This is a genomic window from Pseudooceanicola sp. NS-SX8 (assembly GCF_057380755.1).
Map to the genome: position 1 here is coordinate 3,248,599 of NZ_CM170819.1, position 56,576 is coordinate 3,305,174.

At 66.2% G+C, this 56,576-nt stretch carries 50 protein-coding genes and 1 tRNA gene (1 of these 51 running past the window's edge); 26 read left to right on the forward strand and 25 right to left on the reverse strand.

Features of this window, described 5'->3' with window-relative positions:
• The 4 genes in view from AC2IR1_RS14935 to AC2IR1_RS14950 are tightly spaced (at most 4 nt apart) and all read right to left on the reverse strand, a layout consistent with a single transcriptional unit that may run on beyond the window.
• Positions 1–267 carry the 5' portion of an ABC transporter permease gene (locus AC2IR1_RS14935; protein WP_486472764.1) on the reverse strand. It extends 603 nt beyond the left edge of the window, so the window shows 267 of its 870 coding nt (coding positions 1–267); its start codon is at positions 265–267; its stop codon lies off the left edge, out of view.
• Positions 260–1,231, reverse strand: a complete 972-nt coding sequence (locus AC2IR1_RS14940) for an ABC transporter permease (RefSeq protein WP_486472765.1) — start codon at positions 1,229–1,231, stop codon at positions 260–262. The genes AC2IR1_RS14935 and AC2IR1_RS14940 overlap by 8 nt, the downstream gene beginning before the upstream one ends.
• Positions 1,232–1,234: 3 nt before the next feature.
• On the reverse strand, positions 1,235–2,098 hold the full coding sequence (locus AC2IR1_RS14945) for a polysaccharide deacetylase family protein (protein WP_486472766.1): 864 nt from the start codon (positions 2,096–2,098) through the stop codon (positions 1,235–1,237).
• Positions 2,099–2,102: 4 nt separating this feature from the next.
• Positions 2,103–3,722, reverse strand: a complete 1,620-nt coding sequence (locus tag AC2IR1_RS14950; protein WP_486472767.1) for an ABC transporter substrate-binding protein — start codon at positions 3,720–3,722, stop codon at positions 2,103–2,105.
• Positions 3,723–3,970: 248 nt separating this feature from the next.
• Here AC2IR1_RS14950 and AC2IR1_RS14955 point away from each other — a divergent pair, with 248 nt between their 5' ends.
• Both AC2IR1_RS14955 and AC2IR1_RS14960 read left to right on the forward strand, forming a co-directional pair.
• The gene (locus AC2IR1_RS14955; RefSeq protein WP_486472768.1) at positions 3,971–4,915 is read left to right on the forward strand and encodes a LysR family transcriptional regulator; all 945 of its coding nucleotides are present in this window, start codon (positions 3,971–3,973) and stop codon (positions 4,913–4,915) included.
• A 127-nt stretch (positions 4,916–5,042) separates the two neighbouring features.
• Positions 5,043–6,368 carry an acyclic terpene utilization AtuA family protein gene (locus tag AC2IR1_RS14960; RefSeq protein ID WP_486472769.1) on the forward strand — a complete coding sequence of 442 codons (1,326 nt, stop codon included), beginning with the start codon at positions 5,043–5,045 and terminating at the stop codon, positions 6,366–6,368.
• Positions 6,369–6,931: 563 nt separating this feature from the next.
• Here the strand turns inward: AC2IR1_RS14960 and AC2IR1_RS14965 are convergent.
• The 6 genes from AC2IR1_RS14965 to AC2IR1_RS14990 all read right to left on the reverse strand — a co-directional run bounded on the left by AC2IR1_RS14965 (position 6,932) and on the right by AC2IR1_RS14990 (position 15,111).
• Positions 6,932–8,254 (reverse strand): HlyD family type I secretion periplasmic adaptor subunit, encoded by a 1,323-nt coding sequence (locus tag AC2IR1_RS14965; RefSeq protein ID WP_486472770.1) that lies wholly within the window; start codon positions 8,252–8,254, stop codon positions 6,932–6,934.
• Positions 8,247–10,076 carry a type I secretion system permease/ATPase gene (locus AC2IR1_RS14970; RefSeq protein ID WP_486472771.1) on the reverse strand — a complete coding sequence of 610 codons (1,830 nt, stop codon included), beginning with the start codon at positions 10,074–10,076 and terminating at the stop codon, positions 8,247–8,249. Before AC2IR1_RS14970 ends, AC2IR1_RS14965 begins: the two co-directional genes overlap by 8 nt.
• Before the next feature lie 10 nt (positions 10,077–10,086).
• The gene (locus AC2IR1_RS14975; protein ID WP_486472772.1) at positions 10,087–10,821 is read right to left on the reverse strand and encodes a hypothetical protein; all 735 of its coding nucleotides are present in this window, start codon (positions 10,819–10,821) and stop codon (positions 10,087–10,089) included.
• Between the two features lie 114 nt (positions 10,822–10,935).
• Positions 10,936–13,350 carry a TonB-dependent receptor gene (locus AC2IR1_RS14980; RefSeq protein ID WP_486472773.1) on the reverse strand — a complete coding sequence of 805 codons (2,415 nt, stop codon included), beginning with the start codon at positions 13,348–13,350 and terminating at the stop codon, positions 10,936–10,938.
• Positions 13,351–13,579: 229 nt separating this feature from the next.
• Positions 13,580–14,554 (reverse strand): FecR family protein, encoded by a 975-nt coding sequence (locus tag AC2IR1_RS14985; protein WP_486472774.1) that lies wholly within the window; start codon positions 14,552–14,554, stop codon positions 13,580–13,582.
• On the reverse strand, positions 14,551–15,111 hold the full coding sequence (locus tag AC2IR1_RS14990) for an RNA polymerase sigma factor (protein ID WP_486472775.1): 561 nt from the start codon (positions 15,109–15,111) through the stop codon (positions 14,551–14,553). Before AC2IR1_RS14990 ends, AC2IR1_RS14985 begins: the two co-directional genes overlap by 4 nt.
• A gap of 440 nt (positions 15,112–15,551) precedes the next feature.
• Between AC2IR1_RS14990 and AC2IR1_RS14995 the strand changes: the two genes are divergently transcribed.
• From AC2IR1_RS14995 to AC2IR1_RS15020, 6 genes are all read left to right on the forward strand, one after another.
• Entirely contained in the window at positions 15,552–16,211 is a 660-nt protein-coding gene (locus AC2IR1_RS14995; RefSeq protein ID WP_486472776.1) for a TetR/AcrR family transcriptional regulator C-terminal domain-containing protein, read from the forward strand.
• Between the two features lie 193 nt (positions 16,212–16,404).
• Positions 16,405–17,808, forward strand: coding sequence for an aminotransferase family protein (locus AC2IR1_RS15000; RefSeq protein ID WP_486472777.1), 1,404 nt, complete (start codon positions 16,405–16,407; stop codon positions 17,806–17,808).
• Between the two features lie 49 nt (positions 17,809–17,857).
• The gene (locus tag AC2IR1_RS15005; protein ID WP_486472778.1) at positions 17,858–18,877 is read left to right on the forward strand and encodes a TRAP transporter substrate-binding protein; all 1,020 of its coding nucleotides are present in this window, start codon (positions 17,858–17,860) and stop codon (positions 18,875–18,877) included.
• Positions 18,874–19,368 (forward strand): TRAP transporter small permease, encoded by a 495-nt coding sequence (locus AC2IR1_RS15010; protein ID WP_486472779.1) that lies wholly within the window; start codon positions 18,874–18,876, stop codon positions 19,366–19,368. Before AC2IR1_RS15005 ends, AC2IR1_RS15010 begins: the two co-directional genes overlap by 4 nt.
• 66 nt (positions 19,369–19,434) lie before the next feature.
• On the forward strand, positions 19,435–20,727 hold the full coding sequence (locus tag AC2IR1_RS15015; protein WP_486472780.1) for a TRAP transporter large permease: 1,293 nt from the start codon (positions 19,435–19,437) through the stop codon (positions 20,725–20,727).
• A gap of 11 nt (positions 20,728–20,738) precedes the next feature.
• Entirely contained in the window at positions 20,739–22,034 is a 1,296-nt protein-coding gene (locus AC2IR1_RS15020; protein ID WP_486472781.1) for a M20 metallopeptidase family protein, read from the forward strand.
• A 386-nt stretch (positions 22,035–22,420) separates the two neighbouring features.
• Here AC2IR1_RS15020 and AC2IR1_RS15025 read toward each other — a convergent pair whose 3' ends face one another.
• The 4 genes from AC2IR1_RS15025 to AC2IR1_RS15040 all read right to left on the reverse strand — a co-directional run bounded on the left by AC2IR1_RS15025 (position 22,421) and on the right by AC2IR1_RS15040 (position 25,705).
• Complete coding sequence (locus AC2IR1_RS15025; protein ID WP_486472782.1) at positions 22,421–23,032, reverse strand: LysE family translocator; 612 nt, start codon at positions 23,030–23,032, stop codon at positions 22,421–22,423.
• Positions 23,033–23,035: 3 nt separating this feature from the next.
• A complete protein-coding gene (locus AC2IR1_RS15030; protein WP_486472783.1) occupies positions 23,036–23,695 on the reverse strand; it encodes a B3/B4 domain-containing protein in 660 nt (219 codons plus the stop codon).
• A 126-nt stretch (positions 23,696–23,821) separates the two neighbouring features.
• Positions 23,822–24,646 (reverse strand): AraC family transcriptional regulator, encoded by an 825-nt coding sequence (locus tag AC2IR1_RS15035; protein ID WP_486472784.1) that lies wholly within the window; start codon positions 24,644–24,646, stop codon positions 23,822–23,824.
• Between the two features lie 264 nt (positions 24,647–24,910).
• The gene (locus tag AC2IR1_RS15040; RefSeq protein ID WP_486472785.1) at positions 24,911–25,705 is read right to left on the reverse strand and encodes a formylglycine-generating enzyme family protein; all 795 of its coding nucleotides are present in this window, start codon (positions 25,703–25,705) and stop codon (positions 24,911–24,913) included.
• A 216-nt stretch (positions 25,706–25,921) separates the two neighbouring features.
• Here AC2IR1_RS15040 and AC2IR1_RS15045 point away from each other — a divergent pair, with 216 nt between their 5' ends.
• The 5 genes from AC2IR1_RS15045 to AC2IR1_RS15065 are packed head-to-tail and all read left to right on the forward strand — an operon-like array spanning position 25,922 to position 31,484.
• Complete coding sequence (locus AC2IR1_RS15045; RefSeq protein WP_486472786.1) at positions 25,922–26,644, forward strand: GntR family transcriptional regulator; 723 nt, start codon at positions 25,922–25,924, stop codon at positions 26,642–26,644.
• Between the two features lie 35 nt (positions 26,645–26,679).
• Positions 26,680–27,651 carry an ABC transporter substrate-binding protein gene (locus tag AC2IR1_RS15050; protein ID WP_486472787.1) on the forward strand — a complete coding sequence of 324 codons (972 nt, stop codon included), beginning with the start codon at positions 26,680–26,682 and terminating at the stop codon, positions 27,649–27,651.
• A 2-nt stretch (positions 27,652–27,653) separates the two neighbouring features.
• A complete protein-coding gene (locus AC2IR1_RS15055) occupies positions 27,654–28,481 on the forward strand; it encodes an ABC transporter ATP-binding protein (protein WP_486472788.1) in 828 nt (275 codons plus the stop codon).
• The gene (locus tag AC2IR1_RS15060) at positions 28,478–29,239 is read left to right on the forward strand and encodes an ABC transporter permease (RefSeq protein ID WP_486472789.1); all 762 of its coding nucleotides are present in this window, start codon (positions 28,478–28,480) and stop codon (positions 29,237–29,239) included. The genes AC2IR1_RS15055 and AC2IR1_RS15060 overlap by 4 nt, the downstream gene beginning before the upstream one ends.
• 16 nt (positions 29,240–29,255) lie before the next feature.
• Positions 29,256–31,484, forward strand: coding sequence for an arylsulfatase (locus AC2IR1_RS15065; protein ID WP_486472790.1), 2,229 nt, complete (start codon positions 29,256–29,258; stop codon positions 31,482–31,484).
• A 285-nt stretch (positions 31,485–31,769) separates the two neighbouring features.
• On the opposite strand, the gene AC2IR1_RS15070 is transcribed toward AC2IR1_RS15065, so the two are convergent.
• The 3 genes from AC2IR1_RS15070 to lon all read right to left on the reverse strand — a co-directional run bounded on the left by AC2IR1_RS15070 (position 31,770) and on the right by lon (position 34,913).
• A tRNA-Val gene (locus AC2IR1_RS15070) sits at positions 31,770–31,844 on the reverse strand.
• 21 nt (positions 31,845–31,865) lie between these two features.
• Positions 31,866–32,297 (reverse strand): HU family DNA-binding protein, encoded by a 432-nt coding sequence (locus AC2IR1_RS15075; RefSeq protein ID WP_486472791.1) that lies wholly within the window; start codon positions 32,295–32,297, stop codon positions 31,866–31,868.
• Between the two features lie 204 nt (positions 32,298–32,501).
• The gene (gene lon / locus AC2IR1_RS15080; RefSeq protein WP_486472792.1) at positions 32,502–34,913 is read right to left on the reverse strand and encodes an endopeptidase La; all 2,412 of its coding nucleotides are present in this window, start codon (positions 34,911–34,913) and stop codon (positions 32,502–32,504) included.
• A gap of 451 nt (positions 34,914–35,364) precedes the next feature.
• Here lon and tgt point away from each other — a divergent pair, with 451 nt between their 5' ends.
• The 3 genes from tgt (at position 35,365) to AC2IR1_RS15095 (ending at position 37,979) form a co-directional block, all read left to right on the forward strand.
• Positions 35,365–36,495: a tRNA guanosine(34) transglycosylase Tgt gene (gene tgt / locus AC2IR1_RS15085; RefSeq protein ID WP_486472793.1), complete on the forward strand. Its 1,131-nt coding sequence runs from the start codon at positions 35,365–35,367 to the stop codon at positions 36,493–36,495.
• A 97-nt stretch (positions 36,496–36,592) separates the two neighbouring features.
• A complete protein-coding gene (locus tag AC2IR1_RS15090) occupies positions 36,593–36,955 on the forward strand; it encodes an SUF system Fe-S cluster assembly protein (protein ID WP_486472794.1) in 363 nt (120 codons plus the stop codon).
• Positions 36,956–37,340: 385 nt separating this feature from the next.
• On the forward strand, positions 37,341–37,979 hold the full coding sequence (locus AC2IR1_RS15095; RefSeq protein WP_486472795.1) for a hypothetical protein: 639 nt from the start codon (positions 37,341–37,343) through the stop codon (positions 37,977–37,979).
• A gap of 111 nt (positions 37,980–38,090) precedes the next feature.
• Here the strand turns inward: AC2IR1_RS15095 and AC2IR1_RS15100 are convergent, their stop codons facing one another.
• Complete coding sequence (locus AC2IR1_RS15100) at positions 38,091–38,942, reverse strand: bestrophin family protein (RefSeq protein WP_486472796.1); 852 nt, start codon at positions 38,940–38,942, stop codon at positions 38,091–38,093.
• Between the two features lie 290 nt (positions 38,943–39,232).
• On the opposite strand from AC2IR1_RS15100, the gene AC2IR1_RS15105 reads away from it, so the two are divergent.
• The 3 genes from AC2IR1_RS15105 to tpiA all read left to right on the forward strand — a co-directional run bounded on the left by AC2IR1_RS15105 (position 39,233) and on the right by tpiA (position 40,950).
• Positions 39,233–39,583, forward strand: a complete 351-nt coding sequence (locus AC2IR1_RS15105) for a HesB/IscA family protein (RefSeq protein WP_486472797.1) — start codon at positions 39,233–39,235, stop codon at positions 39,581–39,583.
• A 50-nt stretch (positions 39,584–39,633) separates the two neighbouring features.
• Positions 39,634–40,026 carry a TfoX/Sxy family protein gene (locus tag AC2IR1_RS15110; protein WP_486472798.1) on the forward strand — a complete coding sequence of 131 codons (393 nt, stop codon included), beginning with the start codon at positions 39,634–39,636 and terminating at the stop codon, positions 40,024–40,026.
• A gap of 174 nt (positions 40,027–40,200) precedes the next feature.
• Positions 40,201–40,950 carry a triose-phosphate isomerase gene (gene tpiA / locus AC2IR1_RS15115; RefSeq protein WP_486472799.1) on the forward strand — a complete coding sequence of 250 codons (750 nt, stop codon included), beginning with the start codon at positions 40,201–40,203 and terminating at the stop codon, positions 40,948–40,950.
• 258 nt (positions 40,951–41,208) lie between these two features.
• Here the strand turns inward: tpiA and AC2IR1_RS15120 are convergent, their stop codons facing one another.
• From AC2IR1_RS15120 to AC2IR1_RS15145, 6 genes are all read right to left on the reverse strand, one after another.
• On the reverse strand, positions 41,209–42,603 hold the full coding sequence (locus tag AC2IR1_RS15120) for a TRAP transporter large permease (protein ID WP_486472800.1): 1,395 nt from the start codon (positions 42,601–42,603) through the stop codon (positions 41,209–41,211).
• Positions 42,604–42,606: 3 nt separating this feature from the next.
• Entirely contained in the window at positions 42,607–43,275 is a 669-nt protein-coding gene (locus AC2IR1_RS15125; RefSeq protein ID WP_486472801.1) for a TRAP transporter small permease, read from the reverse strand.
• Between the two features lie 159 nt (positions 43,276–43,434).
• Positions 43,435–44,445: a DctP family TRAP transporter solute-binding subunit gene (locus AC2IR1_RS15130; RefSeq protein WP_486472802.1), complete on the reverse strand. Its 1,011-nt coding sequence runs from the start codon at positions 44,443–44,445 to the stop codon at positions 43,435–43,437.
• A 346-nt stretch (positions 44,446–44,791) separates the two neighbouring features.
• Positions 44,792–45,949 (reverse strand): MFS transporter, encoded by a 1,158-nt coding sequence (locus AC2IR1_RS15135; RefSeq protein WP_486472803.1) that lies wholly within the window; start codon positions 45,947–45,949, stop codon positions 44,792–44,794.
• Positions 45,950–46,172: 223 nt separating this feature from the next.
• Entirely contained in the window at positions 46,173–47,402 is a 1,230-nt protein-coding gene (locus AC2IR1_RS15140) for a sigma-54-dependent transcriptional regulator (protein ID WP_486476421.1), read from the reverse strand.
• Between the two features lie 301 nt (positions 47,403–47,703).
• The gene (locus tag AC2IR1_RS15145) at positions 47,704–49,404 is read right to left on the reverse strand and encodes a sensor histidine kinase (RefSeq protein ID WP_486472804.1); all 1,701 of its coding nucleotides are present in this window, start codon (positions 49,402–49,404) and stop codon (positions 47,704–47,706) included.
• Between the two features lie 70 nt (positions 49,405–49,474).
• Between AC2IR1_RS15145 and AC2IR1_RS15150 the strand changes: the two genes are divergently transcribed.
• Positions 49,475–50,659, forward strand: coding sequence for a cytochrome P450 (locus tag AC2IR1_RS15150; RefSeq protein ID WP_486472805.1), 1,185 nt, complete (start codon positions 49,475–49,477; stop codon positions 50,657–50,659).
• A gap of 226 nt (positions 50,660–50,885) precedes the next feature.
• On the opposite strand, the gene AC2IR1_RS15155 is transcribed toward AC2IR1_RS15150, so the two are convergent.
• The gene (locus tag AC2IR1_RS15155; protein ID WP_486472806.1) at positions 50,886–51,347 is read right to left on the reverse strand and encodes an Lrp/AsnC family transcriptional regulator; all 462 of its coding nucleotides are present in this window, start codon (positions 51,345–51,347) and stop codon (positions 50,886–50,888) included.
• Positions 51,348–51,493: 146 nt separating this feature from the next.
• Here AC2IR1_RS15155 and AC2IR1_RS15160 point away from each other — a divergent pair, with 146 nt between their 5' ends.
• From AC2IR1_RS15160 to AC2IR1_RS15185, 6 genes are all read left to right on the forward strand, one after another.
• The gene (locus tag AC2IR1_RS15160; RefSeq protein WP_486472807.1) at positions 51,494–52,480 is read left to right on the forward strand and encodes a siroheme synthase; all 987 of its coding nucleotides are present in this window, start codon (positions 51,494–51,496) and stop codon (positions 52,478–52,480) included.
• The gene (locus tag AC2IR1_RS15165; RefSeq protein WP_486472808.1) at positions 52,480–52,779 is read left to right on the forward strand and encodes a DUF2849 domain-containing protein; all 300 of its coding nucleotides are present in this window, start codon (positions 52,480–52,482) and stop codon (positions 52,777–52,779) included. The genes AC2IR1_RS15160 and AC2IR1_RS15165 overlap by 1 nt, the downstream gene beginning before the upstream one ends.
• Before the next feature lie 3 nt (positions 52,780–52,782).
• Positions 52,783–54,450, forward strand: a complete 1,668-nt coding sequence (locus tag AC2IR1_RS15170) for a nitrite/sulfite reductase (RefSeq protein WP_486472809.1) — start codon at positions 52,783–52,785, stop codon at positions 54,448–54,450.
• Positions 54,440–55,204 (forward strand): phosphoadenylyl-sulfate reductase, encoded by a 765-nt coding sequence (locus tag AC2IR1_RS15175; RefSeq protein ID WP_486472810.1) that lies wholly within the window; start codon positions 54,440–54,442, stop codon positions 55,202–55,204. Before AC2IR1_RS15170 ends, AC2IR1_RS15175 begins: the two co-directional genes overlap by 11 nt.
• Positions 55,201–55,578: a DUF934 domain-containing protein gene (locus AC2IR1_RS15180; protein WP_486472811.1), complete on the forward strand. Its 378-nt coding sequence runs from the start codon at positions 55,201–55,203 to the stop codon at positions 55,576–55,578. Before AC2IR1_RS15175 ends, AC2IR1_RS15180 begins: the two co-directional genes overlap by 4 nt.
• 70 nt (positions 55,579–55,648) lie before the next feature.
• Entirely contained in the window at positions 55,649–56,485 is an 837-nt protein-coding gene (locus AC2IR1_RS15185) for a ferredoxin--NADP reductase (RefSeq protein ID WP_486476422.1), read from the forward strand.
• Positions 56,486–56,576: the final 91 nt, after the last annotated feature.

Genomic DNA, 56,576 nt, shown 5'->3' on the forward strand with positions numbered 1-56,576 from the left:
CACCCGACCGCCGACAAGGACACCCGCCATGACGTCGCGGCCCAGGAAATCGGTGCCCAGCCAGAAGTCCTTGTCCGGCGGCATGAACGGTGGCCCCGCCATGTCGAAGCCGCCCACCCCGTAAAGAGCCGGCCCGATGGCCGAAACTACGATGATCAGAAGCAGCAGCAGGGTGCCGGTCAGCCCGGACGGGTTGGTCAGGAACAGGCGCAGGGTTTCGAAGCGCGGCGGCGGGGCCGCACCCAGGGACGTGGGAGCATCAGCCATTGGTGCGGATCCTCGGATCGATAAGGCGGTAGCAGAGGTCCGTCAGCGCATTGGCGACAACCACGATGACCGCAGAGAAAAACAGGGCGCCGAGCAGCATCGGATAGTCGCGGCGCAGGATGGATTCAAAGACAAGCCGGCCCAGCCCGGGCCAGTTGAAGACCGTCTCGACCACCACGGCCCCGGCCATCACCTGGCTGAACTGCAGGCCCACGATGGTGACGATGGGGATCAGCGCATTGCGGAAGGCATGGCCAAAGACGACCCGCCCACGGGATGCGCCCTTGGCCCGCGCGGTCCGCACGTAGTCGGCATTCAGCGCCTCCATCATCGAGGTCCGGCTGAGGCGGCTGTAGAGCGCCAGGTAGGTCGAGGCGAGCGTCAGGGCGGGCAGCACCAGATGCATGGCCACGTCCTTCACGTGGGCCAGGCCTTCCCGCGCGCTGCCGATGGTCTCCATCCCGCTGGCCGGGAACAGCGGGACCGACAGCGACAGCCAGATCACCAGCAGGATCCCCGTCCAGAAGACCGGCGCCGAATAGCCCGCCAAGGAGATCGCGGTGACGAAGTGGCTCAGCCAGGATTTCGGCTTCAACGCCGAGAAGACCCCCAGCAACGTGCCGACCACCGTCGCCAGGATGACCGAAGTCGCGACCAGCAGCACTGTCGCCGGGATCCGCTGCAACAGTACCTCGGTCACCGGTTGCTTGTAGTAGTAGGAGGTCCCGAAATCCCCCTGCAGCGCATGGCCGAGATAGCTGAGCAGCTGGATATGCAGCGGCCGGTCCAGCCCGTAGGCGGCGCGCAGCTTCTCCAGGACCTCAGGATCCGCGCCCCCCATCTCTCCGGCCATCACATCGACCGGATCGCCGGGTGAGGCATGGATAAGCAGGAAATTCAGGATCAGAACGGCAATCAGCAGGAAGGCGATGTTCGCGATCCGCTTCATCAAGGGTTTCGACATGACTTATTCACCAAGAAACGGGCTGAGCCATTGGTCTTCGATCCCCTGCGCACCCGAACGATCCCAGGCCGTCGCGACCCGTTGGCCGGTGCCGAACCAGACCCCTTCGAAGCTCTTCATGTAACGGATCATCTCGCGCAGCATCTGGATCCGCGATGGCCGCCCGATGGCCTGGGGATGGTTGATCAGGGTGAACAGCCCGCCCTCTTCGTAGATCGCACGGAACTCGGCCTTCCAGATCGCAAGGATGTTCTCGGCCGACATGATCGGCCGGTGAAAGGCGATCGAAGTGGAAAGATAGGGCACGTCGTCAAGGCCCCAGGCCCAGGGCAATTCGATCAGCGTACGGTCGTCATCCTTCAGCCGGTGGCGATAGGGCATGACCCCGTCCAGCATCGAGGTATCGTAGAGGAACCCGTTGTCGATCAGCATCCGGACAAGGTTCGGACTGGTCTCCCCCGAAGGCGCGCGGTAGCCGACGGGGGACTTGCCCGTGACCTCGATCAGCGCCCGCAGGCCTCCGTAGAATTCCTCTTCCTCCTCCTCGGGCCGGTTCGGATCGACCCACTTGTGCAGATAGCCATGATGGCCGATCTCGTGGCCCGCCTCGACGATCTTCTCGACAATGGGTCGACGGTTCTCGGCCACCCAGCCTGGGACGAAGAAGGTGCAGGTCAGGCTTTCTTCCTGCAGCAGCTTCAGGATACGGGGCACGCCTTCGCGCGCCCCATAGGTGCCCTGGGACAGGGTCCCGGGGCGTTTCATGTTGTCCGGGTGGCGGGCCATCCAGTTCGTCTCGGCATCGAAATCGAAGCTGAGGAAAACCGCGCAGCGCGCCCCGTTCGGCCAGATCTTCGTCTCCGTCATGGGATCAGGCCTTGGTCCAGTGCATGTCCAGCATCGGCGACAGGATACCCCAGCCGGTGGTCGGCAGATCCGCGAGAGCCTTGTTGTAGACAGTGTAAAGCGGCTCCTCGTTGGTGTGGATCAGGGGCAGCTCGTCGCTGATGGTCTTCTGGAACTCGGCGTACATCGCATAGCGGGTGTCGAAATCCGGCTCCTTAGCGGCACGGTCGAGCAGATCGTCGATGGCGGGGTTGTTGTAGCCCTCGGTGTTGACGAAGACCGCGCCCTTCTTGATGAAGCTGCTCAGGTAGGACTTGCTGACACCCAGCGTCGGATCCGCCTGGTTCCAGCTGGCGTTCATGGTCAGGTCGTAATCCCAGTTGCCGATGGCATTGGACCAGGAGGCAAAGTCAGGCGAGGGAACGAGGTTGATCTTGATCCCCACCTTGGCGAACTGCGCCTTCAGGTACTGGGCAACCGGCCCCTGGCTGTTGATGTTGCCCGGCTCGGGATACCAGCGCATGTCCAGCTCGAACCGGGTGCCGTCGGCCTTCTCGGGGTAGCCTGCCTCGTCCAGAAGGGCCTTCGCCTTCTCGGGATCGTAGTCGTAGATCACCAGGTCATCGCTCGCGAAGACGTTCGAGCTGTGCATCGGGCCGTCCAGCCGCTTGGCCTCGCCGTTCAGCAGGGTGTCGGCGATGTAATCCTTGTCCATGGCATAGGCCATGGCCTTGCGCACCCGCACGTCCGAAAGGGGTTCGCTGCGCAGGTTCACTTCCAGGTAGTTGATCGGGCCAAGGATGCCGTAGCCGTCGCTGGTCACTGCAAGCTTCTCGTTGGCGCGGATCCGGTCCATATTGCGCATCGGGATGCCCGCGAACGGCAGGTAGTCGATATCGCCCCGCTCCACCGCGATCAGGCTTGTGATCGCGTCACGGATGATGATGAAGTTCAGGCGATCCAGCTTGGGCTTTTCCTCCAGGAAGAAGTCGTCGAACTTCTCCAGGGTGACGTGGCTGTCGGGAACATATTCGACGAACTTGAACGGGCCTGAGCCGACCGGCGCCAGGTTGGCGGGGTTCTCCAGGATGTCGCCTTCGCCGTAGATATGCTTGGGAATAATCGGCAGGGTGTAGGCCGACAGGGTCGTCAGCAGCGCGGGCAGCGGATAGTCCATGGTGATCGACACGGTCAGCTCATCGACGGCCTCGGCCCCCGAAACGCCGCCGAACATCGCGCGACCGTTGGCGTGGTTCTCCTTGACCGTCATGAGGGAGAAGACGACATCTTCCGCCGTGATCGGCGTACCATCGTGGAACAGGGCGCCGCTGCGGATCTTGACGGTGCAGCTCAGCCCGTCCTCGGCCACGTTCCAGCTTTCGGCCAGGTAGGGGATCGGCTGCATGTCCGCATCCAGGCGCAGCAGACCCGCAAAGATCTGGACCCCCGGCAGGCCCGTGGCATTGCCGGCCTGGATCGCGGGGTTGAGGTGCCGCAGCGAAATATGCCCGATGTTGACGGAATTCTCGGCCGCGCCGGCCTGGGCCTGATGAGCCGTACCGCTGAGCAGTGCGGTGGCCGCGGTGCCAGAAATCAGTTGCAGGGCGCGTCGACGCGACAGCGTCATTTTGGCGAAGGTCTTCATGTCTTGCTCCCGGTTGAGATATGTCTCTGGCCCCGGCTGACGCGGGGCCTTGCCCTGAAGAAATCGCCAAAGACGGCAGCACTCAAATTACGAGTTGCGTCCGATTTATAAGATTTCGCACTCAATCGAGGCAGATCAGGCGGAAAGCCTTGCTTTTCACCGCTCCGCCGCAAAGCTGGGCCACATCCCCGGACAGACCGACGCCATGCCCCGCGCGGAACTGCCCATCCCCTGTGCGACACGAACCCATGAATGCGAACATCAAGCAGCTGCGTGCCTTCATCGCAGCGGTCGAATCCGACTCCTTTTCCGAGGCGGCGATCAAGATCAACATCACCCAACCCGGCCTGTCGCAGCTGATCCGACAGCTCGAAGGTGAAATCGGCATGAAGCTGTTCAACCGCACGACACGGCGGGTGGACCTGACAGACGAAGGCCGCATCTTTGCCCAGCAGATCCGCCGCGTACTGGGCGACCTGGACGATGCCTACCAGCAGATGGACGATATGCGGAACATGCGCGCGGGCCGCGTCCGCATCGCCATTCTGCCCTCCGTCGCCGCCAGCGTGCTGCCCTCCATCGTCGCGCAACTGACAGGCCTCCTGCCCGGTCTCGACGTCGGCGTCTACGAGATGCTGGGCGACCATCTGAAGGATAGCGTCAAGCAGGGTGACGTAGAATTCGGCATCGGCGCCAGCCCGGGCGAAGATCCCATGCTGCGCTTCACCCCTTTCATCACCGATCGACTGGTCTGCCTCTGCTCGGAAAACGATCCGCTGTCCTTCATCGAGAACCCCAGCTGGGATGACCTGTGCGAGCGCCCCTATGTCGGCTTCGCGCCGCATACCAGCGTCCACCACCAGGTTCAGCAGCTTTGCGAACGCACCGGCCGGAGGCTGAACCAGAAGAGCGAGATTACCGGCCTCGCCACCGCCGTCGGCCTTGTCCGCGCCGGCGTCGGCTTTGCCCTCATCCCGGAACTGGCCCTTGGCGGGCTTGAACTCCACGGGCTGAAACTGCGTGCCATCGACACCTTCCTCGCCCGTCGGGAAATCGGACTGATCACCCTGCTCAAACGCGCCCACACCCCGGCAACCCTGCAGATGTTCAACATGTTCCAACGCGGCGGCGGCAGCATCGCCACAAACGCGATGGAGAAGTTCCGCGTCCTCGACACCATCACCCTCGAATAGGCGCAGGCCGAACAATTCATAATCGAATGTAATAAATAGCCGCAGCGAGCTAACTTATCCTGCCGCCTGATCGGTGCCATGCTCGACAGGCCGTTTCGCGCAGACAGACGACAGGAGGTCCGGCAGAATGCGATCCATCAGACTTGGCACCGGCGCCGGATATGCCGGCGATCGCGTCGAACCTGCGGTGGCCCTGGCCGAACATGGCGATCTGGATTTCCTGATCTTCGAATGCCTGGCGGAACGCACGGTTGCCGCGGCGCAACTGGCCAAGCAGAAGGACCCGGCACAGGGCTACGATCCCATGCTGGAGCTGCGGATGCGGGCCGTCCTGCCCCATTGCGCCCGCAATGGCGTGAGGATCGTCACGAACATGGGCGCGGCAAACCCCCTCGCGGCAGGCCGGCGCATCCAGCAGATCGCCCGGGATCTGGGCCTCCCGCAACTTTCGATTGCCGTCGTCACCGGTGACGACGTGCGCCATCACATCGGCCCGCACACGCCGATTGCCGAAACCGGAGAGGACCTGGGCGACGCCACCTGCGACCTGGTCTCCGGTAACGCCTACCTCGGCGCGGCCGGCGTGGTCGAGGCCCTGTCGCGCGGCGCGGACGTTGTCGTCACCGGGCGGGTTGCCGACCCGTCGCTCTTCGTCGGCCCGATCCTGCACAGCTTCGGCTGGAGCCTCGACGACTGGCACCGCATCGGCCAGGCCACCCTGGCAGGTCACCTGCTGGAGTGCGGCCCGCAGGTGACCGGCGGCTATTTTGCCGACCCGCATTTCAAACCCGTCGACCACCTCGAAACCATCGGCTACCCGATCTGCGACTTCCGAGAAGATGGATCGCTCGAGATCTACAAGCTGCCCGGCACCGGGGGCAGCGTTTGCCCCGCCACCTGCAAGGAACAGCTCCTGTACGAGGTCTTCGACCCCGCCAACTACCTGACCCCGGATGTCACCGCCGACTTCTCCCGCGTCTTGATCGAACAGACCGCGCCGGATCGTGTCAGGCTGTCAGGCGCGACCGGCCGCCCCGCACCCGAGCAGCTGAAGGTCTCCGTAGGCTATCGCGCGGGTTTCATCGGCGAGGGCCAGATCTCCTATGCCGGCGCCACCGCCCATGACCGCGCCCGCCTGGCGCTCGACACGGTCCGCCAACGCCTGGCCCGGCAGGTCACGCCGGAGGATATCTCCTTCGACCTGATCGCCATGACCGCTCTCGGCGACGGAGCGGAGCAGGCCAACCCCTCAGCAGAGGTCAGGGCAAGGGTCGCCGCGCGCTGTCGCAGCGCGGACGACGCCCGGCGCATAGGCACCGAGGTCGAAGCCCTTTACGTTAGTGGCCCGGCCGGCGGCGGCGGCGTCAGCCAGAGCATGCAGGAAATCATCGGCATCTGGTCGAGCTATCTGCCAAGGCAGGACGTGCCCGTCAGCGTCTCGGTCCTCCGCTAGACCCTGCCTTCTCCGCCGGGCCCCATCCGCCCCGGCAGGCCCCGGGTCATTGAACTGAAGCGCCTTTCGCAGCTTTTCCAAGACGTCTCCAGCGGGCTACCGACATCGTCTCAGCCAAGCTGCCAGATGAGCCTTTGAGTGACGCTTGAGAAGTCGCTCACCTGCGCCAAAATCCGTCTCGACATGCGCCAGTCACTAGCCTGCCAAGCCTCTATCCCAAGAAGCGACTGCACCCGACATCTGGGCGGCCAGCACGTCTGGCCCGGTCGGGGGAAATTCAAAGGGTGACGCCTACCGAAAGCAAGGAAAAGCGGCCTGCCAATCTGGTGCGAACACCAGACCTCAGGAGATGGCACCGTTAATTTCGTAACAGCGCAGCAGGTCAAGCGCCCCGTTCGGCGGTGGCGCCTTCCGCAACCTAGCCCGGAACCCCGCTCCACCCGGTCAGCTGCGGAGACCAAAGCGCCCCCGCATGCACCGGCAGAATAGTCCCCGGCGCGCAAAACGAACATGCCGGCCGCTGCCCCCGCATGCGGGGTGCGGCGCTTTCCGGAATGGACCACTCATTCGGATCTGAAGGCCCTCGAGAACTGGTCGGACAGCGGCTTCAGCACGTAGGAAAGAGCCGAGCGTGACTCCGTGCGCAGGAAGACCTCTGCCGGCATGCCCGGCACCGCCTGCCCCAGCACCTCGTCGGTCGCCTCATCGGCCTCGGGCAGGACGGTCACGCGGTAGAAGCTCGCCCCGCTGCGCGTATCTTCGGAGAGTTCGGCCGCGACGCCGGTGACGCGCCCGGCGACCTCGGGCGTCGTTCTCTGGTTCAGCGCGCTCAGGCGGAGGAACACCGCCTGCCCGGGATAGATCTGGTCGATATCCCCCGGCGCCACCCGTGCCTCGACCTGCAGGGGATCGTCCATCGGCACGATCTGCAGGACCGCCTCCGCCGGGGAGATCACGGCCCCCGGCGCATGGACCGACAGCTCGTGCACCAGTCCCGCCTGCGGCGCGGTGATCCGGATCCGTGCGAAACTGTCCCGGGTGGCGACCAGTCGTTCCCGATATTCCGCGATCTGCGCCCGGGTCTCCTGCAGCTCCTGGCTCACCTCGACACGCAAGTCGCTGTCGATCTGCAGGATCTGCAGGCGCATCTCGGCCACCCGGCCCGCGGCCTCGGCCTGTCCGGCGATGGCCTCGCCCCGTTCCCCCTCGTAGGTCGCGGCCTCCCGGTCGAGGGAGTTGAGGCGTTCGACCGTCACCAGACCGTCGCCACGCAGGCGCCTCAGCCCCGAAATCTCCTCCTCCAGGACCGCAAGCGCGCGTTCATAGGCTCCCTGCTGCGCCGCCAGCCCGTCGGCCTGAAGCCGATACTGCGCGATCCGCTCTTCCAGCTGGGCCCTCTGTCCCTGTCTCGCCTCCCGGCGGGAGCGCAGCAACTCCTCCTCATCCCGCAGGATCATGGCAAGCTCCGGTTCCTGCGCGCGGGCAAGCAGCGCCCCGGGGAAGTCGATCTCGGCGGCGCCCGCTGCTTCGGCCTCCAGCCGGGCCGCACGGGCCTGCAACTCGTCAAGCCGGTCCGAGAGCATGGCCAGACTCGCCGCAAGCTGCGTCCCGTCCAGCCGGATCAGAAGCTGGCCCGCCTGTACCCTGTCACCCTCTTCCACCAGGATATCCGCCACCACGCCGCCGTCCGGGTGCTGGATATCCTTGACGTGGGACCGCACCACGAACCGCCCCTCGGCCAGGACGGCACCGGAGAGCTGGGCCGTCACCGCCCAACCAAACAGGCAGCAAAGCAGAAGCACCGCAGAGCAGGCCGCCAGCCGGAGATGTCGACGCGCGCCCAATGCGGCAGGTCCCTGCCCGCTATATCCCCCGACATCATCCATGGCTTACCGCCTCCGTTCCCTTTTCTTCCGCCTCGTCGCCCTCTGCGGGCAGCAGGTAGCGAACCGAGGCCAGGCTTTCGCCAGCCCCTTCCGGGACCGTGGGACGCGGGCGCAGCACCTTGGCCAGCACCTCCTCCTTCCGCCCGAAGGCCAGTTGCCGCCCATCCTTCAGCATCAGAGCGAGGTCGACCGCGCCAAGGGCCGCAGGACGATGCACGATGATCACGGCGATGCCACCGCGCGCCCGAATGGCGGTAATGGCGCGGCTCACGGCGGCCTCCCCCTCCGCATCCAGATTGGCGTTCGGCTCGTCCAGGACCACGAGGAACGGGTTGCCGAAAAGCGCCCGTGCAAGACCGATCCGCTGCCGCTGGCCGCCGGACAGGGTCGCGCCGCCTTCCCCCAACAGGGTGTCATAGCCCTGTGGCAGCCCGAGGATCAGATCATGCACCCCCGCCTGTCGGGCGGCGGCGATGATGTCCTCGCTCCCGGCCACAGGATCGAAGCGGGAGATGTTCTCCGCCACCGTTCCGGCAAAAAGCTCCACATCCTGCGGCAGGTAGCCGAGGTTCCGGCCAAGCGCCTCCGCCTCCCATTGCCCAAGCAGCGCCCCGTCGAGCCGGACTTCCCCCGCCAGAGGCGGCCAGAGCCCGACCAGCGCTCGCGCCAGCGTCGACTTGCCGGAACCACTGGGCCCCAGCACCCCAAGGGCGCTGCCAGCCGGAACCTGCAGGGACAGGTTGCGCAGGATCGGGGCGCGGCTGCCCGGCGCGGCAACGCTCAGGCTCCGGACGTCGAGCCGCCCGCAGGCCGGCTGCAGGGACAGCCCCGGCCCTGCGCCCCCGGCCCGCCCGAGGCGGGCACCCAGACGTTGCCAGCTCTGACGTGCGGCGCTCAGGCTCTTCCAGCTTGCGATGGCCTTGTCGACCGGCGCCATGGCCCGCCCCATCATGATGGAGGAGGCGATCATGACACCCGCTGACACCTCCTGCCGGATCACCAGGGCCGCGCCCACGGCCAGGATCGCCGATTGCAGCATCAGCCGCAGAGACTGGGAAATGCCGCCCAGAAGGGCGCTGATGTCCCCCGCCTGCCGGTTCGCGGCGAGGTAGCCGGCATTCACCGCCTGCCAGCGGTCGGCCAGCCGCGCTTCCATTCCCATGGCGCGCACGGCCTCGGCATTGCGGCGTGTCGCCTCCAGCATGTCCTGGCGGGTCGCGCCAAGGCGCTGCGTTGCCCGGGCGGGCCCGGCCGTCAGCCGCGCGCTCAGCAGGGTCAGTGCCACCATCACGACCGCCCCCAGGCTGGCGGTGACACCGATCCAGGGGTGCAATAGGAAACACAGCAACAGGTAGAAGGGCAGCCAGGGCAGATCGAACCAGGCAGGCGCGCCCTGCCCACCGATGAAGTTGCGGATATTGTCGAGGTCGCGCAGCGGCTGCACCCCCTCCCCCGCGCGGCCGCGCAGGGCCGCCGCGTTGATCTCCGCATGCACCTGCCGCGACAGCGCCTCGTCCATGCTTTCGCCCAGCCGCAGGAAAACCCGGGCGCGCAGCACGTCGAGCAGCGCCTGGAAGGCATAGAGCATCACGGCCAGTACCGCGAAACCTGCCAGCGTCGGCATGCTGCGGCTCGGGATCACCCGGTCGTAGACCTGCAGCATGAACATCGGCGAGGTCAGCGCCAGGAGGTTGACGACGAGGCTGACCAGAGCCAGACCGAGCACCGAGCGGTACAAAACGGAAGCCGCCGCCGCGATCGGGGATCGCGACGGTGCCTGCCCCGGGACCCGGCCCGGGGCGATATGGGACGAAAGATCCATTGATCCTGCGTCAGGCCGCCAGGGCCGCATCGGTGAAGGCGAAGTTCGAGGCGGTGACATCGCCGGCATCGACCCCGGCCAGCGTGACGGAGCCGTAGTCGCCCAGGTCGATCACCGCGTCGCCATTGGCGTCATTGGCGATGGAGAGCTCGGCGAAGCTGTCGTAGTCGGTATCCTCCAGGTTCAGCTCGATGATATCCTCGGTCACATCGAAATCCTCGACCGTGTCGTCGCCCAGATCATCGTCGAAGACGAAGGTATCCTCGCCGCCGAAGCCCTGGAAGACGTCGGCAGAGGTGGTGCCGGTCTGGCGCGTGCCTTCCGTGGCAAGGTAACTTTCGAGATAGGACAGGTCGCCGGTCATGAAGGCGTAGACCAGTTCCTGCCCGGCACTGCCCTCCCCATCGGCAACGACGCCGCCGAAGTCGAAATCGGCCACGGTGGTGATCGTGTCGAAATCCTCGGAGCTGTTGGCCGTCAGGCCGTAGCCGATCTTGATGTGATCGAGCGAGCCTTCGATGTTGCCGGTGCTGTACTCCCAGCCATCGACCGATTCCGCGACGAAGCCGCGTTCACTGGCGTTCCACGAGGCGAAGGGCAGCGCCGCTTCGGAATTGGCGTAATCGTCGCCGGTGAAGTCGAACGGGTTGCTCGAATTGAACCAGCCCCAGCCCGCGCGGGAAAAGGTGCTGTAATCCGCCAGGTAGCCGGCGAAATCGCCCGAGATGGAAATATCCACAGTCATCTTGATATCCTCTTCAGAAGAGATTGATTGGTGCCCCCGGTATCCAGCCGTGAGGGGCGTCTTGGGTGACCCGGCCAGGGCCGGGTCCATCTCTGCCGTCTGGGTGGAGAAGTCTCAGAAGGTCATGTTCAGCGAAATCATCGCCGTGCGCCCCGGCGCCGGATAGTCCGGCGTGCCGAGGCTGTCGGCATAGGCCACGTCGGTCAGGTTGTTCACGGCCATGCGCAGCTCCGCCCGGTCGGTCAGCTGGTAGCGGGCGAAGATGTCATAGACCGTGTAGGCCCGCACATCGTCGAGGTAGCCATTGTTGCCGAGGTAGGTCGTCGCCCCCGCATAGGTGACCCGCGTCCCGAGCGTCAGGCGCTGATCCAGCAGGTGGAGGCCGAACTGCAGCGTCGCCTTGTCCTCGGGCGGGACGTAGACGGTCAGTCCACCAGTGATGACACCGGCCGCCTCATGTTCGAATTGATCGGAGATATCGCTGTCGAGCTTCGTGTAGCTGGCACCGATGAAGAACCGTTCGGATTCGTAGTTCGCTTCCAGTTCCAGCCCCTTCATGGTCGAGGTGCCAACGGCGTTGACGTTCATCGCCTGGCCGTAGCTGTTGAAACCGTAGAGGATGTAATCCTCGACACTGCGGTCGAAGTAGACAGCCTTCAGGCGCAAAGCGTCCCCTTCGCGCAGTACGCTGTCGGCCAGCACGTTGACGCCCAGCTCCCAGGTCCGGGAGGTCTCTGGCCGCAGGTCGGGGTTGGGCATGAACATGCCGTAGCCCAGGCCGATATGGGTACCGCCGAGAGCCGCCTCCATCAGGTTCGGCGGACGGAACCCCTCCGAATAGGAGGTAAAGAGCTGCAGCGCCTCGCTTGCCTGCCAGGCCAGCCGCGCCGAGGGCAGCAACCGGCCGTCGTCCGTGTCGATCTCGACGTCATCCCAGCTCCCCGTCATCAGGTCCTGTGCCCGTGCGGTTGCCTGCATCGTGTAGTGGTCATAGCGCAGTCCCGCCGCCAGGGAGACACCACGCCCCAGCGAAAGCTCACCATTCGCAAAGGCCGAGGCGACGGCGCGCTCTCCCTCCGGGTTGGGACCGGTGAACCAGTCGCCGTCGGGATCGTCCGTGTCATCGGTGCCCTGCTGGTCGGTCTCGGTCCTGTCGCGGAAGACCTCGATACCGTAGTTCAGCGCCAGGTCGCGACCGGCGGGCAGGAAACGGCTGGTGTTCTGCAGGCTGCCGCCGATCGTGCCGATCTCGTAATCGACGTCGAAGGCATCATAGGTAGACCGCGGCGGACGGTACTGGTCGACGTGGACATGGTTGTACCAAAGGTCTGCCGCCAGATCGACGAGCGGCGTATCGGGGTTGTAGGCATAGGCCGCGCGCAGGGTGTTGTTGGTGGTCGTATTGGTGTCGGTGTAACTGCCATCGCCCGTGGCGTATTCGCTGCGGAAGCCCAGCCAGCTCAGGGTCAGGTCGGAGAAATCGCCGAGGTCGATCTCCGCCTTCAGCAGGCCGGAGGAGCTTTCGGAATTGGTGTACTCAGGCGCTTCGCCCGTCACGTTGTCCCTGTAATCCAGCACCTCCCCGTTCTGGCCGATCTCGTAGTCTCCGATCTTCTTCCGGCTGATCACGCCTGTCAGCGCCACCCGATCCGACAGTCGGTAGGCCGCGGCAAGCGATCCCTGGAAATCGAAGGCATTGCTTCCCGTGGTCACGTCCACCTCTCCGCCGAACCTGTCACCGGGATCCAGCAGGTCCTGGGCAAGCAGCGTACGGAAGTTGACCGATCCGGCAAGGGAGGCCGCCCCGCCAACCCCGGAACTGACCGTCTTCTGCGCCTCGACCGCGCGGATCATCGCCGGATCGAGGTAGGTGAACCCGGTCGATCCGTGCCCGGAGAGCTGCAGGTTCTGCCGGACCCCGTCGATCATGGTGTTCACGCGGGTCTGGTCCTGCATGCCACGGATATTGACGTTCAGCCCCGGATCCTGCGGATTGTCCGACGTGTAAACGCCCGAAACGTCATCCAGCAGATCGGCGGACTGGCGCGGCGGGTCCTCCCGGATCGCTTCCCTTCCGACGACACTGACGCTGGTCGGACTGCGATAGACCCAGTCCGGCGCATTCCGGAAGCCCGCGCCAGAGGTCGCGTCTTGCCGTGGCTGCGCCAGGACCGTGATCGGATCCAGGATCAAATCCTCCCCGTCCCCGCGCAGGGCCGAAGGGTCGGTCCCGCCGATCTGAAAGAGCGTCACGGCCTGCCCCTCCACACGGTAGCCCAGTCCGGTTCCGGCAATCATCAGGCCAAGCGCCTCGTCGCGTCCGTAACGTCCCTGCACGGCGCGGCTGGTTCGCCCATCAGCCAGTGCAGCGGGATAGGCCAGCCTTTGCCCCGTGGTTCGCGCATAGGCCGAAAGCGCCCGCACAAGGGGCTGCGCCGGAATGTCGAAACTGTAGCTGGCCGCGCCACCCACCTGTTGCGCCTGCGCCGGTTGCGGCAGAAGCACCAAAGGTGATGCAGTGCTCATCATGAGTACGGCCAGCCACCTTGCTGGCGTCTTGATCACGGCTCTGCCCCGGCCTCGCCCTGCGGGGGTCGGCGTTGTCCCATTCGGCATCATCTGGTTGTCCCTTTCACTCGATGTCCCCAGGGATTTCCTGGTCCCTCACTAACCGAGACGACGGGCGGGGCAGATGCCCTCAACGATTTCAGACAATTTCCATCAACAAATTTTCAACACACTGACTTACCTATATATTTTATACCGCAACCAGCACCGTCAGCAGATCCCCCACCCGATGCAAACGCAGCGGCAGGCCAAGTGCCAGTGCTTCGAGGGACCGAGCGGGATCTTCAAGATCGAGCACGGCATTGACCTTCAGCTGCGCCAAGCCCGTCTCCGCAATGGTGATCCAGCCATGCGACCATGGCCTCAGCGCGGCAACGACCTCCTCCAGCGGCATGGCCTCGGCGATGAGCTCCCCCTCCTGCCATGCCAGAGCGGCGGCGGCCCCATCTTCGGCCATGGAGAGTGGAACACCTGCCCGGTCATAGACGACCCGCGCGCCCGGCGGCACGTCCAGCGCTGCCCTGCCGGCAGCCAGCACGACCACTCCCTCCCCGAGGGAGGCCACCGCGACCTGGCCGTGCGGCAGGTTGCGGTTCACGTCCACCGTCGCCCTGCCCGAGGTCTGCACCCACAAGGGACCGGCCCTGAGGGAGGCATGCCCCGCATCCTGGTGCAGACAAACCTGCCCCTCGTGCAGCGTCAGCCGGCGCGCCTCCGGCGCCTCCTCACTGTCCAGCGCGGTCCAGGCGTTCAGGATCAACTCGCCACGTCCCCCCATGGCGATCCGCGACCGTTCCGCCACGCCCGTCACCAGATCGGACCTGAACCGCCGCGACAGTCGGTGACCGGCAAGGGTCCCGCCGCCCAGAACGGCAAGGCCAGCGATTCCGCGAAGGACATCGCGCCGCGCAATCCTCGGCACTTCCCGACCCGGTTCGATCCGCCCGGTCCGCCGGTCGCGGTGCACAAGGGAGGTCATGCCCCAGACTGCTTCGGCCTCCCGCGCGGCGGCCTCATGCCCTGCGCTCAGCCCCCGCCAGTGGCGAAAACCCTCCCGCGCCTTCCCACCGGCATCGCCCGCGTGGATGCGCATGATCCAGGCCAGCGCCTCGTCACAGAGGTCCTCTTCGGGCGCTCCGCCCGGATCAAGCCGACGCGCGCTCACCTGCTGCCCGCCCCGCGGCCCACACCCGCCGCCTCTTCCCCGGCCAGCTCGAGCCGCCGGGCCTCTCTGCACAGTCGCAATGCCCGCATCATGTGCTTTTCCACCATGCTGACGGAGATCCCCATCCGAAGTGCGATTTCCCGATGCGTCAGGCCTTCCAGACGGTTCATCAGGAAGACCGCCGAACAGGCCTCCGGAAGCTCGTTGAGCAGCATGGCCAGCTGCGCGATCCTTTCCCGGAAGAGCATCGCCTCCGCCGGGTCGCCGCCTCCGGCCAGATCCTCCACCCCGTCAACGTCGATCCGGTAGAGCCATTCGCGCCGGCGCTTCCTGGTATGATCGAAGGCGGCATGCCTGAGGGCGGTCAGCGCATAGTGGCGGGGATTGGCGATGCCGATCCCGTCGCGCCGCGAGGCGGTCAGCCTGACATAGGTCGTCTGCAGGACATCCTCCCCTGTATCCCTGTCGCCGACCAGCCGCGCGGCCCGGGACAAAAGCTCGGGATGATGGCGCCGGAACAGGTCGGCGATCCAGTGGCCCATGGGTGGTTCATCCATGGTACGGGCGCCGGGCATGCCGGCAGAACTGCACGAAAGAAACGGCCATATGCCAGTCCCCCCTCCTGTGGTGGATCTGGCTAGCACCGGGAACACCGCAAATGTTCGACGGGCTGGCTTTCCACCAGACGGTAGTGGAAGACAGGCGGGAAGCGCAAGCACATCAAGGGCCGCCCGGCATCTGCGGTCTGGCCCTGGCCGCCCGTCTCGTCCCGGCAGCGCCTCCCACACGGCCCTGGTCGCGCATCGGACCGCCCCGGCACCGGTGGACCTGCGGCCGATCATGCACTAACTGTCATGCCGGTCACCCCGGTGGCTTGGCACACATGGTCCCGTCCGCAGTCTTCCGCGACGGCACGAATCCTTCGAAGGCTGGCATGGCGACAAAATCCCGAACCCCTTCGCGGCGCAGCCCGTCATCGGACAGGAACGCGCCCGGAATGTCGAAGGAACTGGTGGTCGAGACAGCGTTGAAGCTGATCGACGAAAAAGGCCTGCAGACCTTCTCGATCCGCAACCTGGCCAAGACGCTCGACTGCTATCCGACGGCCATCTACTGGTACACGCCCAGCCGGCACTTGCTGATCGCAGAGGTGGTCACGCTGGTGCTGACCGACGTGGTGCCCGATCACGGCCTGCTCTGGCAGGACTGGCTGAAGGCGCTGTTCACCGGCTATCGCCGGTGCATCGCCCGCCACCCCAACGTGGCTCCGCTGATCGGCGTCAACCTGGTCTCCAACGCCTCGGTCAACGTCGACCTGATCGAAGGGATCCTGTCCAAGCTCGAAACTGCGGGGTTCCGAGATGACCTCCTGATCCATGCCTTCAATGCGGTGGTCGGCGCCATGGTGGGCTTTGCCACGCAGGAATACGCCATGTTGCCGCCCGATGCCGACGATCTGGAAGAGGATCTGAAGGGCTTCTCGGCCACCATCGACGCCGCGCAATACCCGATGGTCGCGCGCATGGCGCCTCAAATGCTGGGCTCCGCCTTCCTGCTCAGATGGGCCAACGGCGCTGTCAGCCCGCTTCAGGGCGGCTTCGATCTCTACGTCGATGCCTTCGTCAGCGGGCTCGAAGCGCTGCTCGCACAGGACTAGGCTCCGCATCAGATGATGAATTCATGGGCGCTGCCAAGCCTGGCGGCGCCCTTTTCGCATGCTTCCCGCCGAAGCCTCTTGTTCACCGTACAATTACTCTTGTACGGTGAACAGGAAATCACGGAAGACCGCCACCAGCACGGGCAAGGGCCGCAGGGCCCGACCGGCGGTGCGCGACAGGAAGGACAAGGACATGGGCATTCCCGACACGGCAGAAGCGGCGCGTGGCGCAACCGGCGAAGGCCCGTTCGACCAGCGGGGCGGACCGATCCAGGTCTTCTACACGCCGCTCGACGCGCCGCGCCGTCCGACGATCTCCCATGCAGAGGGGATCTACATGTGGGACACCGCCGGCAAGCGCTACCTCGACGCGACCTCCGGGCCGGTGGTCTGCAACATCGGCCACGGCAACCCCCGGGTTCTGGAGGCGATGGCCGAACAGGCCGGCAAGGTCTGCTACGCCTCCCGCGCCCTCTTCGAGAACGAGACCAACGTGCAGCTGGCGGAACAGGTCGCGGCCCTCGCCGGCCCCGGGTTCGAACGGGTTTTCGTCGTCTCCGGCGGGTCGGAAGCGACCGAAGCCGCGATCAAGCTGGCCCGCCAGTATGCGGTGGCCCGCGGCCAGGGGCAGCGCTGGAAGGTCCTGGCGCGCAACCCGGGCTACCACGGCGCCACGCTGGGCGCCGCCGCGGTCACGGGCGATCCCGAAACCGATGCGGTCTTCGAGCCGGTGATGCGGATCATGCCCCGCGTGCCCGCCCCCTTCACCTATCGCACCCCCGACAACATGGATGCCGACGCCCATGCACGCGCCTGTGCCCGCGCGCTGGAAGAAGCAATCCTCGAGGAAGGCCCGGAGAACGTCCTGGCCTTCATCATGGAACCGGTCGGCGGTCTTGCCACCGGCGCATTGGTCGCCCCTGACCACTACTATGCAGCCGTGCGGGAGATCTGCACCCGCCACGGCGTCCTGCTGATCTTCGACGAGGTGATGAGCGGCGCCGGTCGCACCGGGCGCTTCCTCGCGGCGGAGCACTGGCCCGATGCGCGCCCCGACATGGTGACCCTCGCCAAGGGCGTGGCGGCCGGCTACACCCCGCTCGGCATGGTCCTGGCCCCGCGCGAGATGGTGCAGACCGTCGTCGAGGCCGGCGGCTTCATGCATGGCCATACCTACAGCGCCAATCCCCTTTCCTGCGCCGTGGGCCACGCGGTCATGCGTGAGGTCGTCGATCAGGACCTGATCGGCAATGCCGCCCGCATGGGTGTGCTGCTGCGCGAACGGCTTCTGGCGCTGATGGAGCAGTCCGACATCGTCGGCGACGTGCGCGGCATCGGCCTGCTGCAGGCCATCGAGATCGTGCAGGACAAGGACAGCAAGACGCGTTTCCCCTCCTCCGCCCGTGCGATCTCCCGCATTGTCGACCTGGCGATGGAACGCGGCCTGCTGCTCTACTCCCGCTCCACCGCCGGGGGGCGCTATGGCGAATGGCTGATGATCACCCCGCCGCTGGTGCTGACCGAACCCCAGCTGGACGAGATGATGACCCTTCTGACCGACACGCTTTCCGCCTTCAGGAACGAAGCGCTCGGCTGATCCGGCAAGACCCAAAGACCAAGCAAGAACCACCAACAGGGAACTCCCCATGAAACTCTCCTCCAAGCTCTCCGCGCTTGCCACCTTCGGCATGATCGTCGGCGCCGCCACCCCCGGCATGGCCGACAGCCTGCGTTTTTCCCACTTCCTTCCCCCGGGCCACTATTTCGACAATGACGTGAAGCTCTGGGCCGATGCGCTGGCAGAAGCGTCTGGCGGCGAACTGACGGTGCAGGTCTTCCCGGCGGGCCAGATGGGCGCCCCGGCCGACCACTACGCCATGGCCCGCGACGGGATCGTCGACCTGGCATGGGTCAACTTCGGCTACACCCCCGGCGCCTTCCCGATTGCCGACCTGATCGACCTGCCCTTCTCGATCGAGGCCGACCGCGATGTCGCCTCGACCGCCGTGGACAAGTGGTATGCCAAATATGCCGCTCAGGAGATGCCCGACGTGCATTTCTGCCTCGCCCATACCGGCGCGCCGGGCAGCCTGCATTCCGCCAGCCCCGTCGCCCTGCCCGGTGATGTCGCCGGCATGAAGGTACGCCCCGGCTCCGCCGCCATGGCGCAGTACATCGCCGATCTGGGCGGTTCCGCCGTCCAGGTGCCCGCGACCGAGGCCCGCCAGGCCATCGAACGCGGCGTTGCCAATGCCATCACCTTCCCCTGGGGATCGCTCGAATTCTTCGGGATCGCCGATGCCGTGCCCTACCACCTGGGCACCGACCTTTATTACGTCGGCGCGGGCGTGGTGATGAACAAGGACCGCTACGAAGGCCTGTCGCCAGAGATGAAGGCGGCGGTGGATTCCGTCTGCTCGCCCGAATGGGCGGTGAAGATGGGCGAAAGCTGGGTCGAATTCGAAAACGGCGGCCGCCAGATCCTGGCCGACAAGGGCGACACGATCCATGACCTGACGGACGAGGAACTGGCCGCCTGGAAGGCATCCACCAAGCCCGCCTATGACCGCTGGGCCGAGACGCTGCGCAAGAAGGGCTTGGACCCCGAGGCGATCCGCGCTGATTTCGAAGCCGAGATCGCGGCGGCCAAGGCTGCGGCAGAATGATGGACCGGGCCCTGCGCACCATCGAGCTGCTGGCCAGCGCCATGCTGGGGGTGGTGACACTGATCACCTTCGCCAGCGTGGTCCTGCGCTACGTCTTCAACAGCGCACTGATGGACGCCTTCGACCTGACGCGCATGGCGCAGGGCCTGGCGCTCGCCTGGGGGATCGCCCTGGCGACCCACAGGTCGGAGCACATCACCATCGACGGGGTCTGGAAGCTGCTGGGCCCGCAGGGCCGGCTGGTGATGGACCTGGCCGCGCGGCTGATCACCGCCGGTTTCCTGCTGCTGCTGACCTGGGCCATGGCCGAGCGCGCGTTCAAGAACATGCTCTCGGGCATCTCCACGGCGGAGCTGCGGATCCCCCTCTGGGGGTTCCACGCCGCGATGACACTGGGCATTGCCGTGGCCTGCCTTCTGGTCCTTCTGGGGCTGCGCCACCTGCGCCGCCCCGCCGACGAGACCCTCCCGCCGGAGGCCGGGCCGGTCTGACGACCGGCCCCCACCTGCATTCCCACTCCCTGCACGCCCCTCCGCACTTCCGCCGAAGGACCCTTCATGTCGCTCTCCCTCATCGCCCTCGCGGGTTTCGCCATCCTGCTGGTCCTGTTGCTGATCCGCGTGCCTGTCGGGGTCGCCATGGCCATCGCGGGCTTCACCGGCTTTTCCATGGTGGTGGGCGTCGACCCTGCCATTTCCATGCTGAGCCAGGTCGCTTTCAACTCTCTCACCGCCTATGAATTCTCGATCATCCCGATGTTCATCCTGATGGGGGTCTTCGCGGCGAAGAGCGACCTCAGCCTCGAGATGTTCCGCGCCAGCCAGGCCTGGCTGGGCCGGTTCCGGGGCGGCATGGCCTTCTCGGCGCTGGTCGCCTCGGCGGGCTTTGCCGCCGTCAACGGATCCTCCATGGCCACTGCCTCCACCATGACCCGCGTCGCCCTGCCGGAGATGGAGCGCAACGGCTACGACGGCGGCCTGTCCGCCGGGGTGATCGCCGCGGGCGGCACGCTGGGCATCATGATCCCGCCCTCCTCGGTCTTCGCGCTCTACGGCTTCATCACCCAGCAGGATATCGCGGACCTCTTCATCGCCGGCATCCTGCCCGGCCTTCTGGGCCTGCTCTGCTACGGGCTGACCATCGTCGTCCTGGGCTTCCTGCGCCCCGCCAGCCTGCCCGCCGCCGCCCGCAGCACCTGGCAGGAGAAGCTTTCGACCCTCAGCCGCGTCTGGGCCATCGCCCTGCTGTTCGTGCTGATCATCGGCGGCATCTACGGCGGCATCTTCACCGTAACCGAAGCCGCGGGCATCGGGGCCTTCGGCGCCTGGCTCATCGGTACGCTGCGCGGACGGCTGGGGCTGAAGGCCACCTTCGAAGCCCTGGGTGAAGCCCTGGCGATGAGCGCGGCCATCTTCACCATCGTCATCGGCGCTCTGGTCTTCGGCTATTTCCTGACCGTCACCGGCACCACCACCGCGCTCATCGGCTGGCTGGCAAACCAGCCGCTCGGCCCCTACGGCGTGCTCTTCCTGATCCTGCTGGGCTACCTGATCCTGGGCGCGCTGATGGATGAACTGGCGATCACCCTGCTGACCCTGCCCATCGTCTATCCCGTCATCAAGGCGCTCGGCTTCGATCCGGTCTGGTTCGGTGTCATCTACGTCATGACCGTCACCCTGGGCGTGAATACCCCGCCCATCGGCATGAATGTCTTTGTGATCAATTCGATCGCGCGGCATATCGGGCTGGGGCGGATCTATCGCGCCGTGGCGCCCTTCATCGCCGCAGACCTGATGCGCCTGGCTCTCCTGATCCTCTTCCCCTCCATCGCCCTCGTCCTGGTCCACTGAAAGGCTTCGCCATGTCCTCCTCCGAACGTTCTCCCCAGGCTGAACTGCAGGCCCGCCTCGACCTAGGGGCGGAGCGGATCTTCGACCGGATGATCGCATGGCGCCGCGATTTCCATGCCCATCCGGAGCTGGGCAACCAGGAACACCGCACCGCGAGGATCGTGGCAGATCACCTGGAACGGCTGGGCTTTGACGAGGTGCGGCGCGGCCTGGGTGGCAGCACCGGGGTGATCGGCATCCTCAAAGGCGGCCAGCCCGGCCCCTGCGTGGCGCTGCGCGCGGATATGGACGCCCTGCCCGTGCAGGAGAAGACCGGGCTCGACTTCGCCTCCACCGCCCGCGCCAACTGGGGCGGCGAAGAGGTGCCGGTGATGCATGCCTGCGGCCATGATGCGCACACCGCCGTGCAGATGGCCGTGGCCGAGCTTCTGGCAGAGGAACGCGCCGCACTGAAGGGCAGCGTCATGCTGGTCTTCCAGCCGGCCGAGGAAGGCCCCGCGCCCGACTGGAAGGGCCTGTCCGGCGCCGAGCGGCTGGTGGCCGACGGCGTCTTCGACGATCCCAAACCCGATGCCTTCTTCTGCTTCCACGTCCTGCAGGACGAACGCCCCGGCACCGCCGGGGAGATCCGCCTGCACGAGGGCGACGGCACCTATGCGATGAGCATGCTGCGCATCAACATCGAGGGCCGCGGCGGGCACGGTGCCTATCCCTGGCGCACCGTGGATCCGCTGCTGATCGGCGCGCAGATCCTCACCGCGCTGCAATCGGTCCCCGCCAAGAACGTCGACGTGAACGAAAACGCCGTCACCCTGTCGATCGGCATCTTCAAGGGCGGGACGAAATTCAACGTCATCCCGAAGGAAGCGATGCTGGAAGGCGCGCTGCGCTTCACCGATGCCGAAAGCGGCCCCTACCTCGAAGGTCGGGTCGAGGCGATCGCCAAGGGCATAGCCGAAGCGGCAGGCGGCTCGGCCGACGTGAACTGGTACGCCCGGATCCCCATCGTGCACAACGATCCGGAGCTGACCCGGATGATGCGCCCCTCGCTCGACCGCGTGGCCCCCGATGACAAACCCCTGGTGGAGGTGCAGTCCTGCTTCCTCGACGATGTCTCCAACTTCTCCAAGGTCGCCCCGCTGATGTTCTTCACCGTCGGGGTCGGGCTGGACGAGGAGGATGGCGGCCGCTCGGGCTTCCACCACGAAGAGAATTTCCAGGTCAACGAAACCGGTCTGCTGACCGCCCTTCGCTCCATGGTCAACCTCGCGGCGGACTATGGCTATCGCCGGACCGACAACGCCTGAGACGGGCCTTCGCCCGGGTTCGCCTGAGCGCGCCCCAGCCTGTATCCGCAGGGCTCCCGCCTCCCTGGTGCCTCTGCGGGTGTCGGCCCTTGCGACTGCCCTTTCTTCCCGTGGCAGGCCTTTGTTCGAAGGCCTGCCGCACCGGCCCGGTACGGCGCCTCACCACAGACACCCCCCGCACCAGGTTATCCACAATTTCGGTGGATGAATCCCGGGAAAGACGCGGCTCGGGCCTTGCTGTACAGGCGGAAGTACCCCTGAGCCAATTTTAGGCAGCAGCCTGTCGCGAAGAGCCGCGAAGCTCGCACAGCGCGTGTTGGTCCGAAAGCTGCCCGCGGTATCGAGGGGCCTTGCCCGCCCCCTCCCCACCTGACTTCGGTCGGTGATCACACCCGCGCGAAGGCCAGGCGCGCGGCGAGAAGGACGAAAGCCCCGGCAAAGCCGCGTCGCAGCCAGACCATCACGGCGGGGCGCCTCACGACCAGGCGGCGGACCTGTGCCGCCAGAACGCCATAGCCCACGAAAATCACGAAAGTCATGGCCATGAAGACCCCGCAAAGCTCCAGCATCCGGGCCAGCGGCGCGTCCTCACCGGCGGGCAGGAATTGCGGCAGGAAGGCCAGGAAGAAGATCGCCAGCTTGGGGTTGAGGATATTGAGCGCAAACCCCGCCAGCGCCACGCGCGGCAGGGAAACCGCCCCCCGGTCCCGCGCGATTTCGAGCGCGCCTTTCTCTCTCAGCACGGCCCAGGCCATCCACAGAAGGTACAGGGCACCGAGGATCTTGAAGAGATCGAAAGCCGTCGCACTGGCCTGCAACAGCGCCGCAAGGCCAAGGAGCGCGGCAAGCATCGCGGGCAGGATCCCCAGGGTGCAGCCCGCGGCGGCAACAACGCTGGCCCGCGTGCCCTGCGAAAGCCCGGTGGCCAGCGTGTAAAGAACGCCCGTGCCCGGTGCCAGCACCACGATCAGCGAGGTCAGAAGGAAGGCGGCGCTCATGGCTCAGGCATCCCCTTCCGGCAGCAGGTCAAAGCTCGCTTCGGGCTGGTCGAGCACAACGCTCTGCCTCACCGTCGCAACCTGCGGCAGCGCCACCGTCAACGCGCCCAGAAGGCGCCGCAGGTCGTCTGCCGCCCCATCGTGCAGCGCCTCCGCCACGATCAGCGAACGGCGCGTTGCAGGGCTGACAGCGGACTGCCGGCTCTGCCGGTGCGCCCAGCGTCGGGCATGGGCCTCGCCCGCGTCGTCCGCAAAGATCACCTCGCCCGCCTCGGGGTGTTCCGTTTCGCCGGAGAAGGCCAGGTATCTCTCCTGCCCGCGCGCGGCCCCCACGGTCAGATCGCCGGTGACCTGGTCAAGGTCGAAGACCGCCACCGGCGTCGCAAAGGCCAGCGAGGCAGCGTTGCACAGGTCGATCAGCGGATGAATTGCGGGAAGGTCGCCCTCCTTGCGGAACCGCCGCAGGAGCGCCTCGGCCGCGCAGCGATATTTCGTGGGCTTCAGCCCCATCTGCGCATATGCGGCGCGCCATGCCCTGATCTCGGGGAAGTCGGCCTCGGTCGCGCCGGTCAATCTTGCCGCCGCGTCACGCCGGAACCCCGCAAGCACCGCCGGGGCATCGGCGTCGGGGCTGACCGCGCGCAACGCAATCACTGCCGTCACGCGTCCGGGGAAGGTCTTTTGCATGTGAGGGGAATAGGAAAAGCGCATTGCATCCTCGCCGTGGGTTCCGGGATGCTTGTGCAATAGCCGGTCCTGGCGGGCGCCGGCTTGAAGGATATTGCCCTTTCAGGCCTCTATCGCGGCGCGAAAGCGACCGGGCGTCAGGCCGAATTGGCGCGTGAAGGCGCGGGTCAGGTGGCTCTGGTCGGCGAAGCCCGCAGCCAGCGCTGCCTCGGCGATCGGAAGCCCCGCAGCGATCCCCTCGCGCGCACGCTTCACCCGGTGCTGGGTCAGATAGGCATGCGGCGTGATGCCGACCTCGCGGGCAAAGCGGCGCAGGAAGGCATAACGGCTCATCCCCGCCTCGGCGGCGAAAGCCCCCAGCGACAGGGGCGCCGCCCAGTCCTGCCCGATCAGGTCCAGCACCCGTGCAACCGGTCCGCAGGACGCCCCTTTGCGCACCCCGCCCCCGATCTTGCTTTCAACGGAGCCCCCAACCTCGAATGCCTCACCCAGCAGGGCGCGAATTGCGAACAGCAGCGCCTCTTCAATCTCGGCCGGATCCGCCCTCTCCTCCACCACCGCCGCAAAGGCACGCGCCACGGCGCCCAGGGTCGCGGGGTGCGAAAGAACCGGGTCCTGCCATTCCACGCCCGCGACAGTCAGGTCCCCGGCGCGGGCAAGGGCGGCAGGCGTCAGGAACAGCATCCGCCAGTGGCGCGGCGCGCCGGGGTGGCCGCGCCCGTCATGGATCTCGGCCGGATTGACAGTGATGACATCGCCGCGCGCAGCCTCGACCAGCCCGCGCCCGCTCCAGCTTTCCTGCCCACCCGCAACGAGGTAGCCGAAGCCGAACTCGTCATGGCTGTGGCGCGGAAAACTTCGATCCGAGCAGAGCGCCAGAGCTTCGATGCCGTCAGGGAAGATTTGATGGAAGAGCGCGCGGTGCATTTCTCAAACCTGCTGTTCTGAAGCGGCCGAAGGGGCGAAGGACCGCCAGCAAGAGATCCATGGATCGTCAGGCATCACGGGGTCCTCCGCCATGTTGCGCCATTCCGCGGTTCAGACAAGGCGTGAATAGCCCCCTGTATCGTGGACGGCTTCGGGCCGGAGACCCGCCACTCCCTGCCAAATGCCAAAGGGATCGCTCTCCATGTGGCAGACCCCTTGCCGCGATGCCCATGGCTCACACCCATGCACCAGGATCACGGCCGCCTAAGCCGCGAGCCGGAATCCCAGGTGGCTGGAGGTCGCTGTCACGTGGTTCGATGTTCGTGCAGAGACCCTGTAGCGGTTGCAATAACTCGCGTGGCACAAGTAGGAGCCACCGCGCATGGCCCGGATTGTGGGGTCGGCAAGCCAGTGCGATGATGTCCATTCCCAGACGTTTCCGAGCATGTTGAACAAGCCATAGCCATTGGCGGGAAAGCTTTCGGCGGGGGCCGTCGCAAGCCAACCGTCCTCGCCCGTGTTGCTGTCGGGGAACCGGCCTTGCCAGATATTGCACATGTGTCTGCCATTGGGATGCAGCGCGTTGCCCCAGGCATAAATCGCCTGATCCAACCCGCCCCGCGCGGCCACTTCCCACTCGGCTTCGGTCGGGAGCCGTTTGCCATGGAAGGCGGCGAAGGCTTCGGCGTCACGATGCGACACATGGACGACCGGATGATCGGCACGCAAAAGCAGGGTGCTGCCCGGCCCGTCAGGTCGCTGCCAGGAGGCGCCCGCCACGGGCATCCACCATTCCGGCGCAACCGTGTCCGCATCTTCGAACACCATGGCCTGTGGATGCATCTGTGGCGCAAAGACGAAAGACCATCCAAGCGTCTCGGCGTCGGTGACATAGCCGGTTTCAGCGATGAATCGCGCGAAGTCTGCATTGGTAACGGTCGTTTTGGACATCCGGAAATCGGGCAATGAGATTTCTCGGACGGGCCCTTCGCGGTCACCGACATTCGCCTCGGGGCCGTCGTAGCCGATCGAATAGTCTCCCCCCGGGATCATCACCATACCATCGAAACCGCTTGCGACCGTCGCACCCGCGGCAGAGGGCCGTGCCAGTATCGAGGGGGCCTGCGAACGCGAAGATTTTGGACTGCAACAGGACATTTGCTCGGTTCCTCGCTCGCTGACTGGCAATTTTATCTTGCCAGAGCCTTTTTCCCCAAACAAGGTGGTAGGACGTCCTACCTCTTTAGGTGAGGCAAAAGAAATTGGAGTCAGAACGTGGCGAGCACGGTTGCAGAACACATCATTTCCTACATTTCCGAGCAGGGGCTGGCCCCGGGCGACAAGTTGCCTGCGGAGATGGAGATGAGCCGCATCCTGGGCTTCAGCCGCAATTCGATGCGCGAAGCCTATTCGGACCTGATCGCCAAGTCGGTGATCAACCGCAAGCACGGCGTCGGCACCTTTGTCGCGGAACCGCCGATCTACAACTCGCCTGGCGTGACCTTCGGCTTCTGGCGGATGATCGAAGCAGCCGGCCTGACCCCCGGCCTGATCGAGCTGGACCGTGGCACCGTGACGCCGGACCACGCGCTCATCAAACGCTTTGAATGGGACGCGCCCAGGCCGCTTGGCTATCTGCGCTGGCTCTTTCTGGCCAACGGCGAACCTTGCGTGCTGATTGATCACTACATCCTGCCCGGCGTCCCGCTGGACGCCTTCAAGACGGACAAGATCCGCAACGTGCTGCCGCCGCTTCAGGATCACATCCAGGCCGAGGGTGCCACCCTTGAAACCCTGAACTCGGCCGAATTGGCCCCCCCCGAAATCGCGAAGATTCTCCAGGTCGACAGTGGCACCGCCATTCTCAAGAACCTCGCCACGATCCGTTCGGGCGATGGCTCGGTGGCGCTGTGTTCAACGGGCTGGATGTCACCCGCAATGGTCGTGGCGCGCAGCGTCACTCCGCTCTCACCTCTCGATTTTGCCAAGGCGCCGTAGAGCGTCAAACCCTCCAACAGGAATAGGAAAACCAAATGAGATTCGAACGTCTCTCGGGCATGGCGGCCACCGCCATGCTACTGGCCTCGCTTGGCCAATCGGCACTGGCCGATGACATGACCACCGTGCGCTTCGGGGTCGACCCCTACACCACCGGCTCGCAGATCTGGGTCGCCCAGGACATGGGCTATTTCGAAGACCAGGGCATCGACGCCGACATCACCACCTTTGCAACGGGGGTCGAAGCGATCGACTCGATGATCGTCGGGCGTGCCGATCTTGCCGTGGGCCTCGACTTCCCAACGGTGACCCGCGCCACCAATGGCCGGCTGACGGTTCTGGCGGGCATCTTCCGCGCCAATCCCGGCTGGCACAAGCTGGTGGTCGCCAACGAGATCGAAACCGCCGCAGACCTTGCGGGCAAGAAGATCGGGATAGCCACCGGCACACTCGAACACCTCGTGACCGTCAAGTACCTCGAAGCCAACGGCCTGAGCCAGGACGATGTCAAACTCGTCGGGTTCACGAGCCTCGTGGAACTGGTCGCCTCGCTGAAATCGGGCCGCATCGACGCCTCCTTCGTCTGGGCGGACGGGACAGACAAGTCCATCGAGGATGGCAAGCACTACGTTCTGGTCGATGACAGCGCCGCGGGCCTCAGCTCCAGCGCCTACATCACCGGCACCACGACGTTTGTCGAAGAAAACCCCGACGCGATCGTTGCAGTGCTCAAGGCGATGGACGCCGCCAGCGCCTATATCACCGACAACCCGGAAGAAGCCGCAGCCATCATCGCGTCGCACACCCGCGCGCCGGAAGATGCCGTGCTGAAGCTCCTGGGGTACAACACCTTCAAGCTCGCCCTGACCGGTTATGAACGCACGGGCTTCGAAGCAATCGCGGCCTTTGCCGCCGACAACATGAACGCGGATATCTCCTTCGATACCGTCGTCGTGCCCGACTACCTCATGCAGGTGTCGCCCGACGCCGTCCAACTCGGGGAATGAGCGTGACGGACACCAAAGATACGGGCGGCCTCTCGGCCGCCCCGACCTCTCCCGCGGTCAGCTTCGACCGGGTCGGCATGGCCTATCCCGGTCAGTCCGCCGGTAGCGATCTGATCCTTGCGGACCTGTCGCTCGACATTTCAGATGGCGAGTTCTTCGTCCTTGTCGGTCCCAGCGGTTCGGGCAAATCCACCCTGCTCAAGATCGTCGCGGGAACCGAGACCCAGACCGAAGGTCGGGTGACGGCCCATGGCGAGGCGATCTCGGGTCCGAACCGGCGGCGCGGGATGGTGTTTCAATCCATCGACGACCCGCTGTTCGAATGGCTGACGGTCGAACAGAACGTGGGTTTCGGGCCTTCCGTGGCCAGGAAATCCAAATCCGAATGCGCCCGGATCGCCGCCGAATACATCGCTCTTGTCGGCCTGAAGGGGCACGAACACAAATTCCCTCACGAATTGTCCGGCGGCATGAAGCAGCGGGTGCAGATCGCACGTACGCTCGCCGCCGAGCCCGATCTTGTCCTGTTTGACGAACCTTTCGCCGCGCTCGACGCGCTGACCCGGCGGGTTCTGCAAAAAGAGCTGATCTCGATCTGGCAAAAGACCGGCCGCACCATGGTCTATGTCACCCATGACATCCGCGAGGCGGTGATCCTGGGCCAACGGGTCGCCGTGATGAGCCGTGGCCCCCGCGCCAACATCACCCGCAGCTACGACATCGACCTGCCCTATCCCCGCGATGATCTGGACATGCGTTTTGCAGATGCCGTGCGGGCGATCGAAGCGGACATCGAGCGGGAATCCTCTACCCAATGGGACGAACTATGAAATCCGATTTCCTCCTGTCGGCGCTCAGCGTCTGCATCGTCCTGATCCTGTGGCAGATCACCTCGATGTGGTTCATCGACGACACCTTCCTGCCCTCGCCCTTAGCGACCCTCGCCGCCACCTGGGAGCTCTTGCTGAACGGCACCCTCATTTCCTCGATCCTGATTTCGATGATGCGCATCCTCGGCGGCTGGATCCTGGGCAGCGCGGTGGCCGTTCCCGTCGGGCTTCTGGTGGGCTCGTCGCGGGCGACCCGCGCCATGGTGGACCCGTTCATCCACTTCTTCCGCTTCGTGCCGGCGATTGCCCTCGTCACCCTGTTCATCGTCTGGTTCGGCGTCGGCGAAATGTCGAAGATCCTGCTCATCGCCTATGCCACCGGGTTCATCGTCACGGTGAACACGGCAAGCGGCGTGGCCTCGATCTCGACCGACAAGATCAATGCAGCCAAATGCCTCGGCGCCTCGTCGACACAGGTGTTCTGGCGCTGCGTGATCCCGGCCTCACTGCCGTCGATCTATGTGGGCATGCGCCTGGCGCTTGCCTCGTCCTTCCTGGTGATCGTGGCGGCCGAAATGCTCGCCGCTGACAGCGGGCTTGGCTACATCATCTGGACCTCGCGCCTCTATTTCCAGGTCGACTGGATGTTCTCCGCCATTGTCGTTCTGGGCCTTCTGGGCTTCGCCACCGACAGGGCCTGGCGGCTGCTCGGGCGCACGCTTCTCAAACGTTACCTGCGGTCCATCACCGCCTATTGATCCAAAGACCATACCCATGACCAATTCCCCCCACCTCGGCCTGACGCATCACGAGTCCGAGCGTACCTACGCCGGGTTTCCGACCGCCGCGCCAGGCACCCCCAACGTGATCTACGTGGTGCTCGACGACGTCGGCTATTCCGATCTTGGATGCTTCGGCTCCGGAATCGACACCCCGAATTTCGACAGCCTCGCCAATGACGGGCTCCGATTCTCGAACTTCCATACGACGACGCTGTGCTCTCCGACACGCGCCTGCCTCCTGACCGGGCGCAATCACCATTCCGTCGGAATGCGCTACCTCGCCAATACCGACATGGGCTGGCCCTCCGGACGTGGGGCGATAGACCACCGGGCGGGCACCCTGGCCGAGATGCTGCAATCGGACGGCTACGCCACTTTCGCGGTCGGCAAATGGCACCTTGCCCCCACCGAGCGCGCCAATGCCGCCGGCCCCTTCGACCAATGGCCTCTGGGGCGCGGGTTCGACCGCTTCTATGGCTTCATGAACGGCTCGACCGACCAGTATTACCCCGAACTTTTCGAGGACAATCACCGCGTCGATCCCCCCGCGCCCCCCGAGGACGGCTATCACCTGTCGGATGATCTGGCCGACAAGGCCGTGCGCATGTTGTCGGATCAGGTCTCGATCTGGCCGGACAAACCTTTCTTCCTCTACCTGTGCTACGGCGCGGGACACTTCCCGCATCAGGCCCCGCAGGAATGGCTGGACAAGTACCGGGGCCGGTTCTCGGACGGCTGGGACGAAGAACGCATCAAGCGGCTCGCCCGGCAAAAGGCCATGGGGCTGGTCCCGGAAAACGCCGACCTGCCGCCCTCGAACCCCGGGGTCGAGGCCTGGGACAGCCTGACCCCCGAACAAAGAACGGTGGCCGAACGCCTGCAGGAAGCCTATGCCGCGCTCCTCGATCACGCCGATCACAGCTTTGGCCGCGTGCTCGATTTTCTCGACCGGACCGGGCAGCGCGACAACACGATCATTGTCCTGATCTCCGACAACGGGGCCTCGGTGGATTGTGACCCGCCGGGGACCACCAACGTGATCCGCTGGTTCAACCAGATCCCCGAAACCTACGAGGACGGGACCCGCGACATCGACCTGATCGGTGGACCGCGCAGCGCCTCCAACTATCCCTGGGGCTGGGCACAGGCCTCGAACACGCCTCTCAAGCTGTTCAAATCCTTCACCCATGGCGGCGGTGTCCGGGACCCGATGATCGTCAGCTGGCCCAGGGGCATCGCCGATGCGGGCGGGATGCGCCACCAGTTCACCCATGTGACCGACATCACCCCCACGATCCTCGAACTCTGCGGCGTCGATGCGCCCGACATCATCAAGGGCGTGGCCCAGATGCCGATCCACGGCAAAAGCTTTGCCTATGCGTTCGACGCCCCGGACGCACCGACCCAAAAGGAAACCCAGTATTTCGAGATGTACGGTCACCGCTCGGTCTGGCACCGGGGCTGGAAGGCCGTGACGAAGCACAAGACCGGCGATGACTTCACTTCGGAGGCCTGGGAACTCTATCACCTGGATGAGGATTTCTCCGAGCTGAACGACCTTGCCGGATCCCAGCCCGAGAAACTTGCCGAGATGAAGCAACGCTGGTGGGCCGAGGCCGGTCGCTACGGTGTTCTGCCGCTCGACGACAGTGACGCCCTCTTCGCGCCGCCGCCGCGCCCCGGCGCGCCCCGGTGGCGCGACAGCTCGACCTACTACCCGCCGATCGCCACCATTCCGGCAGAGACCGCCCCCGTCGTGGCCGATGCTTCGCACCGCATCGACATTGATCTGGAGCGGCCCCTGGGCACGGAAGACGGCACGCTGCTGGCCTTTGGCAATTACGGCGGCGGCTACATGCTGGAAATCACGGGCAACCGGCTGGTCTACATCTACAATTATGCGGGGCTGGAGGTCACGCGCCTGACCTCCACCATCGCGGTGCCGCCCGGACGCAGTCAGCTAAGCATGGTCTTTACCCGGACGGGGTCTCGCCAAGGCGAGGCCGAGGTGTTCATCGGCGGGCAACCCGCAGGCCGCGCCACAGTTCCGCACACCCTCCTGCGCCCGTCGCTGACAGGGCTCACGCTCGGCAAGGACAACCTGCCACCGGTCGATCCGGACCGCGAGGTACAGCGCAACTTCACCGGCCTCCTGCACCGGGTCGACTTTCACGTCGACCGCAATGCGGAAGCGTTGCCCGATACGCTGGACGTCGACTGAAACGCCGCACGTGCTGTGTCGCCAGCCTGATGCGACCTCACACTGCCTCGCGCGCGGCTTTCGCACAGCCCCCACCTCGGAGAAGGTCAGTCAGGTCTTGGGCCACTCAAACACGACCGCGACCTTCTCCACCTAGGGCCACTACCTGCCCAAGCATTTGCAGGATGCTGTCGATGTGCCGGGTCTCATGTGCGTCCGGAGCCAACCCCCGGGTTCACTGAACTCGGTCGGTCCTCGCAAAAGCAAAAAGCCTCGGTCGGAACCGAGGCTTTTCAGCGAGTTAGATGGTGGGTGATAAGGGATTTGAACCCCTGACATCTTCGATGTGAACGAAGCGCTCTACCACTGAGCTAATCACCCGCCGTGGCGCGTTCTCTACCGTCACTCTTCATCCTCTGCAAGGCCCTCTTTCGCAGAAATTTCATTCTCTGCGGCCGAAGCACCCTCCAGCTCTTCCAGGGCTTGCCCGCTCTGGCGGATCCGGGTGGTCATGACCTTGCCGTTGGGCAGGTCCTTGATCTTGGTGATCTTCAGTTTTCCAAGGGGTTGCAGGTTGATTTCCCGCCCCTCGCCCAGGGCCTCGCCAAGAACGGTCAGCATCGCCTCGATGGCGGGCTTGGCATCCTTCTTCTTGATGCCCGAACGCTCGACAACACGGTCGATCAGCTCCTTCTTCTTCAATTCCGCAGGGACATCTGCGGCAGGCATATCTTCGGCGGGCGCCTCGACCGGCGCCGTTGCAACCTTGGCCGCCTTGGCGCTGGCTGCCGCGGCCCGGGCTGCGGCGGAGGTCGTGGTGGTCTTCGTGGCCATGGTGGGTTCCCTCACTGCTTGGCTACTCCTGACCCGACCCTATCAGCCATGCGGCCGCCCTTCACGGGCAGGTGGACGTTTTTCGCCTCGAAGGGGCGAATTAACGGCGACGCGCGCATAAGAAAGGCCGCGCCCCCGGGGGGGCGCGGCCCTGTTCTACCATGGCGCGAAACCGGTCACCCGGCCCCGCCCGGTTCGGCGCGATCAGTGTGCGGTGGCCTGACGCGCGGCTTCCTCGGCGGCCTTGGCGCGGGCAGCGGCGGCCGCTTCTTCCGCCTCCTCGTCCCACTCGATCGCCTCGGGCTGCCGCACCAGCGCCTGCTCCAGCACCTCCCGGACGTGGGTCACGGGGATGATCTTCAGCCCCTGCTTCACGTTGTCCGGGATATCGGCCAGGTCCTTCTCGTTCTCCTCGGGGATGAAGACGGTCTTGATGCCACCGCGCAGCGCGGCCAGAAGCTTTTCCTTCAGGCCCCCGATGGGCATCGCATTGCCGCGCAGGGATACTTCGCCGGTCATGGCGATATCCTTGCGGACGGGGATCTGCGTCAGCACCGACACGATGGAAGTCACCATCGCCAGACCGGCCGAGGGCCCGTCCTTCGGCGTGGCACCATCGGGCACGTGGACGTGGATGTCCCAGTGGTCGAAGCGCGGCGGCTTGATGCCGATCTCCGGCGCGATGGAACGGACGTAGGACGATGCGGCGTCGATCGACTCCTTCATCACGTCGCCCAGCTTGCCGGTGGTCTTCATCCGGCCCTTGCCCGGCAGGCGCAGTGCCTCGATCGACAGCAGGTCACCGCCCACGCTGGTCCAGGCCAGCCCGGTCACGACGCCCACCTGATCTTCCTTCTCGGCCAGGCCGTAGCGGAATTTCTTCACGCCCAGGAAGTCGTCCAGGTTGTCCTCGGTCACCACGACCTTGTCGGTCTCGCCCTTGACGATCATCGTCACGGCCTTCCGCGCCAGCTTGGCGATCTCGCGCTTCAGGTTCCGCACGCCCGCTTCGCGGGTGTAACGCTGGATCATCTCGGTCAGGGCACCATCGGTCACCTCGAACTCCCCGGCCTTCAGGCCGTGGTTCTTGACCTCCTGGTCCACCAGGTGCTGCCGCGCGATCTCGCGCTTTTCGTCTTCGGTGTAGCCGGCCAGGCTGATGATCTCCATCCGGTCCAGAAGCGGCCCCGGCATGTTGTAGCTGTTGGCCGTGGTCAGGAACATGACGTTCGACAGGTCGTATTCCACTTCAAGATAGTGGTCCACGAAGGTGCCGTTCTGTTCCGGATCCAGCACTTCCAGCATGGCCGAGGCCGGGTCGCCACGGAAGTCCTGGCCCATCTTGTCGATCTCGTCGAGCAGGATGAGCGGGTTCGTGGTCTTGGCCTTCTTCAGCGCCTGGATGATCTTGCCGGGCATGGAGCCGATGTAGGTCCGGCGGTGACCGCGGATCTCGCTCTCGTCACGCACGCCACCCAGCGAGATGCGGATGAACTCGCGCCCCGTGGCCTTGGCGACGGACTTGCCCAGGGAGGTCTTGCCGACGCCCGGCGGGCCGACGAGGCACAGGATCGGCCCCTTCAGCTTCTTCGAACGCTGCTGCACCGCCAGGTATTCGACGATCCGTTCCTTGACCTTCTCCAGGCCGTAATGGTCCTTGTCCAGCACGCCTTGCGCGCCGACCAGATCCTTCTTCACGCGCGACCGCACGCCCCACGGGATCGACAGCATCCAGTCGAGGTAGTTGCGCACGACGGTGGCCTCGGCCGACATCGGCGACATCGACTTCAGCTTCTTGATCTCGGCCTCGGCCTTTTCCTTGGCTTCCTTCGAAAGCTTGGTCGCGGCGATCCGCTGCTCCAGCTCGGCGATTTCGCCTTCGCCGTCCTCGCCGTCGCCCAGCTCCTTCTGAATGGCCTTCATCTGCTCATTCAGGTAGTATTCGCGCTGCGTGCGCTCCATCTGGGACTTGACGCGGGTCTTGATCTTCTTCTCGACCTGCAGCACGGACATCTCGCCCTGCATCAGGCCGTAGACCTTCTCCAGACGATCCGAGACGCTCAGCGTTTCCAGAAGCTCCTGCTTCTGGTCGACGTCGATGCCGAGGTGACCTGCCACCAGGTCCGCCAGCCGCGAGGGCTCGTCGCTCTCGGCCACGGCCGACAGGGCCTCCTCGGGAATGTTCTTCTTCACCTTGGCATAACGCTCGAACTCCTGCGCGACGGAGCGCAGCAGGGCCTCGATGGTTTCCTCGTCGCCAAGCGTCTCTTCAAGCAGCTCGGCACGGGCCTCGAAATACTCGTCGTTCTCGAGGTACTCGGCGATACGCACGCGGGTGGTGCCCTCGACCAGCACCTTCACGGTGCCGTCGGGCAGCTTCAGCAGTTGCAGGACATTGGCCAGGACGCCGGTGCTGTAGATGCTGTCGGCGGAGGGCTCGTCCTCGGCAGGGTCCTTCTGGCTCGCCAGCAGGATCTGCTTGTTCTCCGTCATCACCTCTTCCAGCGCGCGCACCGATTTCTCGCGGCCAACGAAGAGTGGCACGATCATATGGGGGAAGACTGCGATATCGCGCAGCGGCAGCACGGCGTAGGAGGGGTTGAGAGGCTCTTGCATGCTCTTTCCTTGATCTTGGGCAGACGGCACCGGTCCCGCTCGGCGGCAACCATTGGCCATCTCCGGTTTACAGTCTGTTAATCTGGGCAGGCTCGGCCCGGACTTCAACCGCGTTCCCGCCATCCTGCCCGCAGCGGCAGGTGGCAGCAAGCTCGATATAAGGAGGTTTCGGCGAAAAACGAGGGCGACGGGACTTGTCCACAGCTTTCATACCCGCCGGTACCGCCGCAGGGGGCTCCGCCCCCGTCTTCGCAGGGCGAAGACTCCCCCGGAGTATTTTCGGCCATCGAATGGGGCGAAGGGCCTCCCTGCTCCCATTCGACGGCCCCAAATACTCATGTCGGCCCCCGGGCCACGGGCAGCACCGCGGGGACGGCGCCCATACGGCCCAGAGGGAAGACCATCCGGAACATCTGGTCAAAGCCCGCGCCGCGCGCTATTGCGCGCCATCATGACCCAGCGTTTCTCCTTTTCCCTCAAGGCCACCGATGGCCGCGCCCGCACCGGCGTGATCTCCACCCCGCGTGGCGAGATCCGCACCCCCGCCTTCATGCCCGTGGGCACTGCCGCGACGGTGAAGGCGATGATGCCCGAAAGCGTGGCCGCCACCGGCGCCGACATCCTGCTGGGCAACACCTATCACCTGATGCTGCGCCCCACGGCCGAACGCATCGCGCGCCTCGGCGGGCTGCACAAGTTCATGAACTGGGAAAAGCCGATCCTGACCGACAGCGGCGGCTTTCAGGTCATGTCGCTCTCGGACCTGCGCAAGCTGACCGAGGAAGGCGTGACCTTCCGCTCCCACGTCGACGGCTCAAAGCACAGCCTCACCCCGGAACGCTCGATGGAAATCCAGAAGCTGCTGGGCTCCGACATCGTCATGTGCTTCGACGAATGCCCCGCCCTGCCCGCCGATTTCGACCGCATCGCCCAGTCGATGCGCCTGTCGATGAGATGGGCACAGCGGTCCCGCGACGCCTTCGGCGACAGGCCCGGCCACGCGCTCTTCGGCATCCAGCAGGGCGGCGACGTGGAAGAGCTGCGCGGGGAAAGCGCCGAGGCCCTGAAGGCGATCGAATTCGACGGCTACGCGATCGGCGGTCTGGCCGTGGGCGAAGGCCAGGAAATCATGTTCCAGGTCCTCGACTACGCCCCCGGGATGCTGCCGGTGGACAAGCCGCGCTACCTGATGGGCGTGGGCAAGCCCGACGACATCGTGGGCGCGGTGAAACGCGGCGTCGACATGATGGACTGCGTCCTGCCTTCCCGCTCGGGCCGCACCGGCCAGGCCTGGACGCGCCGTGGCGTGGTCAACATCAAGAACGCCCGCCACGCCGACGACCCGCGCCCGCTGGACGAACACTGCACCTGCCCCGCCTGCCGCAGCTACTCGCGCGCCTACCTCCACCATGTCTATCGCTCGAACGAGATGATCTCGGGCATGCTCTTGACCTGGCACAACCTGCACTACTTCCAGGAGCTGATGCAGGGCATGCGCGATGCCATCGCCGAAGGCCGCTTCGACGCCTGGGAGGCAGAGTTCCACGCCACCCGTGCCCTGGGCGATATCGAACCAATCTGACCCCGCCGGGCGCCGCCGGCAGGCCAACTGCCCTCCCCCTCTGGACCCCGGCGCCGCGACTTCTTATATTTTCTGTCAGGAAAAGGACGGAGACACCATGACCGAGCAATCCGAGCCGCTCGAAGGCGCCCCGCTGATCGCGCCCTCCACGACGGACCACCCGCTGTACGACAAGGTGACCGAGGCCTGCCGCACGGTCTACGACCCCGAGATCCCGGTGAACATCTACGACCTCGGCTTGATCTACACGATCGACATTTCCGAGGAAAACGACGTGAAGGTCATCATGACCCTCACCGCGCCGGGCTGCCCCGTCGCCGGCGACATGCCTGGCTGGGTCGTCGATGCCGTGGAACCCCTGGACGGGGTGAAGACCGTCGATGTGCAGCTCACCTGGGAACCCCAGTGGGGCATGGACATGATGAGCGACGAAGCCCGCCTGGAACTGGGTTTCATGTAACAAGACCGGGCGTCATTTAAGCGGTCGCCCTGCAGGATCGCGCAAGGCGCCCCGCCCGGGGGCGCCCTCCTGCGCGGGCAGGCCCCAACCGGCGCCGCCCATCCGGGCAAGGCGACCCGGCCCCCAACCATCCCCAGTCCGCCAGCCAGACCCTGCCGCGAAGCCCTACCCCCGGCCCTGCCAGTCAGGCCCGGCTCCCCGGTCCGGCCCAGCTTCGTTCCTCTTATCTTTCCGATACTTGCATCCCCTGCCCTGCGCTCCCGCATGGGTGGCAATTCCGCATGCAGGAAGCATTCAGGCTTCCCAGAATTGCCGAAACGGGTTAACCTTGCCGACAATAACAAACAGGCAAAAACCCAACCAAAAAACATAAAGGCAGAGCAGAATGTCACAGAAAATCACGGTGCTGTCCGGCGAGATCCTCGCCGGGCCGAAGATGACCGAGTCCGATCTGGCCGAATGCTACGAGGGGCTCGGCCAGGCCGCCCGCATGATCCGCAGCTGGCAGGATGCGCCGGTCTGCTTCACCCGGATCGGCCTGACCGGCTGGCAGATCGTGCTGAGCCCGGCGCGTTCCGCCCTGCGCGAAGCGCTGGCGATGCGCGCCGGGATCCGCTCCAGGGGGCGTCAGTTCGATACTGCCATCGCCATGGTCACCGGCCCCGGCACCGTGCCCGCCTCGCGCGACCTGACCCGCGCCGAAGGCCTGGCCTTCCTGACCTCGCTCGGCATCCTCGACAGCCTCAAGGGCGCCCGCTTCGGCCATGGTGACGGCTCCGAGCTGGCCGCCGTCGCCCGCCTGGTCGATCACGTCTCCGCCCGCTGGACCGCCGCACAGGCCAAGGCCGTGCTGCCGATGTTCGCCCCCGATGCGCCGACCCACTCCACCGTGGCCGACAGCCTCGGCATCACCCGCCAGGCCGTGCGCCAGGCGCTGATGGGCGCAGGCTACCCCGCCCTGTCGGAAGCCCTGGCAGAGGTCGAAGGCGCCCCCGCGATCCAGCCGATGCGCGCTTTTGCCTGATCCGGGTGCATAATGCGGGTGCCCGATCCGGCAAATCCCGTCACACCCAATGAAAAAGGCAGGCCCCCGGGCCTGCCTTTCGCGTTTCGGCACCTATGGGGCCCCGTTGCCTCAGCTCAGGATGAAGTTCACCGGCCGCGCCGGCTCCGGCAGGTCCGTTTCCCCCAGGCCGCGGCGCAGCGCGATCTCGATCGTCGTGGCATAGGCCGTCAGGGGCAGCGCGTTCAGCTGATCCGAAAACGGCTCCTCCAACTCCTCCGCCAGCGCATCGAGGCCGAAGAACGTATAGGCCACCAGCCCCGACACCAGCGGCGCCGCCCAGCCCAGCGTATCGGCAAAGCCGAAGGGCAGGATGGTGCAATAGATATAGGCCGTGCGATGCAGCAGCAGCGTGTAGGCAAAGGGCACCGGCGTATTGGCCAGCCGCTCGCAGCCCAGCAGGGCCGAGGACATCCGCGTCAGGCTCTCGCGCAGCACCAGCGCCTCCGACAGGGTCAGCCGGCCGTCCCGTTCCAGCACCGCGATCACCTGCTCCGCCTCGGCCAGCGCTGCATCCGCGCTCTCTGCCTCGGGGCGTCCGCGCAGCTGGCCTGCCGCACGGCGCGCGTAAGCCACCAGCGCCATCAGCAGCCGGCGCCGCTCTGCCGTGCCCTCGATCGCAACCGACTGGCGCAGCACGTCGCGTGCCGTCTGGATCATCAGCCCCCAGAACCGGCGCGCCTCCCACCAGCGGTCGTAGCAGGCGCCGTTCCGGAAGCTCAGGAAGATCGACAGCGCGATCCCGATCAGCGCAAAGGGCCCCGGATCCAGCGTCAGGTGGAACCAGCTCAGGTACTTGTGCGCATAGACCACCGCACAGGAGATCGCGAGGATCGCCACCACCTGCGGCCAGATCCGCTGCACCACGGATCCCTTGAGAACGAAGAAGAGCGCCAGCATGCTGGGCCGTTTGCGGACAATCACGGAAAAACCCTTTTGAACAAGGCACCTGTCCGGCGCCGATACGGGGGAAGAGGAAGGCGGGCTGACGGGGCCGCGCCGGTCGCCCGGCCGCCTGCCCCTGCGTCACCGCTAGCCCCATCCCCCGCCCCCTGCAAGCGCACCCCGCCGCGTGCGAACGGACAAAGTGTCTCACGCCCAGGCCTGCGGCGCCCACATGGCGGCCCTGCACCGCTGCACGGGGCTGCCGCCTCCGCTGGATCTTGGAATCTGCGGCCCAAAGGCCTATTTTCACCCCAAAGGAGTTCACGCCCATGTTCAGCATTCCCGGCAAACAGGCGGTCACCATGACCCCGCGCGCCTCGGCTCAGATCGTCAAGCTGATGCAGAAGGACGGCCACCAGGGCCTGCGCATCGGCGTCAAGAAGGGCGGCTGCGCGGGCATGGAATACACCATGGACTACGTCCAGTCCGTCGATCCGATGGATGAGGTCGTCGAACAGGACGGCGCCCGGGTGATGATCGCCCCCATGGCCCAGATGTTCCTCTTCGGAACGGAAATCGACTACGAAACCTCGCTGCTCGAGTCGGGGTTCAAGTTCAACAATCCCAATGTGACCGAAGCCTGCGGTTGCGGCGAATCGATCAAGTTCGAAGGCATGTAAGCGCCGCCCGGCGGTTGCCCCGCCCGGCGGAAGCCCCCAAAGGACCCGCCATGGCCGTCGATCCCGACTTTGTCGAACACGTCCTTGATCTCTTCTCCGGCCTGGGCCCGCTGCGCACGGGCCGGATGTTTTCCGGCGCGGCGATCTATGCCGAAGAAGACGCGATGTTCGCCATGATCTCCGCCTCCGGCACCGTCTACATGAAATCGGACGACACGACCGAAGGCGCCTTCCGCGACGCCGGGTCCGAACCCTTCTGGTACACGCGCGCCACCGGCACCCGCCAGGTGACCTCGCTGATGTCCCTGCCCGAAAGCGCCCTGGACGACCCCGAAGAGGCGCTCCACTGGGCGCGGCTCTCGCTGGATCCCGCCCGCGCCGCGGCCGCGAAGAAGCGGCAGCAGAAGGCGCGGAAATCGGCCCGAAAGACACCCGCCTCCTGATCCGTGGCCGGATCCGCCCCCCCGGTTTTCCCTTCCGTGCTGGCCAGATCCCATGTGGGCGCTATCATTCCCTTGACCTTGAACCGTCAAAGGGAAGAATGACCTCGAAGCCTGCGGAACCCTCCGTTCCGCCCCGCATAACTCCCGGGACCGCTTCGGAAAAAGGGAAGCACGATGCGCAGAAAACTTGCCGCCGGCAATTGGAAGATGAACGGCCTCCGGGCCTCCCTGAAAGAGCTGGAAAAGCTCAAGCAGGAAAATCCCGATCCCGGGTGCGATATCCTGATCTGCCCCCCGGCCACCCTGCTGGCGCCTGCCGTCGACATGTGCTGGTCCACCCCGATCTTCATCGGCGGCCAGACCTGCCACCACAAGCTGGCCGGCCCCCACACCGGCGACATCTCCGCCGAGATGCTGAAGGACGTCGGCGCCACCGCCGTGATCCTGGGCCACTCCGAACGCCGCGCCGACCACCGCGAAAGCTCCGAAGAGGTGCGCCTCCTGGCCCAGGCCGCGCAGGAGGTCGGGCTGACCACGATCATCTGCGTCGGTGAAAGCCAGTTCCAGCGCGAGGCGACGAACACGCTCGACATCATCGGCGGCCAACTGTCGCTGTCGATCCCCGACAGTTCGAACGGCGAAAACCTCGTGGTGGCCTATGAACCCGTCTGGGCCATCGGCACCGGCCAGGTCCCCACAGCCGACCAGATCGGCGAAGTGCACGACTTCATGCGCGACCGCCTGGAAAACCGCTTCGGCACCGGCGTGGGCCGCTCCGTCCGGCTGCTCTACGGCGGTTCGGTGAAAGCCTCGAACGCGCAGGAGATCTTCTCGATCTCCAACGTCGACGGCGCCCTGGTGGGCGGGGCCTCCCTGAAGGCCGCGGATTTCGCCCCGATCATTTCGGCCCTGGAAGAGGCCTGATCGCAGGCACCTGAAGGCAGAAAGGGGGGCCCTGCCCCCCGCCACCGCCCCGACGTCACCCCCAACACATTTCCGTCCCGGAAACAGCAGGACGCGCGCGCCCCTGGGTGCCGCGTCCTTCCCCTATTCGATGGCTGAAAATACTCCCGCCGGAGGCATCGGCCGCAGGCCGATCCCCCCGCGCACCTCACTTGTCACGCAAAGAACGGCGCCCCAACAGGGACGCCGCCTTCACACAACAGTTCACCAGTAAAAAACTCAGTTCGTCACGATCTCCGGTCCCATCACCGCGTTTGGCAGCAGCGTCGACAGGAACGGGATGTATGTCACCATGATCAGGAAGACGAAGAGCACCGCCAGGAAGGGCGCCGCGGCCTTCACCACCCGCATCATCGGCATGCCCGCGACACCGGAGGTGACGAACAGGTTCAGACCGACCGGCGGGGTGATCATGCCGATCTCCATGTTCACCACCATGATGATCCCGAGGTGGATCGGATCGACCCCCAGCTCGATGGCGATGGGGAAGACCAGCGGCGCGACGATGACCAGCAGGCCCGAGGGTTCCATGAACTGGCCGCCGATCAGCAGGATCACGTTGACCACGATCAGGAACATCACCTTGCCGAAGCCCGCCGACAGCATGGCCTCTGCCACCATCTGCGGGATCTGCTCGTCCGTCAGCACATGCTTCAGGATCAGCGCGTTGGCGATGACGAACATCAGCGTGATGGTCAGCTTGCCGGCCTCGAACAGGGTCTTCTTGGTGTCGCGGTGGAACCAGGCGGTGACCAGGGCCAGGGGCTTCTGGACCAGCGACAGGTTGCGCCCGCCCTCTGCGCCCTTCAGCGGGCCCATGTCACGGTAGATGAAGTTCGCCGCAATGAAGGCATAGACGGAGGCCACGGCGGCGGCTTCGGTCGGCGTGAAGATCGCGCCGGTGACGCCGGGGATGCCGTAGATGCCCACCATGATGATGACGATCAGCATCAGGCCCCAGAAGGCTTCCTTGAAGGACGAAAGGACCTCGCCCATGCCCGCGAACTCGCCCTTGGGCATGTTGCGCACCTTGGCCATGACCCAGATCGCGACCATCAGCATCAGACCGGCCAGAAGGCCCGGGATGACGCCCGCCAGGAACATCCGGCCCACCGACACGTCGGTCGCGGTGGCATAGACCACCATGACGATCGACGGCGGGATCAGGATGCCAAGGGTGCCCGCGTTACAGATGACGCCCGCGGCGAAATCCTTGGTGTAGCCCGCCTTGGTCATGGCGCCGATCACGATGGAGCCGATGGCGACAACCGTCGCCGGCGAGCTGCCCGACAGCGCGGCGAAAATCATGCAGGCGAAGACGCCGGCGATGGCCAGCCCCCCCTGCAGGTGCCCCACGCAGGCGATGGAGAAGCGGATGATCCGTTTCGCCACGCCGCCCGTCGACATGAAGGACGACGCCAGGATGAAGAAGGGGATCGCCAGCAGGGTGAAGTGCCCGACGAAGGCCTGCATCAGCGTCTGCGCGACCGAGGCCAGCGAGGTATCGCTGTAGACCAGCAGGAACAGGACGGAGGACATGCCCAGCGACACCGCGATCGGCACACCGATCAGCATGCAGCCCACGACGAGGGCAAAGAGGATGACGACGGACATGGATCAGTTCTCCCCGCGCAGTTCGCGGACTTCCGCGATTTCGTCTTCGACCTCGTGGCTCGCCACGATGCGGTCGATCTTGCCTTGCCAGATCTTCACGGCGACCTGGATGAACCGGAACAGCAGCAGCGCCATGGACAGCGGCAGCACCGCGTAGGGGATGAAGCGCGGCAGCTTCTCGTATTCGTCCCCGTCGTTCATCGCCCCCTCGAGGAAGCGCAGCCATTCGGGGATCGGGATGTCGTTGACCTCGTACCAGGCCTTGGGGCGGAACTTCTCCTCGAAGCCCAGCGGGAACCAGCGGCCCTCGGTCTGCGGCAGGTTGGCGAAGTTGGCCCAGTAATCCCAGGCGCCCTTCAGCAGCAGCGCGGCAAAGGCGATGCTGATCGCCACGGCGATCAGCGCCAGCACCTTGCGCACCGCGGGCGGGACGATCTCCACGATGGCATCGACGCCCAGGTGGGCGTTCTTCTTCACCGCGTAGGAGGCGCCCAGAAGGACCAGCCAGCCGAACAGGAAGACGGTGGCTTCCAGCGCCCACAGGATGTTGGCGTTGAACACGTAACGCGCCACCACGTTGGCAAATGTGATGAGCGTCATGGCGCCCAGAATGACCGCGATGAGGGTTTCCTCGATCCGATCCATGAAGCTTTCCCCGGGCTGAGGATGCATGGTCCGCCCCTTTCCGTTCTGCTGCTTGCGTTGTTGGATGTCCCGCGTCCTGCGCGGGTGCTGCGGAAGGGCGCGGACCACCCGGCCCGCGCCCCTCCCCGATCAGGCCCCGCCGGTCGCCCGGCGGGTGCCTTGCTCAGTACCTTGACAGCACTGGGCTCAATATTGGGCGTTGATCGCCTGTGCCGCGTCGATGTTGTCCTGGCCCACGTCGCCGGTGAATTCGTCCCAGACGGGCTTCATCACCTCGACCCATTCGGCGCGCTGCTCCGGGGTCAGTTCGCGGATGGTGCCACCGGCATCCAGCACACCCTGGCGGGCCGCGGCGTCCACCTCGGCAATCGCCGCGTTCCGCTCCACCGTCACCTCGTGCAGGATGGTCAGGAACTGCTCGCGCACGTCGTCATCCAGGCTGTCCAGCCAGTCGACGGAGGCCACGACCATGTAGTCCAGCAGGCCGTGGTTGGTCTCGGTGATGCCGTCCTGCACCTCGAAGTACTTCTGGCCCAGGATGTTCGACCAGGTGTTCTCCTGCCCGTCCACGACGCCCTGCTGCAGCGCGCCATAGACTTCGGAGAAGGCCATCTTCTGCGGCGAGGCATCCAGCGCCTCCATCTGGGCGACCAGCACGTCGGAGGCCTGCACGCGGAACTTCAGGCCCTCGGCGTCGCCCGGGTGCACCAGCGGCTTGTTGGCAGAGAACTGCTTCAGGCCATTGTGCCAGAAGGCCAGGCCCGCCAGGCCGCGCTTCTCCATCGAGGACATCATGTCCTGACCGGCTTCGGAGTTCTGGAAGGCATCCACCGCTTCCATGTTCTTGAACATGAAGGGCAGGTCGAAGATGCGGAAGACCTTGGTGAAGGTCTCGAATTTCGACAGCGAGGGCGCGCCCAGCTGCACGTCGCCCTGCAGCATGGCTTCCAGCAGCTTGTCGTCATCGTAAAGGGTGGAGTTCGGGTAGACCTCCATGCACGCCTTGCCGTCCATCTCCTCGTTGACGCGGGTCTTCAGCAGCTCTGCCGCGATGCCCTTGGGGTGCTTGTCGGTGTTGGTGACATGGCTGAACTTGATCACCATCTCGCCGTCATCGCAGCCTTCCGTGTTCGCGGAAGCAACGGTGGCCGTGGCAGCCAGGGTCAGTGCAATGGCGGTCGTGGTCAGGAATTTCATCTGGGTCTCCTCCCGGATCCAAAAGGTCGTGGGGCTCATCCCGGCCCCGGTGCAGTGAAAATCGGCAACGGCGAGGGACCGCTCAAGAAAAACTCTCGCCGCGACTGCGAAATCAGGAATCTTGAATACATATCAAAGTGTTGCACGGATCCATGCGTGCCAAGCATGGCCGCCATGCAAATAGTCGTGCGGAAATCCGCACAGCGCACCCCGGGCCTCGTGCGGATTTCCGCACAGTCCGAACCCATGTTGAGGAATCAGGTTTCGCTCCCCCTGGCCGCGCCCGCTGTCCGCCCCCCGCATGCCGCCCCGCACGGCCACCCGGCACGCCTACCCGGCAAGGGCCTCAGCGGCGGCCGGGCCGGGTTTCCAGCACCGGGGCCAGGGCCACGATGGCCAGGGCGCACAGGCCGATGGCCCCGAAGGCGATCCGGAGGGAGGAAAGCTCCGCCACCAGCCCCACCAGCGGCGGCCCCAGCAGCATCGACCCGTAGCCCAGCGTCGCCACCCCGGCGATGGCCTGCCCCGGCGGGATCACCGGATCGACCGCCGCGCGGCTGAACACCAGCGGGATGATCGCGGCATAGCCCAGGCCCATGGCCATGAAGCCCGCAAGCACCGGCACGAACCCCGGCGCCCAGACCACCAGCGCCATCCCCGCCGCCGCCAGCAAGGCACCGCGCCGGGCAACCCGCACGCTGCCAAGCCGCTGGATCACCGCCCCGGCGCCCAGCCGCCCGCCCACCATGCAGACCGAAAACAGCGCGTAGCCAAGGGTCGATGGCGCCTCCGCCTTGCCCAGCACCTCCCGCAAGTAGACCGCGCCCCAGTCGGCGGCGGCGCCCTCGCCCAGGCCCGCGGCCAGGGCGATCAGCCCCGCCAGGATCATCGGCCCGCGCGGCAGGGCAAAGACCGGCCCGTCGCCGCGCTCCCGCCGCTCCGACTGCCAGGGCAGCAGGGTGAAGGGCAGCAGCAGCGCCGTGGCCAGCAGGGGCACGATGATGAAATGCAACGCAGGCCCGATGCCCGCATGGGCCGCGCCGTAACCGCCGAGCGCGCCCAGCCCGGCGCCCAGGCTCCACATGCCGTGAAACGCCGACATGATCGGCCGGTCCAGCGCCTTTTCGACCTCGCTGGCCCAGCTGTTCATGGTCACGTCCGTGGCGCCGTGGAACAGGCCCACCAGGAAGATCGCCACCCCCAGCGGTACCAGCCCCGGCGCCAGGCCCACCCCGATCAGCGCCGCCAGCAGCAACACCATGGTGCAGCGCGCCACCTTCAGCGCGCCCAACCTGTCCCCCAGGACCCCGGCAAAGGGAAAGGCGATCAGCGCCCCGATCCCCAGCAGCAGCAGGTACAGGCCCAGCGTCGCCTCGTTCAGCGCCCAGCGGTCCACCAGCGCCGGGATGCGCCCCGCCCAGGTGCCCATCACCAGCCCGTTGAGCGTGAATATCGCCGCAACCCCGCGCGCGGGGGTCCTGGCGGCAATCCTGATCCTGGTCATCTGCCGTCCGTCCTGCCTTGCACGCTTTCCGCGCTTTGCGGCCATCCGCTCAGGAAGCGGCGGGAATGGCAAGGGGAGCTGCACGCCAAAGTGCCCTCCCGGCCCCGGCACCCGCCCGGATCCGCCTCCCGCTGCCTGCCCCTGCGGCGTTCGCGCGCCCAGCCCCTGTCCCAACCTCTGTCCCAGCCCCTGACCGCAGCGCGGCCTGCCCAGGCCCTCGCCCTCAGCGATACTCCTCGGGTTTCAGCCCATGTTTGGTCAGCTTGTCGTAGAATGTCTTGCGCGGCAGCTTCAGCGCCTCGGCCGCGGCGCTGGCACGCCCCTCGTGACGGCGCAGCGCGGCCGCCAGCAGGCTCTTCTCGATCTGCGCCATCTGTTCGGCCAGGCTCAGGTCGCTGGCCTCCTCGGCCTCCCCCTTGCCCCCCGACAGCACGAACCGCATCGCCGCGCTCATCAGGGCGCGCGCATTGCCGGGCCAGTCCCGCGCCATCAGCTGCGCCACGACCTCCGGGGTGACCTCCGGCGCGGCTAGCCCCGCCTGCTCCGCCGCCTGGGCGACATACTGGCGGAACATCACCGGAATATCCTCCGGCCGCTCCTTCAGCGCCGGGATATGCACCCGCATGACCTCCAGCCGGTAGTAGAGGTCGTGGCCGAACCGCCCCTGGGCCACCGCCTCCTCGGGGTTGGCCGCACTGCCCGCCAACAGCCGCGCGCCCGGCTGCGCCTCCAGCATCTCCGACAGGGCAAACTGGGTGTCCTGCGGCAGTTGGGTGATCTCGTCCAGGTAGAGCGACCCGCCCAGCGCCTCCTGGAATGCGGCCTGCAACCCCGCCTCCGACAGGCCCGCAGAGGCGCGTTTCACGAAAGGCCTCTGCGCCCTGCGGGACGACAGGTGAATGACCTCCGCCACCTTCGAAATCCCGGCCCCGGGCGCGCCGGTCACCAGCACCTCGGCCCCCGTGCCCGCCACCTGCCGCACCTGCCGGCGCAACGCCTGGCTCTGCTCCGAACGGCCGAAGATCATCCGCGCCGCGGGATCCCCGCTCTCCAGCTGGGCCTTCAGGCGGCGGTTCTCCAGCACCAGGGCGCGGGTCTTGAGCGCCCTCTCAAGAACGGGCAGCAACTCACTGGCAGCACATGGTTTTTCCAGAAACCCGAAGGCGCCCCGCTTCATCGCATCCACCGCCATTGGGATATCCCCCTCGCCGGTCAGCAGGATCACCGGAAGCTCCGGATCGGTCTTCAGCGTATGGTCCAGCAGGAAGAACCCGTCGCGCCCCGGCATGCGGATATCCGACAGGACAACCCCGTCGAAGCCGGCCCCGATGTGATCCTTCGCCTCGATGAAACTGCCCGCCACCAGCGGATCCAGATCCGCCAGCTCCAGCGTCTGCGCCAGCGCCTCACGCACGCTCGCATCATCGTCGACCAGAAGAACCCGGTTCACCATCGCGGTCTCGCTCATCACCTGTCCATCCTCCCGGCCGCGACCCTAGCGCGCCACCCCGCCAACCGCCAGCCCGCCAACTCCTGCGAACTTCACCTCCGGCGGTGCACCCAGCCCCGCCGGGAGAAATGAGTATTTTCAGCCCAGTGAAAGAGCAGGGCCGCCCGCCGCCAATGACACCGGACCGCTGCCGTCCCGCGCCCCAAACCCCTCTTGCCGACGTCCGCCACGCCCAGGCACCGTCCCGCTCTCTCACTGGGCCCGAAATACTCCGGGGGGAGCCGCAGGCGGGGGGCAGCGCCCCCTACCCGGCCACCCCTTCCAGCTCGACCGTGAACTCCGCGCCCCCCTCCGGCCGGTTCCGTCCCCGGATCATCCCGCCAAAGCTCTGCACCAGCCCGTAGGAGATCGACAGGCCCAACCCCATCCCTTCCGAGGCACCGACCTCCTTGGTCGAGTAGAACGGATCGAAGATCTTCTCCGGGCTCTCGATGCCCGGTCCGCTGTCGGCCACCCGGATCAGCGGCGCGGGGCCGCCCTCCAGCGTGATCACCAGCCGCTTTTCCTCGCTGGCGGCCATGGCATCCACCGCATTGGTGATCAGGTTGACCAGCACCTGCGCCAGCCGCACCTCGCCGCCCATGGCGGGCACGGCACCCTCGGGGCGCTGCACCTCCAGCGCCACGCCTTCCTTGTCGATGCGCGCCTCCGTCATCTCCAGCGCGGTATCCAGCACGTGGGCGATGTCGATCCGCCGTGCCGGCTCCGCCTCCTGCCGGGCGAAGGCGCGCAGGTTGCGGATGATCCGTCCCATGCGCCCCGCCAGTTCCTCGATCCGCTCCAGGTTCTGCGCCGCCCGCTCCGGCTTGCCCTTCTCCAGGAACAGCGTGCCATTGCCCGCGAATTGCCGGATCGCCATCAGCGGCTGGTTCAGCTCGTGGCTCAGCCCCGCCGACATCTGCCCCAGCGCCGAAAGCTTGCCCGCCTGCACCAGCTCGTCCTGTGCGCGTTTGAGCTCCGCCGTGCGTTCTCCGACGCGCCTCTCCAGCAGGGCGTTGATCTCGGCCAGGGCGCGGCGCCGCCCGGCGATGACCAGCAGCACCGCCCCCGACACGAAAAGCACCAGCCCCACCACCGCCGCCTGCAGCAGCGCCAGCCGCCGGCCCGGCGCCGCGTCGATCAGCGCCTCCGCCCGCATCCCCACCTGCGGCAGGTCCCGCGCCAGGTGCAGCGCCCGCTTCGGCAGGTAGGGCCCCCAGTCGATGTGCCACAGGTCCAGCCCGCCAAGATCGCGCCGCGACATCCCGGGCGCGCTTGCGGCGCCGCCGGGCGGGGCAAGCCCCGCGCCCTCCCGCTGCCAGCCCAGCAGCTCCGACCGGTTGGAGATGAAGACATCGCCGCCTGCATCGGTGAAGAAGACCGCGGGCCGGTCGCCGCGCCACTCCTGTTCCAGCCGCGCCACGTCCACCAGCACCAGCAGGATCCCTTCCACCCCGCCATTGGCGCGAAAGCGGGGCGCGGCAAAGACATAGACCCGGCCGGGCGGGTTGCCCGCCGCCGCCGGCAGCACCCCGTGCCCGGTGCCCAGCGCCCCGTCCGCCGCCCGCTTCAGCGCGGCGGTGACATAATCGGGGAAACCGCCCGCGCCATCGCCCGGCATCTCCTCTGCCCGGGCCACGGCCAGAAGCCGCCCCTCCGGCGTCAGGTAGGCCATGTTGCGCACCCCCGTCCGGTCGATCGCCCAAAGCAGCAGCTCCTCCGCCTCGTCCCGCCCGGCATGGCCATAGCGCACGGCCCCGAGAGAGGGGTGCTCGATCAGCATCACCGCCAGATCCTGGTAGCGCTGCAGCTGCCCGGTCAGCCGGTCGGCCGCCAGCGACAGGTCAGAGGCCCCCCGCTGCGCCAGCGCGTTCAGCGACTGGCGATAGGCCACGTTGAACACCGCCAGCGAGATCACCCCCACCAGCGCCACGAGAAGAGCAGGAAGCGCCAGGCGCCGTGACATCGCGTTACCTCCGCCCCCTTCCTAGCGCGCGCCCTCTTGCCTTGGAACCGTCTCCTCGCCAGAAGAAGCCATGGCCACTCTCTCCCAGTCTCCCACCGACCCCGCCTTCGTCCAGAACCCCTACCCCTTCTATGCCAGCGCCCGCGCCCGCGGCCCGATGCATGACTGGACCGACTACGGCATGCCCGCCGTCTTCGACCACGACACGGTCAGCGCCCTGCTGCGCGACCGACGCTTCGGCCGCGAATGCCCGGAGGAACTGAAGACCCCCGTGCCCGCGCATATCGCACCCTTCGAGGCGGTGGAGAAATACTCCATGCTCTCGCTGGACGGTGACCCGCACAAGCGCATGCGCAGCCTGACCCTCCGCGCCTTCACATCGCGCCGCATCGGCAAGCTGGAACCGGACATCGTGGAGATCTGCAACAGCCTGATCGACGCCTTCCCGAAAGGTGAGCCCTTCGACCTGATCCCCGCCTATGCCACCGACCTGCCGGTGAAGATCATCTGCCGCCTGCTGGGCGTGCCCGAAGAGATGGGGCCGCAGCTGCTGGACTGGTCCAACACCATGGTGGCCATGTACCAGGCCCGCCGCGACCGCGCGATCGAGGAGGCCGCCGCGAAGGCCGCCGCCGACTTCGCGGCCTACATCCGCGGCTATGCCGAGGAGAAGCGCCGCAACCCCGCCGACGACCTGATCACCGAACTGCTGGCGGCGGAAGAGGCGGGCGAAAAGCTCACCATGGACGAACTGGTGGGCACCTGCATCGTGCTGCTGAACGCGGGCCACGAGGCTACGGTGCATACCATCGGCAACGGCACCCTGGCGCTGCTGCGCCACGGCGAGGCCGCGCGCTGGCTGACCCCGGAAACGGTCGACGGCACGGTGGAGGAAGTCCTCCGCCACGACCCGCCGCTGCACATCTTCACCCGCTATGCCTATGAAACGGCAGAGATTGCAGGCCGCACCTTCGAACGCGGCGACCAGGTGGCGCTGCTGCTGGGGGCGGCCAACCGCGACCCGCTGGCTTGGGACAAGCCAGAGGTCTTCGATCCCTCCCGCCCGGTGAAGACCAACACCTCCTTCGGCGCAGGCGCACATTTCTGCATCGGCGCGCCGCTGGCCCGGCTGGAACTGCGCCACGCCCTGCCGATCCTGTTCAACCGCTGCCCGGAGCTGAAACTGGCCGGCGATCCGCAATACGCGGATCTCTACCACTTCCACGGGCTCGAACAGCTGATGGTGCAGGTCTGACGGGTCGGGCGGAGGGGGCCTCCGCCCCCCCCCGCTGCGCTCCCCCCGGAGTATTTCGGGCCCGGTGAGAGAGCGGGACGGTGCCGGGGCGGGGCGGCCTCCCTCTCCGCCCCGGGCGTGGAACGCCCCTCTTGCGAACGTCCGCCGCCTCACCGGGCACCGTCCTGCTTCTATTCGATGGCCGAAAATACTCCCGCCGGAGGCATCGGCCGCCAGGCCGACCTCTTCAAAGCGGCAGCGCGGTCGTCGACTTGATCTCTTCCATGCTGAGCAGGGCGGTGACGTTGTGCACCTTCACCTCGGAAATCAGCGCCTGGTAGAAGGCGTCATAGGCGCGGGCGTTCTTCACCCGGACCTTCAGGATGTAGTCGATGTCCCCCGCCAGCCGGTGCGCCTCCTGCACCTCGGGGCGATCCTTCAGGGCCTGCAGGAACTTCGCCTGCCAGTCGGCCTCATGCTCCGAGGTGCGGATCAGCACGAAGAAGCAGGCGTCGAATCCCAGCGCCTCCGCATCCAGCAGGGCCACCTGCGGGCCGATGATCCCCGCTTCCTTCATCTTGCGGATCCGGTTCCACACCGGCGTCTTAGAAGAGCCCACCTGGCGCGCGATATCGTCCAGCGATTGCGCCGCGTCCTGCTGCAGCTGCAAAAGGATTTTCCGGTCTGTCTGGTCCAGGCGGACAGTCATTCGCCCTTTTCCCCTATCCATGGAACACGGACCATCGCGCCGCCGCGCGGAGGAACCGTTTTTCTTATTTCCGCGCCCCCATAGCGCCGAAACAGGAATATTTCCTATTCTAGAGGCAAGTCAACAGCAGCCAAAGGACCCGTCCCATGCGCCACTTTCCGATCTTCCTCGACATGGACCGCGCCCGCGTCGTCCTTTCGGGTGGCGGGGAAGCGGCCATCGCGAAACTGCGGCTGCTGCTGAAGACCCGCGCGGCGATCACCGTGCACGCCGAGGCCCCCGCGGCAGAGATCCGCGCCTGGGCCGCCGAGGGGCGCCTTCAGCTCACCGATGCCCCCCTCGACGTCACCGGCGCCACGCTGGTCTACGCGGCAGACGAGGACGAGGCCCGCGACGCGGAAACCGCGGCCGCAGCGCAGGACGCAGGCGTGCTCTGGAACGTGGTCGATGATCTGGCCGCCTCCGCCTTCATCACCCCTGCCATGGTCGACCGCGCGCCGCTCACCGTCGCCATCGGCACCGAAGGCGCGGCGCCCATGCTGGCCCGCGCGGTCAAGCGGCACCTGGAAGAACACCTGCCCGCCGCCACGGCGGACCTGGCCGCCGCCGCCCGCGACTTCCGCGATGCGGCAGAGGCCCTGCCCCATGGCGCGCCCCGCCGTGCCTTCTGGGCCGCCTGGTTTGCCACCGCGGGCCCCGCCGCCGTGGCCGAGGGCACCGATCTGCGCGCCGCCCTGCAGGCGCTGCTGGCCCGCCACCTCGATACCCCCGCACCCGAAGGCCGGCTGACGCTGACCGTCACCGCCTCGCCCGACCCGGACCTGATGACGATGAAGGCCCGCCGTGCCCTCGACACCGCCGATGTGGTCGTCCACGACCAGGGCATCTCGCCCGCCGTGCTGGAACTCGCCCGGCGCGAGGCCCGCATCGTGGCCCTGCCCCGCCCGCTCGACGTGCCGCCCCTCGACCAGCTGCTGACGCTGGCCGCCGATGGCGGTGCCCATGTCCTCTACCTCTCCGACCGGCCGCTGCCGCGCGGGCTCGCCGCCCGCTGCCGCAAGGGTGGCCTCACCGTCGACACCATTCCCGGCCTCGCCACCGCCCATGCGGTGCAACTGAAGGAAACCGCCTGATGCCCCGTCCCTTCACCCCCAAAGTGATCACCGCCAATGCCCTGCTGGAGGGCGACGTGGTCTACCTGACCGCCGACGACACCTGGACCCGCGACCTGGCCGAGGCAGAGCTGCTGACGGACGAGGCCCATGCCGAACTGCGCCTGATCGAGGCCTCGGCCCGCCAGTCCGAAATCGTCGGCGCCTACCTGACCGACATGAAAGCCGGCGACTCCGGCCCCGAACCCACCCACTTCCGGGAGGATTTCCGGCGCACCGGTCCTTCCAACTACTTCCACGGCAAGCAAGCGGAGGCCTGAGCCATGTATCGCTACAACGACTTCGACACCGCCTTCCTGGCCAGCCGCAACGACCAGTTCCGCCACCAGGTTGCCCGCCGCATCGACGGCTCCCTGACCGAGGACGAGTTCAAGCCGCTGCGCCTGATGAACGGTCTCTACCTGCAGCTGCACGCCTACATGCTGCGCGTGGCCATCCCCTATGGCACCCTGGGCTCCGCCCAGATGCGACAGCTGGCCTTCATCGCGGACAAGTGGGACAAGGGCTATGGCCACTTCACCACGCGCCAGAACATCCAGTACAACTGGCCCAAGCTGCCGGATGTGCCCGATATCCTCGACAGCCTGGCCGAGGTGCAGCTGCACGCCATCCAGACCTCCGGCAACACGATCCGCAACGTGACGGCCGACCACTTCGCAGGTGCCGCCGCCGATGAGGTGGGCGATCCCCGCCCCGTGGCCGAACTGCTGCGCCAGTGGTCCACCGACCACCCGGAATTCCAGTTCCTGCCGCGCAAGTTCAAGTTCGCCGTCACCGGGTCCGAACATGACCGCGCGGTGATCCGCGCCCATGACATCGGCATCCAGCTGCGCGAGGTTGACGGCAAGCGCGGCTACCGCGTGCTCGTCGGCGGCGGCCTGGGCCGCACGCCCGTCATCGGCAAGGTCATCCGCGACTTCCTCCCCGAGGAAGACCTGCTGCCCTACGCCGAGGCGATCGTTTCGACCTACAACGTGCTGGGCCGCCGCGACAACAAGTACAAGGCACGGATCAAGATCACGGTGAACGAGAACGGCCTCGACACCTACCGGGAGCTGACGGAGGCCCGCTTTGCGGAGCTCAAGCCGCTCTTCACCGGCGTCGACCAGGAAATGCTCGCGGGCATCCGCGAACACTTCGCCCCGCCCGCCTTCCGCAACGCGCCGACCTATGCCTTCGACGTGGCCTACGACAGCGATCCGGTCTTCCGCTCCTGGGCGGACACCAACCTGGCCCAACACCGCCAGCCGGGCTATGCCATCGTGCAGATCTCGCTGAAGAAGCATGGCGAGACCCCGGGCGATGCGACCTCGGCCCAGATGCGCCTGATCGCCGACCTGGCGGAGCAATACGGCCATGACGACATCCGCATCAGCCACGAACAGAACGTCATCCTGCCGCATGTGCACAAATCCGACCTGCCCGCGCTCTTCGCCGCACTGAAGACCGAGGGCCTCGCCACCGCCAACATCGGCCTGGTGTCGGATATCATCGCCTGCCCCGGCATGGACTACTGCGCCCTTGCGACCGCCCGTTCGATCCCCGTGGCGCAGAAGATCGCCGAACGTTTCGACGAACTGAAGCTGGAGCATGAAATCGGCCCGCTGAAGATCAAGATCTCCGGCTGCATCAACGCCTGCGGCCACCACCACGTGGGCCATATCGGCATCCTCGGGCTGGACCGCGCGGGCGTGGAAAACTACCAGATCACCCTCGGCGGTGACGGCTCCGAAGATGCGACGCTCGGCGAACGCACCGGCCCGGGCTTCGCCTATGACGAGATCACGACCGCGATCGAAACGATCCTGAAGACCTACCTCGACCTGCGCGAGGGAGAGGAAGAAACCTTCCTGCAAGCCTACCGCCGTGTCGGCGCCCAGCCCTTCAAGGCCGCGCTCTACCCGGAGAAAGAGAAAGCCAATGCCGCCTGAAGCAGCCATGGATTTCGGCGCCGCAACGGTGCCGCCCGACCTCGCCGCGCGGGTCGACCGGCTGAACGACCGCTACCGGCACCACGGGGCAACCTCGGTGCTGGAAGCGGCGCTCAGGGATCACGACGTGGGGGACCTGGCCATGGTCTCCTCCTTCGGGGCCGAGTCGGTGGCGCTGCTGCACCTGGTGTCGGTCATCGACAACACCGTGCCGGTGCTCTTCATCGACACGCAGATGCTCTTCACCGAAACCCTGGAATACCAGCAGGAAGTGGCGGAACGGCTCAACCTCAAGGACGTGCGGATCATCCGCGCCTCCGACCTGGACCTGGGCAAGCAGGACCCCGACGGCACCCTGCACCAGTTCGACACTGACGCCTGCTGCGCCCTGCGCAAGACGGTGCCGCTCGAACGTGCGCTTTCGGGCTTCGACGGCTGGATCACCGGCCGCAAGCGCTTCCAGTCCAGCACCCGTGCCGCGCTGGAATTCTTCGAGGCCGACGGCCATGACCGGATCAAGGTCAACCCGCTGGCCCACTGGCACCCCGAAGACGTGCTGGCCTACATGGAGGAAAACCGCCTGCCCAAGCACCCGCTTGTCGCCCGCGGCTACCCCTCCATCGGCTGCGCGCCCTGCACCTCGCCCGTCAAACCGGGCGAAGACCCCCGCGCCGGACGCTGGCGTGGACAGGACAAGGTTGAATGCGGCATCCATATCGTGGATGGCAAGATCGTGAGAGGACCCCAGGCATGACCGTGATCGTGACCGACCAAGGCTTCGCCGCAGACAGCGCGGCCTTCCCAGAGGACCAGGTGCTGACCCTGCCCTCCGACACCAACCCGCAGGAGGTCGACTTCGCCGGCGCCGCCATGGTGCGCGTCGAATTCCCCTCCTTCGCTGACGGGCGCGGCTTCACCATCGGCCGCACCCTGCGCCAGCGCGGCTATACCGGCCACCTGCGCGCCACCGGCCATGTCATCGCCGATCAATACGCCATGGCCCGCCGCCAGGGCTTCGACGATGTCGAGATTTCCGACGACCTCGCCGCCCGCCAGCCCGAGGCCCAGTGGAAATTCCGGGCTAATTGGCAGGCACATGACTACCAGTCGCGCCTGCGACGCGCGTAAACTCTTTCCAGATGGTCAAATTAAAGCTAGGGAAAGGATTGATGAGATCCTTTGTACACAAATGAACGAGATGACCGTGACCGATGTAGCTGCCCCCAAGGCGCCCGCCCTGCCGGACGCCCAGAAAGTCACCTTCGTGAAGCACTGGACGGACCGCCTGTTCTCCTTCCGCTGCACCCGTCCCGCCTCGCTGCGCTTCCGCTCGGGCGAGTTCGTGATGATCGGCCTGATGGGTGACCCGGACGAAAAGACCGGCCGCGTGAAGCCGATCCTGCGTGCCTATTCCATCGCCTCCCCCTCCTGGGACGAGGAAATGGAATTCTACTCGATCAAGGTGCCTGACGGCCCGCTGACCTCCCGCCTGCAGAACATCCAGGTCGGCGACGAGATCATCCTGCGCCCCAAGCCCGTCGGCACCCTGGTGCATGACGCGCTGCTGCCGGGCAAGCGGCTGTGGTTCTTCGCCACCGGCACCGGCTTTGCCCCCTTCGCCTCGCTGTTGCGCGAACCGCAGACCTACGAGGACTACGACGAGGTCGTCATCACCCACACCTGCCGGACAGTGGGCGAACTGACCTACGGGGCAGAGCTGATCGAGAGCCTGAAGGAAGACGAGCTGCTGAACGAGCTGATCGGCGAAGGCTTCTGGAAGAAGATCCGCTACTACCCGACCACCACCCGTGAAGAGAGCCCCAAGATGGGCCGCATCACCGACCTGATGCGCTCCGGCGAGGTGTTCCGCGATCTCGGCATCGACCCGATCAACCCGGAAACCGACCGTGGCATGGTCTGCGGCAACCTGGCCTTCAACATCGACATCAAGGAACTGCTCGAAGGCTACGGCCTGGAAGAGGGCGCGAACTCCGACCCCAAGCAATACGTGGTCGAAAAAGCCTTCGTCGACTGAGCCACCCCGCGTGGCTTCGCCAGAACCCTGAAAAATCTCGCAGCGGGCGGCCGGAACTCCGGCCGCCCCTCTTGCGTTCTGCCCGGCAATG

Excerpts from the sequence above, each read along its gene's own strand:
- AC2IR1_RS15150 (WP_486472805.1), top strand. The coding sequence starts at position 49,475 with ATGGCCACTCTCTCCCAGTCTCCCACCGACCCCGCCTTCGTCCAGAAC.
- AC2IR1_RS14965 (WP_486472770.1), bottom strand. The coding sequence starts at position 8,254 with ATGGATGATGTCGGGGGATATAGCGGGCAGGGACCTGCCGCATTGGGC.
- AC2IR1_RS14945 (WP_486472766.1), bottom strand. The coding sequence starts at position 2,098 with ATGACGGAGACGAAGATCTGGCCGAACGGGGCGCGCTGCGCGGTTTTC.
- AC2IR1_RS15010 (WP_486472779.1), top strand. The coding sequence starts at position 18,874 with ATGATGGACCGGGCCCTGCGCACCATCGAGCTGCTGGCCAGCGCCATG.
- AC2IR1_RS14950 (WP_486472767.1), bottom strand. The coding sequence starts at position 3,722 with ATGAAGACCTTCGCCAAAATGACGCTGTCGCGTCGACGCGCCCTGCAA.
- AC2IR1_RS15140 (WP_486476421.1), bottom strand. The coding sequence starts at position 47,402 with ATGGTGAACCGGGTTCTTCTGGTCGACGATGATGCGAGCGTGCGTGAG.
- AC2IR1_RS14970 (WP_486472771.1), bottom strand. The coding sequence starts at position 10,076 with ATGGATCTTTCGTCCCATATCGCCCCGGGCCGGGTCCCGGGGCAGGCA.
- AC2IR1_RS14975 (WP_486472772.1), bottom strand. The coding sequence starts at position 10,821 with ATGACTGTGGATATTTCCATCTCGGGCGATTTCGCCGGCTACCTGGCG.
- AC2IR1_RS15160 (WP_486472807.1), top strand. The coding sequence starts at position 51,494 with ATGCGCCACTTTCCGATCTTCCTCGACATGGACCGCGCCCGCGTCGTC.
- AC2IR1_RS15170 (WP_486472809.1), top strand. The coding sequence starts at position 52,783 with ATGTATCGCTACAACGACTTCGACACCGCCTTCCTGGCCAGCCGCAAC.
- AC2IR1_RS15065 (WP_486472790.1), top strand. The coding sequence starts at position 29,256 with ATGACCAATTCCCCCCACCTCGGCCTGACGCATCACGAGTCCGAGCGT.
- AC2IR1_RS15000 (WP_486472777.1), top strand. The coding sequence starts at position 16,405 with ATGGGCATTCCCGACACGGCAGAAGCGGCGCGTGGCGCAACCGGCGAA.
- AC2IR1_RS15105 (WP_486472797.1), top strand. The coding sequence starts at position 39,233 with ATGTTCAGCATTCCCGGCAAACAGGCGGTCACCATGACCCCGCGCGCC.
- AC2IR1_RS15015 (WP_486472780.1), top strand. The coding sequence starts at position 19,435 with ATGTCGCTCTCCCTCATCGCCCTCGCGGGTTTCGCCATCCTGCTGGTC.
- AC2IR1_RS15120 (WP_486472800.1), bottom strand. The coding sequence starts at position 42,603 with ATGTCCGTCGTCATCCTCTTTGCCCTCGTCGTGGGCTGCATGCTGATC.
- AC2IR1_RS15075 (WP_486472791.1), bottom strand. The coding sequence starts at position 32,297 with ATGGCCACGAAGACCACCACGACCTCCGCCGCAGCCCGGGCCGCGGCA.
- AC2IR1_RS15130 (WP_486472802.1), bottom strand. The coding sequence starts at position 44,445 with ATGAAATTCCTGACCACGACCGCCATTGCACTGACCCTGGCTGCCACG.
- tpiA (WP_486472799.1), top strand. The coding sequence starts at position 40,201 with ATGCGCAGAAAACTTGCCGCCGGCAATTGGAAGATGAACGGCCTCCGG.
- AC2IR1_RS15035 (WP_486472784.1), bottom strand. The coding sequence starts at position 24,646 with ATGCACCGCGCGCTCTTCCATCAAATCTTCCCTGACGGCATCGAAGCT.
- AC2IR1_RS15050 (WP_486472787.1), top strand. The coding sequence starts at position 26,680 with ATGAGATTCGAACGTCTCTCGGGCATGGCGGCCACCGCCATGCTACTG.
- AC2IR1_RS15155 (WP_486472806.1), bottom strand. The coding sequence starts at position 51,347 with ATGACTGTCCGCCTGGACCAGACAGACCGGAAAATCCTTTTGCAGCTG.
- AC2IR1_RS14990 (WP_486472775.1), bottom strand. The coding sequence starts at position 15,111 with ATGGATGAACCACCCATGGGCCACTGGATCGCCGACCTGTTCCGGCGC.
- AC2IR1_RS15180 (WP_486472811.1), top strand. The coding sequence starts at position 55,201 with ATGACCGTGATCGTGACCGACCAAGGCTTCGCCGCAGACAGCGCGGCC.
- AC2IR1_RS15090 (WP_486472794.1), top strand. The coding sequence starts at position 36,593 with ATGACCGAGCAATCCGAGCCGCTCGAAGGCGCCCCGCTGATCGCGCCC.
- AC2IR1_RS15185 (WP_486476422.1), top strand. The coding sequence starts at position 55,649 with ATGACCGTGACCGATGTAGCTGCCCCCAAGGCGCCCGCCCTGCCGGAC.
- AC2IR1_RS15110 (WP_486472798.1), top strand. The coding sequence starts at position 39,634 with ATGGCCGTCGATCCCGACTTTGTCGAACACGTCCTTGATCTCTTCTCC.
- AC2IR1_RS15165 (WP_486472808.1), top strand. The coding sequence starts at position 52,480 with ATGCCCCGTCCCTTCACCCCCAAAGTGATCACCGCCAATGCCCTGCTG.
- tgt (WP_486472793.1), top strand. The coding sequence starts at position 35,365 with ATGACCCAGCGTTTCTCCTTTTCCCTCAAGGCCACCGATGGCCGCGCC.
- AC2IR1_RS14955 (WP_486472768.1), top strand. The coding sequence starts at position 3,971 with ATGAATGCGAACATCAAGCAGCTGCGTGCCTTCATCGCAGCGGTCGAA.
- AC2IR1_RS14960 (WP_486472769.1), top strand. The coding sequence starts at position 5,043 with ATGCGATCCATCAGACTTGGCACCGGCGCCGGATATGCCGGCGATCGC.
- AC2IR1_RS14995 (WP_486472776.1), top strand. The coding sequence starts at position 15,552 with ATGTCGAAGGAACTGGTGGTCGAGACAGCGTTGAAGCTGATCGACGAA.
- AC2IR1_RS15135 (WP_486472803.1), bottom strand. The coding sequence starts at position 45,949 with ATGACCAGGATCAGGATTGCCGCCAGGACCCCCGCGCGCGGGGTTGCG.
- AC2IR1_RS15095 (WP_486472795.1), top strand. The coding sequence starts at position 37,341 with ATGTCACAGAAAATCACGGTGCTGTCCGGCGAGATCCTCGCCGGGCCG.
- AC2IR1_RS15125 (WP_486472801.1), bottom strand. The coding sequence starts at position 43,275 with ATGCATCCTCAGCCCGGGGAAAGCTTCATGGATCGGATCGAGGAAACC.
- AC2IR1_RS15020 (WP_486472781.1), top strand. The coding sequence starts at position 20,739 with ATGTCCTCCTCCGAACGTTCTCCCCAGGCTGAACTGCAGGCCCGCCTC.
- AC2IR1_RS15175 (WP_486472810.1), top strand. The coding sequence starts at position 54,440 with ATGCCGCCTGAAGCAGCCATGGATTTCGGCGCCGCAACGGTGCCGCCC.
- AC2IR1_RS15145 (WP_486472804.1), bottom strand. The coding sequence starts at position 49,404 with ATGTCACGGCGCCTGGCGCTTCCTGCTCTTCTCGTGGCGCTGGTGGGG.
- AC2IR1_RS15025 (WP_486472782.1), bottom strand. The coding sequence starts at position 23,032 with ATGAGCGCCGCCTTCCTTCTGACCTCGCTGATCGTGGTGCTGGCACCG.
- AC2IR1_RS14980 (WP_486472773.1), bottom strand. The coding sequence starts at position 13,350 with ATGATGAGCACTGCATCACCTTTGGTGCTTCTGCCGCAACCGGCGCAG.
- AC2IR1_RS15005 (WP_486472778.1), top strand. The coding sequence starts at position 17,858 with ATGAAACTCTCCTCCAAGCTCTCCGCGCTTGCCACCTTCGGCATGATC.
- AC2IR1_RS14940 (WP_486472765.1), bottom strand. The coding sequence starts at position 1,231 with ATGTCGAAACCCTTGATGAAGCGGATCGCGAACATCGCCTTCCTGCTG.
- AC2IR1_RS15040 (WP_486472785.1), bottom strand. The coding sequence starts at position 25,705 with ATGGTGATGATCCCGGGGGGAGACTATTCGATCGGCTACGACGGCCCC.
- AC2IR1_RS15060 (WP_486472789.1), top strand. The coding sequence starts at position 28,478 with ATGAAATCCGATTTCCTCCTGTCGGCGCTCAGCGTCTGCATCGTCCTG.
- lon (WP_486472792.1), bottom strand. The coding sequence starts at position 34,913 with ATGCAAGAGCCTCTCAACCCCTCCTACGCCGTGCTGCCGCTGCGCGAT.